53 protein-coding genes (2 of these 53 running past the window's edge) are annotated in these 57,671 nt (G+C 44.3%); 22 read left to right on the forward strand and 31 right to left on the reverse strand.

The genetic code is table 11. The features are described from left to right. From OQ289_RS15840 to OQ289_RS15850, 3 genes are all read left to right on the forward strand, one after another. On the forward strand, positions 1-25 hold the end of the coding sequence (locus OQ289_RS15840; protein ID WP_270087819.1) for a 3-keto-disaccharide hydrolase. It extends 683 nt beyond the left edge of the window; the window shows 25 of its 708 coding nt (coding positions 684-708); its start codon lies beyond the left edge, outside the window; its stop codon occupies positions 23-25. Between the two features lie 284 nt (positions 26-309). Continuing rightward, entirely contained in the window at positions 310-795 is a 486-nt protein-coding gene (locus OQ289_RS15845; protein ID WP_270087820.1) for a hypothetical protein, read from the forward strand. Positions 796-922: 127 nt separating this feature from the next. After that, entirely contained in the window at positions 923-1,471 is a 549-nt protein-coding gene (locus OQ289_RS15850) for a GNAT family N-acetyltransferase (RefSeq protein ID WP_270087821.1), read from the forward strand. 104 nt (positions 1,472-1,575) lie between these two features. On the opposite strand, the gene OQ289_RS15855 is transcribed toward OQ289_RS15850, so the two are convergent. The 3 genes from OQ289_RS15855 to OQ289_RS15865 all read right to left on the reverse strand — a co-directional run bounded on the left by OQ289_RS15855 (position 1,576) and on the right by OQ289_RS15865 (position 4,587). After that, complete coding sequence (locus OQ289_RS15855) at positions 1,576-2,331, reverse strand: SDR family oxidoreductase (protein ID WP_270087822.1); 756 nt, start codon at positions 2,329-2,331, stop codon at positions 1,576-1,578. Between the two features lie 53 nt (positions 2,332-2,384). Further along, positions 2,385-2,795, reverse strand: a complete 411-nt coding sequence (locus OQ289_RS15860; RefSeq protein ID WP_270087823.1) for a helix-turn-helix domain-containing protein — start codon at positions 2,793-2,795, stop codon at positions 2,385-2,387. Positions 2,796-2,967: 172 nt separating this feature from the next. Further along, on the reverse strand, positions 2,968-4,587 hold the full coding sequence (locus OQ289_RS15865; protein ID WP_270087824.1) for an NADP-dependent glyceraldehyde-3-phosphate dehydrogenase: 1,620 nt from the start codon (positions 4,585-4,587) through the stop codon (positions 2,968-2,970). 359 nt (positions 4,588-4,946) lie between these two features. Here OQ289_RS15865 and OQ289_RS15870 point away from each other — a divergent pair, with 359 nt between their 5' ends. Further along, entirely contained in the window at positions 4,947-5,399 is a 453-nt protein-coding gene (locus tag OQ289_RS15870; RefSeq protein WP_270087825.1) for a hypothetical protein, read from the forward strand. A 93-nt stretch (positions 5,400-5,492) separates the two neighbouring features. Here the strand turns inward: OQ289_RS15870 and OQ289_RS15875 are convergent, their stop codons facing one another. Further along, positions 5,493-5,843, reverse strand: coding sequence for a winged helix-turn-helix transcriptional regulator (locus tag OQ289_RS15875; protein WP_270087826.1), 351 nt, complete (start codon positions 5,841-5,843; stop codon positions 5,493-5,495). 100 nt (positions 5,844-5,943) lie between these two features. Here OQ289_RS15875 and OQ289_RS15880 point away from each other — a divergent pair, with 100 nt between their 5' ends. Further along, positions 5,944-6,315, forward strand: coding sequence for a DoxX family protein (locus tag OQ289_RS15880; RefSeq protein WP_270087827.1), 372 nt, complete (start codon positions 5,944-5,946; stop codon positions 6,313-6,315). 205 nt (positions 6,316-6,520) lie between these two features. On the opposite strand, the gene OQ289_RS15885 is transcribed toward OQ289_RS15880, so the two are convergent. Further along, on the reverse strand, positions 6,521-7,318 hold the full coding sequence (locus OQ289_RS15885) for a hypothetical protein (RefSeq protein ID WP_270087828.1): 798 nt from the start codon (positions 7,316-7,318) through the stop codon (positions 6,521-6,523). A 249-nt stretch (positions 7,319-7,567) separates the two neighbouring features. Here OQ289_RS15885 and OQ289_RS15890 point away from each other — a divergent pair, with 249 nt between their 5' ends. Both OQ289_RS15890 and OQ289_RS15895 read left to right on the forward strand, forming a co-directional pair. Then, positions 7,568-8,443 carry a hypothetical protein gene (locus tag OQ289_RS15890; RefSeq protein WP_270087829.1) on the forward strand — a complete coding sequence of 292 codons (876 nt, stop codon included), beginning with the start codon at positions 7,568-7,570 and terminating at the stop codon, positions 8,441-8,443. Positions 8,444-8,679: 236 nt separating this feature from the next. Next, positions 8,680-9,741: a cellulase family glycosylhydrolase gene (locus tag OQ289_RS15895; protein WP_270087830.1), complete on the forward strand. Its 1,062-nt coding sequence runs from the start codon at positions 8,680-8,682 to the stop codon at positions 9,739-9,741. A gap of 115 nt (positions 9,742-9,856) precedes the next feature. Here OQ289_RS15895 and OQ289_RS15900 read toward each other — a convergent pair whose 3' ends face one another. Next, positions 9,857-10,114: a SemiSWEET transporter gene (locus OQ289_RS15900; protein ID WP_270087831.1), complete on the reverse strand. Its 258-nt coding sequence runs from the start codon at positions 10,112-10,114 to the stop codon at positions 9,857-9,859. A 250-nt stretch (positions 10,115-10,364) separates the two neighbouring features. After that, positions 10,365-11,282 carry a dihydrodipicolinate synthase family protein gene (locus OQ289_RS15905; RefSeq protein WP_270087832.1) on the reverse strand — a complete coding sequence of 306 codons (918 nt, stop codon included), beginning with the start codon at positions 11,280-11,282 and terminating at the stop codon, positions 10,365-10,367. A 333-nt stretch (positions 11,283-11,615) separates the two neighbouring features. On the opposite strand from OQ289_RS15905, the gene OQ289_RS15910 reads away from it, so the two are divergent. The 6 genes from OQ289_RS15910 (at position 11,616) to OQ289_RS15935 (ending at position 21,003) form a co-directional block, all read left to right on the forward strand. Beyond that, positions 11,616-12,305, forward strand: coding sequence for a FadR/GntR family transcriptional regulator (locus OQ289_RS15910; RefSeq protein ID WP_270087833.1), 690 nt, complete (start codon positions 11,616-11,618; stop codon positions 12,303-12,305). A gap of 137 nt (positions 12,306-12,442) precedes the next feature. Then, positions 12,443-15,610, forward strand: a complete 3,168-nt coding sequence (locus OQ289_RS15915) for a SusC/RagA family TonB-linked outer membrane protein (protein ID WP_270087834.1) — start codon at positions 12,443-12,445, stop codon at positions 15,608-15,610. Positions 15,611-15,646: 36 nt separating this feature from the next. After that, entirely contained in the window at positions 15,647-17,104 is a 1,458-nt protein-coding gene (locus tag OQ289_RS15920; protein ID WP_270087835.1) for a RagB/SusD family nutrient uptake outer membrane protein, read from the forward strand. A gap of 12 nt (positions 17,105-17,116) precedes the next feature. Continuing rightward, the gene (locus tag OQ289_RS15925) at positions 17,117-18,304 is read left to right on the forward strand and encodes a hypothetical protein (RefSeq protein ID WP_270087836.1); all 1,188 of its coding nucleotides are present in this window, start codon (positions 17,117-17,119) and stop codon (positions 18,302-18,304) included. A gap of 19 nt (positions 18,305-18,323) precedes the next feature. Then, complete coding sequence (locus OQ289_RS15930) at positions 18,324-19,562, forward strand: MFS transporter (protein WP_270087837.1); 1,239 nt, start codon at positions 18,324-18,326, stop codon at positions 19,560-19,562. 7 nt (positions 19,563-19,569) lie between these two features. Then, the gene (locus OQ289_RS15935; RefSeq protein WP_270087838.1) at positions 19,570-21,003 is read left to right on the forward strand and encodes a sialate O-acetylesterase; all 1,434 of its coding nucleotides are present in this window, start codon (positions 19,570-19,572) and stop codon (positions 21,001-21,003) included. Positions 21,004-21,080: 77 nt separating this feature from the next. On the opposite strand, the gene OQ289_RS15940 is transcribed toward OQ289_RS15935, so the two are convergent. Beyond that, a complete protein-coding gene (locus OQ289_RS15940) occupies positions 21,081-21,212 on the reverse strand; it encodes a hypothetical protein (protein WP_270087839.1) in 132 nt (43 codons plus the stop codon). An 863-nt stretch (positions 21,213-22,075) separates the two neighbouring features. Between OQ289_RS15940 and OQ289_RS15945 the strand changes: the two genes are divergently transcribed. Then, positions 22,076-22,219: a hypothetical protein gene (locus OQ289_RS15945; RefSeq protein WP_270087840.1), complete on the forward strand. Its 144-nt coding sequence runs from the start codon at positions 22,076-22,078 to the stop codon at positions 22,217-22,219. Positions 22,220-22,411: 192 nt separating this feature from the next. Here the strand turns inward: OQ289_RS15945 and OQ289_RS15950 are convergent, their stop codons facing one another. The 3 genes from OQ289_RS15950 to OQ289_RS15960 form a co-directional block, all read right to left on the reverse strand. Then, positions 22,412-22,810, reverse strand: a complete 399-nt coding sequence (locus tag OQ289_RS15950; RefSeq protein WP_270087841.1) for a nuclear transport factor 2 family protein — start codon at positions 22,808-22,810, stop codon at positions 22,412-22,414. 132 nt (positions 22,811-22,942) lie between these two features. Next, complete coding sequence (locus tag OQ289_RS15955; protein ID WP_270087842.1) at positions 22,943-24,271, reverse strand: OmpA family protein; 1,329 nt, start codon at positions 24,269-24,271, stop codon at positions 22,943-22,945. A 214-nt stretch (positions 24,272-24,485) separates the two neighbouring features. After that, positions 24,486-25,001, reverse strand: coding sequence for a hypothetical protein (locus OQ289_RS15960; protein WP_270087843.1), 516 nt, complete (start codon positions 24,999-25,001; stop codon positions 24,486-24,488). Between the two features lie 243 nt (positions 25,002-25,244). Here OQ289_RS15960 and OQ289_RS15965 point away from each other — a divergent pair, with 243 nt between their 5' ends. Both OQ289_RS15965 and OQ289_RS15970 read left to right on the forward strand, forming a co-directional pair. After that, positions 25,245-25,946, forward strand: coding sequence for a carboxypeptidase-like regulatory domain-containing protein (locus OQ289_RS15965; RefSeq protein WP_270087844.1), 702 nt, complete (start codon positions 25,245-25,247; stop codon positions 25,944-25,946). A 2-nt stretch (positions 25,947-25,948) separates the two neighbouring features. Continuing rightward, positions 25,949-26,734 (forward strand): hypothetical protein, encoded by a 786-nt coding sequence (locus OQ289_RS15970; protein ID WP_270087845.1) that lies wholly within the window; start codon positions 25,949-25,951, stop codon positions 26,732-26,734. Positions 26,735-26,807: 73 nt separating this feature from the next. Here the strand turns inward: OQ289_RS15970 and OQ289_RS15975 are convergent, their stop codons facing one another. The 3 genes from OQ289_RS15975 to OQ289_RS15985 all read right to left on the reverse strand — a co-directional run bounded on the left by OQ289_RS15975 (position 26,808) and on the right by OQ289_RS15985 (position 29,333). Then, positions 26,808-27,350 (reverse strand): hypothetical protein, encoded by a 543-nt coding sequence (locus tag OQ289_RS15975; RefSeq protein ID WP_270087846.1) that lies wholly within the window; start codon positions 27,348-27,350, stop codon positions 26,808-26,810. Between the two features lie 312 nt (positions 27,351-27,662). After that, positions 27,663-28,487 carry a hypothetical protein gene (locus OQ289_RS15980; protein ID WP_270087847.1) on the reverse strand — a complete coding sequence of 275 codons (825 nt, stop codon included), beginning with the start codon at positions 28,485-28,487 and terminating at the stop codon, positions 27,663-27,665. Between the two features lie 126 nt (positions 28,488-28,613). Continuing rightward, positions 28,614-29,333, reverse strand: coding sequence for a LytR/AlgR family response regulator transcription factor (locus OQ289_RS15985; protein WP_270087848.1), 720 nt, complete (start codon positions 29,331-29,333; stop codon positions 28,614-28,616). Positions 29,334-29,462: 129 nt separating this feature from the next. Here OQ289_RS15985 and OQ289_RS15990 point away from each other — a divergent pair, with 129 nt between their 5' ends. Continuing rightward, positions 29,463-30,077, forward strand: coding sequence for a Crp/Fnr family transcriptional regulator (locus OQ289_RS15990; RefSeq protein ID WP_270087849.1), 615 nt, complete (start codon positions 29,463-29,465; stop codon positions 30,075-30,077). Here the strand turns inward: OQ289_RS15990 and OQ289_RS15995 are convergent. Both OQ289_RS15995 and OQ289_RS16000 read right to left on the reverse strand, forming a co-directional pair. Next, entirely contained in the window at positions 30,070-30,699 is a 630-nt protein-coding gene (locus OQ289_RS15995) for a response regulator (RefSeq protein ID WP_270087850.1), read from the reverse strand. The genes OQ289_RS15990 and OQ289_RS15995 overlap by 8 nt on opposite strands. Positions 30,700-30,775: 76 nt before the next feature. After that, positions 30,776-32,704 (reverse strand): tetratricopeptide repeat protein, encoded by a 1,929-nt coding sequence (locus OQ289_RS16000; RefSeq protein ID WP_270087851.1) that lies wholly within the window; start codon positions 32,702-32,704, stop codon positions 30,776-30,778. A 146-nt stretch (positions 32,705-32,850) separates the two neighbouring features. On the opposite strand from OQ289_RS16000, the gene OQ289_RS16005 reads away from it, so the two are divergent. Next, positions 32,851-33,552: a LytR/AlgR family response regulator transcription factor gene (locus tag OQ289_RS16005; RefSeq protein WP_270087852.1), complete on the forward strand. Its 702-nt coding sequence runs from the start codon at positions 32,851-32,853 to the stop codon at positions 33,550-33,552. A 30-nt stretch (positions 33,553-33,582) separates the two neighbouring features. On the opposite strand, the gene OQ289_RS16010 is transcribed toward OQ289_RS16005, so the two are convergent. From OQ289_RS16010 to OQ289_RS16025, 4 genes are all read right to left on the reverse strand, one after another. Next, positions 33,583-34,881 (reverse strand): hypothetical protein, encoded by a 1,299-nt coding sequence (locus OQ289_RS16010; RefSeq protein ID WP_270087853.1) that lies wholly within the window; start codon positions 34,879-34,881, stop codon positions 33,583-33,585. 313 nt (positions 34,882-35,194) lie between these two features. Further along, entirely contained in the window at positions 35,195-35,482 is a 288-nt protein-coding gene (locus OQ289_RS16015) for a hypothetical protein (RefSeq protein WP_270087854.1), read from the reverse strand. A 784-nt stretch (positions 35,483-36,266) separates the two neighbouring features. Next, entirely contained in the window at positions 36,267-36,806 is a 540-nt protein-coding gene (locus OQ289_RS16020) for a hypothetical protein (protein ID WP_270087855.1), read from the reverse strand. A gap of 73 nt (positions 36,807-36,879) precedes the next feature. Continuing rightward, positions 36,880-37,689: a hypothetical protein gene (locus OQ289_RS16025; RefSeq protein WP_270087856.1), complete on the reverse strand. Its 810-nt coding sequence runs from the start codon at positions 37,687-37,689 to the stop codon at positions 36,880-36,882. A 203-nt stretch (positions 37,690-37,892) separates the two neighbouring features. Between OQ289_RS16025 and OQ289_RS16030 the strand changes: the two genes are divergently transcribed. The 4 genes from OQ289_RS16030 to OQ289_RS16045 all read left to right on the forward strand — a co-directional run bounded on the left by OQ289_RS16030 (position 37,893) and on the right by OQ289_RS16045 (position 41,122). Next, positions 37,893-39,845: a tetratricopeptide repeat-containing sensor histidine kinase gene (locus tag OQ289_RS16030; RefSeq protein ID WP_270087857.1), complete on the forward strand. Its 1,953-nt coding sequence runs from the start codon at positions 37,893-37,895 to the stop codon at positions 39,843-39,845. After that, a complete protein-coding gene (locus tag OQ289_RS16035; RefSeq protein ID WP_270087858.1) occupies positions 39,838-40,449 on the forward strand; it encodes a response regulator in 612 nt (203 codons plus the stop codon). Before OQ289_RS16030 ends, OQ289_RS16035 begins: the two co-directional genes overlap by 8 nt. Positions 40,450-40,514: 65 nt before the next feature. Next, entirely contained in the window at positions 40,515-40,736 is a 222-nt protein-coding gene (locus OQ289_RS16040) for a PLDc N-terminal domain-containing protein (protein WP_270087859.1), read from the forward strand. A gap of 113 nt (positions 40,737-40,849) precedes the next feature. After that, positions 40,850-41,122: a hypothetical protein gene (locus tag OQ289_RS16045; RefSeq protein ID WP_270087860.1), complete on the forward strand. Its 273-nt coding sequence runs from the start codon at positions 40,850-40,852 to the stop codon at positions 41,120-41,122. A 220-nt stretch (positions 41,123-41,342) separates the two neighbouring features. Here OQ289_RS16045 and OQ289_RS16050 read toward each other — a convergent pair whose 3' ends face one another. From OQ289_RS16050 to OQ289_RS16100, 11 genes are all read right to left on the reverse strand, one after another. Continuing rightward, positions 41,343-42,533, reverse strand: a complete 1,191-nt coding sequence (locus tag OQ289_RS16050; RefSeq protein WP_270087861.1) for a hypothetical protein — start codon at positions 42,531-42,533, stop codon at positions 41,343-41,345. Between the two features lie 111 nt (positions 42,534-42,644). Continuing rightward, complete coding sequence (locus tag OQ289_RS16055; RefSeq protein WP_270087862.1) at positions 42,645-44,003, reverse strand: hypothetical protein; 1,359 nt, start codon at positions 44,001-44,003, stop codon at positions 42,645-42,647. A 19-nt stretch (positions 44,004-44,022) separates the two neighbouring features. Beyond that, entirely contained in the window at positions 44,023-44,610 is a 588-nt protein-coding gene (locus tag OQ289_RS16060) for a hypothetical protein (RefSeq protein ID WP_270087863.1), read from the reverse strand. A gap of 441 nt (positions 44,611-45,051) precedes the next feature. Beyond that, positions 45,052-47,874, reverse strand: a complete 2,823-nt coding sequence (locus OQ289_RS16065) for a M16 family metallopeptidase (protein ID WP_270087864.1) — start codon at positions 47,872-47,874, stop codon at positions 45,052-45,054. Positions 47,875-47,893: 19 nt separating this feature from the next. After that, the gene (locus OQ289_RS16070; RefSeq protein ID WP_270087865.1) at positions 47,894-50,161 is read right to left on the reverse strand and encodes a Gldg family protein; all 2,268 of its coding nucleotides are present in this window, start codon (positions 50,159-50,161) and stop codon (positions 47,894-47,896) included. Between the two features lie 3 nt (positions 50,162-50,164). Beyond that, the gene (locus OQ289_RS16075; protein WP_270087866.1) at positions 50,165-51,100 is read right to left on the reverse strand and encodes an ABC transporter ATP-binding protein; all 936 of its coding nucleotides are present in this window, start codon (positions 51,098-51,100) and stop codon (positions 50,165-50,167) included. Between the two features lie 10 nt (positions 51,101-51,110). Next, complete coding sequence (locus OQ289_RS16080; protein WP_270087867.1) at positions 51,111-53,363, reverse strand: Gldg family protein; 2,253 nt, start codon at positions 53,361-53,363, stop codon at positions 51,111-51,113. 60 nt (positions 53,364-53,423) lie between these two features. Beyond that, on the reverse strand, positions 53,424-54,965 hold the full coding sequence (locus OQ289_RS16085; RefSeq protein WP_270087868.1) for a PKD-like family lipoprotein: 1,542 nt from the start codon (positions 54,963-54,965) through the stop codon (positions 53,424-53,426). 27 nt (positions 54,966-54,992) lie between these two features. Next, on the reverse strand, positions 54,993-55,748 hold the full coding sequence (locus OQ289_RS16090; RefSeq protein ID WP_270087869.1) for a DUF4843 domain-containing protein: 756 nt from the start codon (positions 55,746-55,748) through the stop codon (positions 54,993-54,995). A 16-nt stretch (positions 55,749-55,764) separates the two neighbouring features. Next, positions 55,765-57,237 carry a RagB/SusD family nutrient uptake outer membrane protein gene (locus OQ289_RS16095; protein ID WP_270087870.1) on the reverse strand — a complete coding sequence of 491 codons (1,473 nt, stop codon included), beginning with the start codon at positions 57,235-57,237 and terminating at the stop codon, positions 55,765-55,767. A gap of 3 nt (positions 57,238-57,240) precedes the next feature. Beyond that, a protein-coding gene (locus OQ289_RS16100) for a SusC/RagA family TonB-linked outer membrane protein (RefSeq protein ID WP_270087871.1) crosses the window boundary here: on the reverse strand, positions 57,241-57,671 show its 3' portion. Its footprint extends 2,929 nt past the window's final position; the window shows 431 of its 3,360 coding nt (coding positions 2,930-3,360); its start codon lies off the right edge, out of view; its stop codon occupies positions 57,241-57,243.

Genomic DNA, 57,671 nt, shown 5'->3' on the forward strand with positions numbered 1-57,671 from the left:
TATCCGTATCCGAGAAATCAATTAAAAAACATTATCATGAAAGACAATTAAAGAAGAGAATTTATAAAACAAGCGATTGTATTAACAGGATTCACCATTGTTTCCAATACCGTTTTGGGTAAAAAATTTGGCCATACCGCACCAAGTGACAAAGTGAATATTGCTGGTATAGGGATAGGAGGTGTTGGACGTAGAAATCTGGCTAATATGCAGACCGAAAATATCGTAGCACTTTGTGATGTCGATTGAAAATATGCATCTCGGACTTTTATTGGCGCGCCATGTTCGATCAGATGGGAAACAGTACTGATGCCCGAAGTTGATGTTTACTGGTACGATGGCGGGCTACTCCCCGACCGTCCGAAAGAACTGACACCAGGGATGATGATGGGCGATGAGAATGGTGGCATCATATTCATCGGTAAAAAAGGAAAAATAATGACCGGTGGCAATGGGATGAATGCGACCTTACTACCTGTCGAGAGCATGAAGCATTTCCAAAAACCCAAAGCTTGGCTCCATCGAATCAAAGGTGGCAATGGTGATAATTGGACATCCAATGCGGATGAACAGGACTGGATACGAGCAGCTAAAGAATCAAAAGAAAACCGAACAGAAACCAGCTCTAATTTTGCCTTTTCCGGACCATTTAATGAGATGGTAGTCATGGGAGTTCTCGCTGTACGGCTACAGGGCCCGAATAGATCCCTGTTGTGGGACGGAGACAATATGCGCTTTACCAATATTTCGCCAAATGATGATAAAAGGTGTTTTCGTACTGACCACGCACCTTAAAGGGGTCAGTATGGCACCTCTATATAAAATCTACTTCTCGCTTTACCACTATTACTCTCCAACAGAATGCGACAGTGGACAGCATCGCTTATTTTTTGCATCTTTGTCATAGACATTAACTTAATAAATGGAAAATACAACACATCCCAATATCATTATAGAGACGGAGCGGCTAATTTTAAGGGAAATCCTGCCTACTGATGTAGACGGCATGTTTGAGTTGGACTCCGATCCCGACGTCCATCTTTATCTGGGCAATCAGCCGGTCCATCATCAAAGTGAAATTAAGGATGTAATCGAATTTATTCGGCGACAATATGTTGACAATGGAATTGGTCGTTGGGCGATTATAGAAAAAAAAACCAATGCTTTCGTGGGTTGGGCTGGGCTCAAATATATCACCGAGCAGACCAACCATCACATCCATTACTATGACCTTGGGTACAGGCTTATCAAAAGATATTGGGGTCAGGGGATTGCACCAGAAGCAGCCAAAAGCGTATTGGATTATGCCTTCGATAAGATGGAGCTGACCGAAGTCTATGCTATGGCAGACTGTAACAATGACGGCTCCAATCATATCCTGCAAAAACTAGGTTTTCAATTAATAGAACGCTTTGATGATGAGGGAGTAGCGCACAACTGGTACCGGATCATCAAGCAACAGAGGCCGTGACAGTAGACCACAAGATACACCTCAAACGTGTGGCAATCTGCCCTCAGGTCCGCTAAAAAAAATTGGAAACTAAAACAGATTTTAGTTTCCAACCCAACTACTACTTATCGTGTGGTGTAGCCACCATTTGCAAAAATCGTCTGCCCAGTGACCCACCATCCGTCCGTTACTAAAAATTCAACCAGTGGTGCGATATCTTCAATTTTGGTCAATCCACCCAAAGCCGATGCCGACTTGTGATAGGCCACCGCCTCATCACTTTCTTGCCCGTAAAAGAAAGGGGTATCCATGGGACCAGGTGCCACTGCAGTTACCGATATTCCACGATCTCCAAATTCTTTGGATGCAGCCCGAGTGAAGTGTTCTACTGGTGCCTTTGCTCCTGCGTAAGTAGAATAGTACCCTGTATAGGCGGCCAATAATGAGGTCACGATTGTACAGATTTTGCCGTTGTCATTCAGTTGCTTTCCTGCCTCCTGCAAAAAAAAGTACGCTTGCTTTGCATTAACGTCCATCATCGTGTCATATTCTTGCTCCGTTGTTTCGGTAAATGGCTTTTTCAGTACCATCCCTACCGTGTTAATAGCAATGTCTACACCACCAAATACCTCTTTCGCTTGGGTAAATAAATTACGGACGTTCGCTACTTTTGTCAAATCCGCTTGTACCAAAATTGCTTCGCCGCCATTATTTTTAATGTCAGCCAGCGTGTCTTGTGCTGCCGTCTTGGTTGCATCACTGTTATAGTGGACTACTATCTTTGCACCTTTTGAGGCAATGCTTTTGCTCAAAAGTCCACCCAAATTTTTTCCTCCACCAGCAATCAGCACTACTTTTCCTTTAAAATCGTTTCTTGACATAGTATGATTATTTTAAGTTTATCTAACCACACAAAGTTCAACAAGCTATTTTTCTATTTTGTGGTGAACTTTTCGGAACTTTTATTTTTTTCTCCTTTTCTGAATTGTCCCGGAGTCTCACCTGTGAATTTTTTAAAGAATTTGGAGAAATTCGAAGGATCGTAGGTAAGCTTTTTGGCGATTTCAGCAATAGACAGATCGGTCTCCATCAACAAGGATTTGGCCTTTTCAACGATTTTAAGATCGTAGAAATGACACGGATGGTGCCCTGCCGTTTGTTGTATAGTATCCGATAGATGTGAATGAGAGATATGCAGTGCACTAGCAATCTGGTTGAGTTCTAAAAAATCGAGTATATCACCGCTTGCAACCTCTTCGATGTGTCGATCCAAAAACCTGAAGTAGTCATTCATGATTTCTTCACCACGTTTGTTTTCATTTTTCACATTTTGTTTCATATCCATGATCGTGCTTTAGCCCATTCCATAAATTTCAACATTTCTATCCAGATTATCATGGTGAACTTTTCGGATTCACACGACCAGATGACGATACCCTTGAGAGGGTAACAATCAAAAAGCCGCTAGAGGTTTCCCAATAGCGGCTTTCTATACTTCAGATTCAATACCAGATTATTTAAAAAATATACTTGGTACTTAAAAAGTTAGATTTATTTTCACTTACAATAGCGTTCAACAAATCCTTGTTGTGCTCTGTATTTTTGGTAGCCACTAGCGATCGGATAGAAAAAGACCGCAGCGCATCTACTACTGACAGCGTACCTTCAGCACTATCCTTTCTCCCTGTGAATGGGAAAATATCAGGTCCTCGCTGGCATTGACAATTGATATTTACCCTGCTCACCTGATTCACCAAAGGATCGATCAAGGAAGAGATTACGGCTGCATTGCTACTGAATATACTTACCTGCTGGCCATGGGATGAACCAATCAAATATTCAATTGGTTCCTCCAAATCATCAAACGGTACCACCGGTACTACCGGTCCAAATTGCTCTTCGCGGTACAGCTTCATCTGCTCATTCACTGGGTACACAATCGCCGGATATACGAATGACTCCTCCACCTCGCCGCCATGCGGATTGATTACCTTAGCGCCATGCTTTTTAGCATCTTCGATACACTCTGTCAAGTAAGCCGGTTTATTGACTTCAGGAAGTGGTGTCAGTGCTACTCCACTCTCCCAAGGCATCCCATATTTCAGGCGTGATACCTCGTCCGTTAGTTTTTTCAGGAATTCCTGAGCCAAGCTACGATGCACATATACAATCTTGATTGCGGTACAGCGCTGACCATTGAAAGACAATGCTCCGAGGACAGTCTCCTTTACGGCCAAATCCAGATCGGCATCACGCGTCACTATGGCAGCGTTCTTAGCATCCAATCCCAAGATAGCACGCAGACGATTTACTTTCGGGTGGAGCTTTTTCAGCTCATCCGCGACCCTACTTGAGCCAATCAACGTCAATACATTGATCTTGCCAGACTGCATCAGTTGCGGGACGATCTTATTGCCACGACCGTATATCGTGTTGACCACACCCTTAGGGAAGCTAGTCCGGAAGGCCTCCAACAAGGGATAGTGCAAAAGTGTACCGTGCTTAGGTGGTTTGAACAGCAAGGTATTGCCCATGATCAATGCCGGGATCAACGTCGTGAACGTCTCATTCAACGGATAGTTGAATGGCCCCATGCAGAGCACCACGCCCAGTGGTGACCTTCTGACTTGTGCGATGATACCCTGTTCGATTTGAAAACGGGATGAATCCCGATCTACGTCTTTCAAAGCATCGATGGTCGCATAGATATATTCCACGGTACGGTCAAATTCCTTTACCGAGTCCGAATACGATTTACCGATTTCCCACATGATCAATTTGACCACGCTGTCCTTTTGTTCCAGCATCTGCTGAGTGAAACGCTCGACACAAGCGATACGGTGGGCCACACTCATCGTTGGCCATTCGCCGCGACCATTGTCGTAGGCAGCTACTGCAGCCTCCAATGCTTCCATAGATTCCTTTTCCGTACATACCGGATAGCTACCAATACGTTTGCGTTGCAAGCCATCTTTGGTTTGGACACAAATTGGAGAGAAGACCTCATTTACCTCACCTTCCCAAGGGAGCAACTTGCCATTCGATAGGAATACGCGTTGATCCAATTGTTGAGTGAGGTTAAATTCCGGGGGAATATCCGCGTCGGAATAAAAAATGTTCTTTAGGTTTAAGCTCATTTTTCTACTTAAATTATAATTTATGAATAGGTGATTACTCGTACCCAACGACAGTTCACGGACTGGTGAAGCCCGTCATTTCGATGGTACGCAACCATAAAGATATACAAACCTGATCAAACTTTCTTAACAAAATTTTTATTTCCCATTTTTTCAAAAGACTATCGCTATCCGCAGTTACTATTATTCAATACAGAAATGTTAGCCAATCTTCCTCGATTTCATCTTTGAAGAGCATATGTAAGTCGGTATCCTTATTGATATTAGAAACAAAATCATTCCAACGAAAGTCCAACAAAGGATGTAGCGATTTGAAGAGATCATCCGTTTAATTCAATGCTAATCACCCCCTATTTAACATGAAGAATTTTTTAAATCTACTTATTTTGACCATCCTTATCATTACGACAGGATCATGTAAAGATAATCGTGAAGTTCAATGTTTAGAGATAGCACTTCCCATGGTCGTCAATCTCAACTATGTGGACGAAAGTGGGAAGGATCTCCTCTTTGGTGACACACCTCTTTATCCAACCGAACATCTTAACATATACAAAACAATAGGTGATAAGGAAGTGCCGATATCCTTTTCTATCAATAAAGAGGATAGATTCATTTCCCTAAATTTACAGGAATACAAAAATGGCACTTTTTTCATTGTGCTAACAGCTGATGTCGTTGATAAAATAACCTATACTGGCAAAACTATCCCTGAGGATCCCTGTCAGAGTTACAAAGTCGCCCATTTGAAACAGGGAGACCGAAATGCCCAATATGACGAACAGAAACAAATCTGGAAGTTTATAAAATAAGTAGCATAGAGAATTGGGTATCGAGATGGGCGCGACATTTGAATCACCGCAAGAGGAAGAGTCCCGCCGCGGCTCGAGTGACATCAAAAAACACTATTTGCTTACATTTGCCTCTCCCCATTCATCCATCTGCACCAGTATCTCTTTGAGCGACCTTCCATGTTCCGTCAGTTCATATTCCACTTTTGGCGGCACCTGTTGATATACCATTCGATTGATAAGTCCGTCACTTTCCAACTCCTTCAACTTAGCAATCAACATCCGTTCAGAGATTCCCGTCAATCGTTTCCTTAATTCACTATATCTGAGCTTGTTCTCACTTAAGAGATAGGAAAGAATATTTATCTTCCATCTCCCGCCAATAATCGAAAGTGTAAATGCGATACCACATTTATTCTTCCAATAGATTTCATTCGTATTGTTAGTTGAATTTTCCTTTCTCATACCTATACTTACTTTTTTGTCAGTACCATACAATTTTGTATGTTCTATTATTCAAGCAAGTTAATAAAGATATTTGTACCCTCATCAAACGAATATCAAAATGGAAACTGTAAAATCGATCGTTCACTGGCTAAGCTACGCCTACTACCTCTACGTCTTTGGCTATGCCTCTCTATTCAAAGTCTTTCAAAAATCATCCATGATGGAAAGCATGCAATCTTTGGGTTTTAATAGGCATTGGACCCTAATCATCGGTGCAGGCGAACTCATTGGTGTCCTCCTGATTGTGATTGGCATTTTCAAGCCCGATTTAAAGAATTTAGGAATATTGCTGTTATTCCCCTTTGCCGTCGGCGCATTTACCGCACATATGGCACATCAAGAGTATCATCACTTCTATGACGCTCTCTTGATGTGTATCCTGACGGTTGTTTTATTATCCACCGACAAATACTTTAAGATAGTCCTTTAGCACGGAAGTCTACATTTCCTTCTTATAACAGTCTTTTTCAATAAGCTGTTGTTGCTTTGTTCCTTGCATTTTGTAAGTTCTTTAGTCCCGCTATTCATTATATTTAGATAATTGAATACGGGCTAAAGTAATATACGGTGTAGAGGTCTAATAGATTTGACGCAAGCTAAGGTCAAGCTATCTTTTGACAACCAGATTGGCAACTCTATCGGTATCTCGGTATGCCACTCGATCCAGAGCCTGAGACTGAAATAATTTCACCGTCACGGACACGAATGAAAATACCCACAATACTTTTCACACGCCTTCCACCCTGCAGCTCAGGTTGCCAAAGATCCTTATCCTGCTGAAAGTGCCTTTTAACAAATTCCGAAAATGTTGATGGCCTTCCTGACACCAATTCTACATTGCTTATATTTCCACGAGGATGTACCACCCCTCGAAACAAAAGTACAGAATCCTGTGGCATAGACCGGCCCGTAACTTCGTAATTGCGATAAGATTTGACCAAGTCCTCCTTTAATTTCAGATCTCCTCCAATATAATGAGCTGCAAATTTCTCGCTAAACAAGGATGACTCCTCGCCCTCAAGGGTGTACACGTCGACGTCATATATCAACGAATCCTTTTTCATGCGGGCAGTAATTTCAGCATGTTTTGGCAATGTAGACACTGCTTCTAAATAGCCCGTCTGGATATTCGGGTACATTGGAAGATTGATTGACGGATATTTAGTTTGTAAAACATACAAATCGCCCTCAAACTTCAGATCATAATGCGTCTCTAGCTTATCCCCCTTGAGGCCTTCGTGATGTATGAAAATATCCGCGGGTACCCGATCGGTATACTTTACACGAACCTTTCGTATTGTCGGATTTTCAGTAAAGAACAATGTATTAGAGCTATCACCAAAGCCTACACTAAAGCTCGCATGACGGGTGGACTGCGCTTTCGCGGCTATCGCCAGACCAAGCATAAGGGTTAAATGTATTATTTTTTTCATCCTGCTTTTTCAAGTTTAGTTAATACAAGATATTATGTCCTGTACTGCTAGCAAACCGATCACTACCCTCCTATGTCACTCCGTAGCTAAAGTCATGATTCTCCAACTATTAAATCTAATAAATACTGATGAGACTAAATCGGGTTTTATTAAATTACAACCTTCCGTTTTTAAAATAATGGCGCCTATTGTTTAAAGCCATATATTTCACTATGTTTATGCTATCCCGAAGCTTGCAGATACAAGAATATGAGTACATACACCTTACTTGTTGGCAACGACATCAACAACATCTCTCCTGGTATCAGTTGGAAAGATCTATTGATCGCCATCAAAAACAAATACCATGTTCCTTTATTAGAGAACGGCAACAAACCATTCCCTATGCTCTATGAAGAGATATTCCTACATGCTATCAAGAATCGTCACATAAAAGAGAAAGAGCTAAAGATGGATATCGCCAACCATGTATCCAACATCTCGCAGAATGAGATACATGGATTGATCAGGCAATTACCGATCCAACATATTATCACAACAAATTACGAATTCAGCTTGGAGGGTAGCGTCCCTTCGACCAACACCAGCCTGATCAGAGAGACCACCTACAGTGTCTTTCGTCAATACCAAGTGGAGAATAAGACCTATTGGCACATCCACGGTGACAGCAACGCCCCCCTATCCATCAATCTGGGGTACGAGCATTACTGCGGTCAGCTGCAACGAATGCGGGATTACGTAGTCAATGGTCCCGACTACACCTCCCCCACCATTTATAAAGCCGCCCTTATCAAAAGACTCAGCCAAGGTAAAAACCTCAATATCCAATCCTGGATGGATTTATTCTTCACCCATGATGTACATATTTTAGGGCTGTCCTTGGACTTTGTGGAAATCGACCTTTGGTGGTTGCTCACCTACCGTGCGCGCAACAAATACTACAAAAAGAGCACCTTTATCAACAATCGGCTATACTACTACATTTCTGCCCAATGGGCCGATAAATCGAAAGACAAACTGCAATTGTTACGAGCCAATGACGTAGAGGTCGTCATCATCAATGAAGCCAAAAAGCTCCAATATTATAAACAAGTATTAAATAGAATTACCACTACCTATACGTAAACCTCTTTACAGCATCTAGCTACCTTTAGTACGCTAAAGGTTTCCTTATCATATTACCATTTTATCGATGGGTTCAAGAAAGGCAAAATGTATTTGTCATCACTGCGAGCGTCAATAAAGAATTGCCCCTTTACTCATCGTACCCCATATCCCACTCATTAAAATCGGGCGTTCGATCATTCATCCCCAATATCATCGATAAGCTCCTTAAGTTTGGATAGATAAAAACCCGAATTATGAAAAATTCAAAAATCATACCTGTATTGGTCGCTATACTCCTGATAGTCCTGCTTGCAGCCTGTAAAAAGAAAGATACTGCGCCAGACATCGACCATACGACAGGTCTGCATGTAAAAGATGGTCAATACCTAGCCGATAAATGCGGCAACAAGGTCGTATTACGTGGGGTTAATATGGGCAATGTCTACGCCGTGGATTTCGGGATGAAAGAATTAGAAGAGATTGAAAAGACAGGAGCCAACTCCGTCCGCCTAGTATTGGAGCAAAATTATAAGGATTGGAGCCGAGGCGGGGCTGTAACCGCCGTAACAGGCACTAAGATAGAGCCCCTCATCACCTCTTGCCTAGCCAAAGGAATGATTCCCGTTTTGGAGCTACACGACTTTACCGGTGCGGCCAATGTCACTACCGATCTACCAAAGGCTACCCAGTGGTGGACCAAATCCGATATAAAATCGGTCATGCTTAAATACCAGAAATCAATCATCGTCAACATCGCCAATGAACCGGACAATGGATCGGCCTCCGACGCTACCTATCGCAATGCCAATCTAACAGCAATAAAAGCTTTGAGGAATGCCGGTTACACCTGTCCGATCATGATCGATGCGCCTAATTGGGGAAAAGATCATGTATTCTTTTTGTATGAAGGCAAGGCATTGATGGAGGCCGACCCTTTGCACAATCTTCTTTTTAGTGTACACGCCTATTGGCCTACAAATGGGGCCTTTGGCAATTACTCCAACACCAATATCATAGACAATCTAAAAGCCCTTAAATCATCCGGTTTACCCATCGTTTTGGGCGAACTGGCAGCCGCAGACATTCAGAACGGCATCGCTTATCCGATCAACTATAGCCTGCTCATGAAGCTGTGCCAAGAAAATGGATTTGGTTATCTAGCTTGGTGGTGGGGCTTCTACAATAACCCCGGCGCCAACAATCAATTGAGCATGACAAATGATGGCTTGTACACCGGCTTGCATGGTGCAGGATTTATCATGGCCTATGACGATTTAAATTCTATTCTCGACACCTCAAAAAAGATTTGTCAGTAAGCCATAGGTACGTATAGCGGTAGTATATTACTCACATACTACCGCTATCCTCCCATCAACGGACTTGCACACAACACAGCTAATCAGCTCGACACACCGAGCTCAGATTCAACGCCTATTTACGTTCTCGAAAGAGCAAATAACAGGTCAACAAAGTGATATTGATAAGCACGGAAAAGGCATTGGAGAGGATAATGGGCCATTCTTCCCGAATGAAGCCATACACCACCCACATGGACACTCCGACTAATAAAATGCTAATCATGGCTGGAGAAAGGTTTTCTACATCCTTTTCCTTGATTACTTTAATGAGCTGTGGGACCATCGAAATAGAGGTCAATATTCCAGCTAGGATCCCAATGATGATTTCCATACGCTTGAGGTTATATGTCCACACTGCAGCAGCCGAGTGAGCGTCCTTCTGTATATGGAGAACCGCCAGACATTCCAAAAGTTTAAAAATATCGGAATGTTTTTATTCCTATACTCCTTTCCAAAGTGCCAAATAGTAATAACGACGCACTACCGTCATCCAGTAGCGCGTGCTGTTTGGGGGCTATCCTTATGTTTGCGAGGCAGTAGCATGGATATGCCGTAGCTCACCAAGGCATCAATAGCTGTCCTTACCTATTCATATAGGTCTTAAACTGCAGCTTCTCTAAGTCGATTCTAAATTCCCGCTGCTGTCCAGCCGTCAAGTTTTCCACAGGCAATCTGTGCTCGCCCAATTCTATTCCAGCTTCACGCATATAAGCCTTCCCCGTACCGCCTCCATACTTACCGAGGAGGCCGATCAGCTTATTAGCCGCCAGTTGGTAATCACGTGCTTTTTCGAGGTTGTTACGTTCGAATTCCTCCATCACCCCGCTATATACCGGCGCCATATATCCATATGTACTCCCCACAGCACCCTTAGCACCCATAGCCAAAGCGGCGAGCAGCATTTCATCTCGTCCCCACAGTATATCATACTTATTATGCTCAAAGTTTAAGCAGAGTTGATAATCCATCAAGTTTTCATGTGTATACTTAATACCTGCAAAATTGGGTACTTTTCCATCTATATCTCGTAATAGATCGATCATTGGGAAGTGTGCATTTGTAAAGGATGGGATATGATAATAGTACAAAGGGAGGGTCGGGACTACTTTAGCCACCTCCATGCAGAATTCGGTCAGCTTGCCGATACTATTAGCCTTGAAATAATAAGGTGCTGTGACAGATACCGCATCCAATTGCAACTCTTCAGCATATCTGGCCAATTCGATGCACTCAGCAAGGCATGTCCCTCCCAAAAAACCAATTACCTTAAAGTCATCGGCCCTGTACTTGCTCCATTCCATGAACAATTTCTTCTTTTCATCGAGCGTCAGTGCCGAACTCTCCCCCGTAGTCCCACAGATAAAGGCACCACTGATGCCATTTCTCTTGTACATCGCTGCCTGCTTTGCAACCTGCTCCAGGGCGAGATTATTATCCGAGTCAAAAGCGGTAAAAGGAGCGACTATCAACCCCTTGATTTTGTTTGATTTATTTATCATATTGGTTATTATGTATTATATAATCGTAGCACAAATATAGATTATGTATTATATATTCATGCTATCAACATGTTTTTATGATGAATTTAACATTTTTTAACATTAAATTCTATAATATGTAATATTTATTTCGATATTTGTATTTGAATTATAAACGAATCAATTATAAAATATTCAGGTAGCACCATATGCAGACACGATCTATTTATAGTTTGGATATTACATCTTGATTCAGATGGACAAGTTAAGGACTACGGAAAATCAAACCGACCTACTAGTTGGTGGGTCACCAAGTAACCGAGTATAATGAACTCATGAAATAATTATATAGATATGAAAGAGAAAGTAGACGAAGTAAGCCTCGTCGAGCAGACCCAAAAAAGGATACTCCAATATATTGACGAAAAAGGCATCCAGAATGGAGAGGCTCTTCCCAAAGAAAGCGAATTGGTCGAGATATTAGCGGTAAGTCGGGTCGTCGTACGCGAAGCCCTTAGCAGTTTGCGCATCTTGGGATTAGTAGAGACTAGAAGAAAAAAAGGCACTGTCCTGACCTCGCCCGACATATTTGGCACGATGAATATCATCGTAAATTCGGGCGCCCTCAATCTAGAATCGCTTCGAGACCTGTATGAACTAAGATTGATGATAGAAATCGGGATGTCCGACTTTGTATTCATGAACAAGACGGATGCCGATATAGCACATTTATCGCAGATTGTTGCCAAAGAGAATAGAGCCACCTCTACTGAAGAGTCCATTGAACTAGATATCCAATTTCATAAGACACTATATAAAATTTCGGGCAACAAAAGTCTCGAGAGCTTTCAAAGAATCCTGAACACGCTATTCTCCATCTATGCCCCTAGGACAGATGACTGGCAAATCAAGCAAATCATCACACATGCAGGCCTGATCGAAGTCCTTAAGTCAGGCAATGCGGATTCATTTCGATCGGCGATGAGGCTCCACCTGAATACACAGTTCGAAAATATGCAGATTGTGATGAAGAGTTTGAAATAGGAGTATGTGCAGGTCCTTTCACCGATTAGACCGACACCGTTTCTTAAAAAAATAACCATTTGAGTACCCCAGCCCTTTCCTGCAGCATGGGCATGGTGCACTCATGACTTATATCCATATAACCAATCTTAAAGATTATGAGAAAGAAAATTCTTTTAAGTGCTCTATTTGCACTGGTATGTACCATCAGTACGCTGGCACAAAGCAGTAAAATATCCCTAAGCGGGACGGTCTATGATGCTTTTGAAAAACCGATTTCAGGTGTTACCGTATCCGTAAAAGGGAAAAAACAAGGGACACACACCGACCCCCAGGGCAAGTTCCAGGTCCAATCAGCTAAAGGGGACATCCTCCTATTTTCATTTATGGGGTATGAATCCCAAGAGATACAAGCCAACGAAGACAAGCCAGACCTCAAGATTATCATGCAAACCTCATCCACACTCCTCGATGAAATGGTGATCGTCGGATACGGGACACAGTCGAGACGCACCATCACCTCTTCTATCGCCAAAGTAAGCGGAGATGTGATCCAAAATATCCCTATTACCACTGCCAGTGAGGGATTAAAAGGAAAGATAGCGGGCGTGCGGGTCTTCTCAAACAATAATACCCCAGGTGCCGAGGCTTCCCTGATTATCCGTGGGGGATCATCCATTACACAGTCCAACAGCCCTTTAGTCCTCGTAGATGGAATTGAAAGAGGATTCAACGCTGTCAATCCCAATGATATCGAGTCGATAGAAGTATTGAAAGATGCGGCCTCCACAGCTATTTACGGTGCAAGGGCCTCTAATGGCGTTGTCCTCATCACCACCAAGGGAGGTAAGAAAAATGCTGCCCCCCGTATTACCTTTGACGTCAACCTGGCCACACAAGATGTCGCCAGCAAGATGTCGCTCATGAATGCCAGGGATTTCATCAATACAGTACGGCCCATTGTAGCCAATAGCCCACTATACTCCGATAGGAATCAGACTTCGGGCTTTGCTACCAGTTCCGGAAATAGCGAAAACTCCATATACTCCACTCGTTATCTAGGAGCAGGCGAAGCCATCCCCGAAGGGTACCAGAGCATGGCCGATCCATTGGACCCCACCAAGACCCTCATCTTTCAAGAAAGTAAAATGCAGGATCTCCTATTCAATCCTGCCATATGGCAAAATTATTACGTCAGCGTGGATGGTGGCGGCGACAAGACGGTATACCGAGGCAGTATAGGATACGTCGAGGATAAGGGCGTAGCGCTTGGCACGGGGTTCAAGCGATTTGACGCCAAATCAAATGCTAGAATAGAGATTAGCCCAAAGCTATCCACCTCCCTAGGCTTCGACCTTTCTCGAACTACTTCCAATCAGTTTGCCAGTCAGACCAATGAAATATCCCGCGCGCTGGCCAATGCACCCACCTTGAGGCTTTACAACAAAGATGGCATCCCCAATAGAGGGTTCAATGTAGCCACCCCTAATCCACTTTGGACTGATTATTATAAAGATCGAGCAGACAAGCGGTACAACACGATTGCATACGCCGACCTGACATACCATATCATCGACGGTCTGAAGGCCTACGTCAATGGATCCTATTTCTATACACAATATCAATTCGATTCATTCGAAAAAGCCAACGAATTCAACAAACTACGCCCTGCCACGTCAGATTTCAACGATTTGGAGCGCATCAAGCTCGACACGTACTTAAATTACACCAAATCATTCAACACCAAGCACAATCTTTCGGTGATGGCCGGCTATACCTACCAAAAGAGCGACCGCAAGTATCTCGATGCCGCAGCCGATGGTGGCAGCAGCGACAAGATTCCGACGTTGGGTGTCGCCCCCAATAAAAAGAAAGCCGACACCAAGTTGGAGCAGATCGTGTTGCTGGGATATTTTGGTCGCCTGAACTACGACTATGACAAAAAATACTTACTGTCGGCAACTTTCCGCCAAGATGGCTCTTCACTATTTGCCAAGCAGAATAGATGGGGCTTTTTCCCTGGCATATCGGGTGGATGGGTGATGTCTGAGGAAGATTTCATGAAAGGGCTATCTCCCGCCCTCAGCAATCTCAAATGGCGCTTCAGCTATGGACAGACCGGCAACAACAATGTCGGGCTTTATGACGCCCTAGGCGGCTACTCCCCTACGCAGCAATACAACGGCGTAGCCGGTATCTCGCCTTCGGTGATGCCGAGCTTTGACCTTACCTGGGAGACGACCACCCAGCTTGACCTTGGGTTTGACCTCGGCTTGTTCAAGAATAGGGTCAATCTACTTTTCGACTACTTCAACAAAGATACCCGAGATCTCATCTATCAGCAACCCTTGCCCAATACCGCGATGTTCAACAGCGTATATACCAACATCGGCAAAGTTAATTTCCATGGATTTGACATAGACCTACGCACAAACAATATAGAGACTAAAGATTTTTCTTGGACATCCTCCATTACCGTCAGCTTTATCAAGAACAAGGTCATCAGCCTAAAAGACAATGGAAGGGACCGCAACAGACAAGGAGGGATTACCCTACCCGACGGCACCGCCTTCGGCGGCATAGCAGAGGGCGAGCCACTTTATCGCTATTATGGATTCAAGGTAGACCGCATCCTGCAGAATGAACAAGAAGCCAGCAATGCCCATTACGATGCGAGCGCCAATGGATGGATCAAAGAAAATGGAGCTTGGGTCAAAAAAGCTGGCCGCAAATCGGCTGGAGACTACGAGTGGATGGATAGAGATGGCGATGGCCGCATAGACAACAACGATCAGTATGAACTCGGTGTCACCGTACCACACACCACAGGCGGGTTTAGCAATAATTTCAGATACAAAAATTTCTCTTTGAACATCGCCCTGGATTGGGCTATCGGACACTACATCCAAGATGACAACTACATGAGATTTTTCATGAATACCTTCGACTTCACCCATGCCCTCACGACAGATGCCGCCACGGGTTGGAAAGCAGAGGGCGATCAGACCAAGTACGCCCGTATCGTAGGCGATGATGCCAATGTAGGTAACCGCAACTACACCCGCAAAAGCGATGTATTCAATTACAAAGGTGACTATTTATGTCTACGAGATTTTTCGTTGCAATACCAGGTACCGAAGCGTTGGATAAGCAAGGCTGGCGTGGAGGGGCTGACCCTTACTGCCTCTGGCAACAATCTCTACTATTTCACAGCTGTCAAAAGCGGCATTAGCCCTGAAATAGGCACCGGCTCTACTTTTGATGCCAACTACAACAGCTACCCGCCTATCCGAAAATTTTCGTTTGGTGTAAAGGCTACATTCTAAATTAAGCAATGACAACAACAACTAAATGACCAACACATGAAAAAGATAGTTATACCCTTCATCATAAGTACCCTTATCGTATTGGCCTCCTGTCACAAAGATCTGGAGGTGGTACACAAGAGCGGATTGACCACCAGCAATATGTGGACCGAGGCCGCTGATGCCATAGCCGCCAGGAATGGGATGTATAGACAGTTCCGAGCTACATTCATCACCCAATACCCCTTTTGGGGCGAGTACCGCACCGGAATATGGGGCCCTGGCAACGACGGATCCGAAGGTTACAGAGATGAGATATATGATAACACCATCCAAGTCAGCAACGGCTCTACCAATTGGGCAGCCTTATACTCCACCATTGGAAATGCCAACTTCATATTAAAGTATACGCCGGGACTGGAGATGAATCAGGATCAAAAAAACAGCATCATTGCCGATGCATTGTTCATCAGGTCATTTTGTTATTATTGGATCGTACGTCTTTGGGGTGATGCACCTTTGGTATTGCAACCATACGAGTCGGCCAATCAAGACAATCTCTTTCCATCACGTGAGCCACAAGACCGCATCTTCGACCAGATTGATGAAGACATCGAACGAGCACTATCCATAATACCTGACAACCATTTTGTGGCCGATCGAAATATGGCCACCAAAACTGTCCTTAACGTGTTCAAAGCAGACTTCAATCTCTGGAGCGCAAAGGTTAGAGGCAAAGGAAAGCCCGCATTAGACAAAGCCAAATCCGCTTTGGATGACATCAAGAAAGTAACTTCCTATCAATTGGAAAACAACTTTTCCACTATATTTCAAAGTAAAAGCAGCAGCGAAATCATATTTACCATTTCCCTATTGAGAAATGAAGCCGAAGGTGGCTACTCAGACGTATTCCTTGAATCTATTTCCAATGTCAGCCCCGCACTATTTGAAAACCCAGTAAAAGTGGGCAGTGTCAGACAACGCTGCTTTTTAACTCCCCAATTCCAAAATTTCCTATTATCCGAGAGCAAAGACACCAGAACCAAGACAACGTTTGACACGTATTACGATGTGGACCGAAAACGCAAGCAACAGTGGATCAACAAATTTGCTGGCACTTGGGAGCAAGGCACTCGTATCTTTGACTCCAATATCCCCATCTATCGCTACGCGGACGTTCTGCTGTTGAGTGCCGAGGTATACAACGCTCTTGGTGACCCCAGTACAGCCCTCGCCGAATTGAACAAGGTCGCCAAGCGAGCTTACGGTGTGGATCAGTATTATCCCACTTCACTGTCTCCACAAGATATCGATTCTAAGATATTAGACGAGCGAATGAAAGAATTTGTGGCCGAAGGCAAGCTCTGGTGGGATTACATTCGGATGGGACAAGTTTTCAAACGGACGCCAAGCTTGATAGGAAGAGATAGCGAAAAGAATATTTTGCTATGGCCCATTTCCAATTCATCCATCAATTCCAATCCCAATATCAAGCCCAACGAGTTTGACTATTAATCCCCCAGATATATGTACAAAGCAATAATTATACTCATCTGTGGATTGACTTTTACGCTTGACAAGACCGAGCGTAAAAGTCCCACTCCTTACCATATCCACATTGATACCGTCTACCACACCACAGACACCCTTTTTCTGCAGGCCCGAACCTCCATTATCAAAAGTGGAGATATAGATGCCCTGATGACAAAGTCCTTCTATGGCATGCATACACATTCCTATGGCGACGTTTATACCATGGTCCATTCTAAGACCAAAGGGTGGCAGCCCCCTCTATTGGTCAACCAACTCATTCGCCACAAAACCGATGACGGTCTGTTACGGGCCTTCGGTGATGTAACTCCCGAATGGCACCAGCACACCCAGACTGTACTATGTACAGGCAAATCATTTTTTTCCTATCCTCTTGAAGAAAAGCCATTGACGGGCAATCAACGAGAAGACATCGAGCATATGCAGGAAATTGCATATGCCGTATACTACCCCCAGACTAATACATGGTCTTCTATCCAAGTAGTCGCACTGCCCGATACCTTAACCAATGGAGATCGCTTGCTCCATGTGAATGCAGGCTGCACTCAACGGTACGACATGCCCAATGGCGATGTGTTGCTCCCTATACGATATATGAAAGGCAAGAATTACGTATCCACCACTATCCTTTGCTCCTATGATGGTCGTGAGCTGAAATACAAACAACACGGCTCATCATTTACCGTCCCCGCTGCTAGAGGGCTATACGAGCCCTCCATTACCTATCATAAAGGCGAATATTTCTTGACGATGCGCGGAGACGAATCGGCCTATGTCGCCAAGAGCAAAGATGGGTTGCATTATCAAGCATTGCAGGAGTGGAAATACAATGATGGACAATGGCTGGGCAGTTACAACACCCAGCAGCACTGGATCAGCAATAAGCATGGTCTATTTCTCGTATACACCCGCAAAGGTGCCAACAACGATAAGGTCTTTAGACACCGTGCACCCCTATTTATAGCCCAAGTCGACCCCAGTACCCTCACCGTCATCAAGGACACCGAAAAGGTATTGATTCCCATTCCCGAGGGCAATGGCGACCTGGGCAACTTTGGTGTCACTCACCTCCATGACAATGAGGCATGGGTCACCGTATCCGTCATGCCCCAGACAGGGCGTGATACCAACACATTGATAGCGAAAGTCAAATGGGATCATTGATCCCATAACATCCCTACTCATGGAGCACAAAAAAATATACCCTTGGATAGTCGTCGCCTTATTGTGGTTTGTCGCGCTGCTCAACTATATGGACAGACAGATGCTATCCGTCATGAGAGAATCCATGATGATAGACATCGTAGCCCTTGAAAGAGCGGCCAACTTTGGGCGATTAATGTCAATCTTTCTCTGGATATATGGGATGATGAGTCCTTTCATGGGGTCTATAGCCGATCGGGTGAACCGCAAGTGGCTCATCGTGTGCAGCCTGTTCATTTGGTCGGCCGTCACCCTCTTAATGGGTCTTTGTACCACATTCGACCAGCTGTATGTCTTAAGGGCCATTATGGGAGCCAGCGAGGCCGCTTACATCCCAGCAGCACTAGCCCTAATTGCGGACTATCACAAGGACAAGACCCGTTCGCTAGCCATCGGCATCCATATGACCGGGCTTTACGTCGGGCAGGCCATGGGAGGCTTTGGAGTTACCATTGCCGCCACATTCTCCTGGCAACATACGTTCTTCTCTCTAGGGTTCATTGGTATCCTGTACAGCATCATCCTTATTTACGTCCTGAAAGAGAAGCGCATCGTTCTTGCCGCGGACAACAATACCAAGAGAAGCCTGAAAGATGAAATCATATCCGTGTTCTTGGGACTCAAATTATTACTGGTCAACATTTCCTTTTGGATTATCCTTCTTTACTTTGCCACGCCAAGTCTTCCGGGCTGGGCCACGAAGAATTGGCTGCCTACCCTATTTGCCGACAGCTTGCATATATCTATGGAGCAAGCCGGGCCACTGTCTACCATCGCCATGGCAGTAGCCTCCTTTGTAGGCGTGATATTGGGCGGCATACTTTCCGACAGGTGGGTATTGAAGAATATGCGTGGTCGGATTTACACCGGCGCCATCGGTCTTTCCTTGATGATTCCTGCGTTGCTACTCCTCGGCTTTGGCAATACGCTACTTGAAATAGTTTCCGGTGCAATCTTTTTTGGTGTTGGCTTTGGTATCTTTGATGCCAACAATATGCCCATCCTCTGCCAATTCGTAGCACCGCGGTACAGAGCCACCGGCTATGGATTGATGAATATGACGGGCGTACTTGCAGGAGCATTTATTACGGGCTATTTAGGCCAATCCACCGATACCGGCCATCTGGGCAACCACATCGGGCTGTTATCAGTAGGTATCGTTGTCGTATTGATATTGCAATTGGCTTATCTCCGACCTACGACCATTGACAAAAACTAAAAAAAAGATGATAATCAACAACATGTACAAAGCATTTTATATGACACTAGCGCTGTGTTTCGCTCACCTGTCCCTCAGCGCCAAGGTTCTACTACCGTCGGTCATCGCCGACGATATGGTCCTCCAACAAAAAGAAGAAGTCAATCTATGGGGCAAAGCGAAAGCCAACACCGCCGTCACGATCACCACCTCTTGGAATAAGAAGACCTATAAGACCAAAGCTGATGACCAAGGGCGTTGGATTGCCAAAGTATCGACACCATCTGCGGGGGGACCTTATCAGATTGACATCAGCGACGGTGAGCTCCTCACTCTCAAAAATATATTGATTGGAGAGGTGTGGATTTGCTCGGGACAGTCCAACATGGAGATGCCACTCACGGGCTTCTATAACCAGCCTGTATCCGGAGCCAACGATGTCATCGCAAAGGCTAAGATAAGCACCCCTATCCGCATCTATACCTCTAAAAACGAATACAGCAAGACCCCACAAGACGATGTGCCTGGTTCTTGGGGTCAGCATACTGCCGAGCGTGTCGCACAGACCAGTGCTACGGGATATTATTTTGCCAAGTATCTACAAGAAGTACTGGACGTTCCGGTAGGCATAATCGTATCGGCTTGGGGCGGTTCCAAAATAGAAGCTTGGATTAGTGAACCATATATGAACTCCTTTCCCGAGTTTGACCTCTCTTTCCTCAAGAATGACCAGAAGTCCGAATACCCTAATCACCACAGCCCTTGTTACCTCTACAATGCCAAGATCCATCCTTTGAAAAATTTCACCGCCAAGGGGATGCTTTGGTATCAAGGTGAGAGCAACAGGGACAAGCCCGAGCAGTATCTCAAGCTACAGAAAGCCTTTGTCGCCAATATGAGGGCTGCATGGGCCAATCCCGATTTGCCTTTCTACTTCGTCCAGATAGCCCCATTCAAATATAGCGGCAAAGACGGAATAGAAGCCGCTAAACTTCGTGAGTCCCAACTGTGGGCCATGCAGGAGATTCCGAATTCGGGTATGGTCGTCACCACGGATATCGGTTCTGAAGAATGTATCCATCCTCCTGACAAAGAAAAAGTAGGCAATAGATTGGCCTATTGGGCACTTGCAAAGACCTACAATAGGGTTGGGATTGGTTATTCGGCTCCCGTTTACAAATCATTTCAAATCGATGGCGACAAGATCAAGTTAGCTTTTGAAAAACCTATTCCTACAGGTTTTAGCGCTACGGGTGGCAGCATTAAGGATTTTGAGATCGCCGGAGCCGACAAAGTATTTCATCCTGCGACAGCATGGAGTGCTGATGGGTGTATCTACGTCAAGTCTGACCAAGTTCCCGCCCCTATAGCTGCCCGTTATGCATTTAAGAATTACATTAAGACCGATCTCTACGATGATAGGGGCTTGCCACTATCATCTTTTAGGACCGATGATTGGTAACAATAGACACACCAATACATATCCATCCTAATAAAAAAACGCGCTACCGTCATCCGGTAGCGCGTGCTGTTTGTGAGTTATCGCTTATGTTTGCGCGGCAGCAGTTGGGATATGCCGTAGCTCACCAAGGTACCCACCGCGGCCATTGCCGCCGTTTGTAGCAGGTCTCCAAAGGTTATCGATGCCCATATCGAGCATAGCGTCCCCATGCGAATTTCATTTATTTTTATTTTTCAGTTAGTTAGATGTTAGTAGTGCGTGTTAAAAGATGAACATCGTCATTGCGAACTGAAGCGTAAGAATACGAGAGGGCGTGAAGCAATCCTCTAGACTGCTTCGTCCTTACTTCCTCGTAGTGACAAAATTGCTCACTATCCCCAACGACGACCTCGCATTCCGACGATACGCCCACCCTACACTATCCCAAAATATGGCCTAGGCTGTGCAGGCGTCAAGAATTGTCGAGGATTTCCGTCAACAGTCGGGCTTATCTGATCCGCCCAATTGGTGGAGAGTTTGTCCGATTATAGGCAATCCGAAGACAATTTAGCCGAGCAACCTTGCGAATCAACCATACCAAACTGATTATGAAACACGTACACCCTTATACAACAGCAATAGCATGTGCTTCTCTCCATTCATTGACCCACAGTTCCTTCGAGTAGTCTGTATGCGATTGATCGCTCGCGACAGCGAAAAAAACTGAAAAACACATAATTAAAAAATTCGAAAGAACATTCTGGATTCCGTTGTTTGATCAACTATTGGTCCAAGCATTGCACGTTGGAAGCAGGGCATATCTCTTGGATATTACGCTATGTGGAAGTCGTCTCATCCTGTAGAAAGCATGAGGCGCTATACTAAATCTACAGGGTGACACCAGCAACAATCTCTATCTCGTCGCCCGTGGCCTCTTGGCACCTACCACCACGGATGATAATGAGCAGCGGAGATTGCTAAATTCAGTACTCGTGTGGCGGAATTGGAATGAGGAGAATTCCGATTCAACAACAAATCCAGCACCCCGAACAATCCAAACCACAATGAGTATGTATATCGGACCAATGCGTCGATGTGCAGCGAAGAGGGATCGGTCTGTTCGGGAGTATGGGATATCGGTACCATCAGTGCACCTGCCGATGGCACACTTTTAAGCAGTTACAGCTCCCCTACCCATGTAGGGAATCTACAACCGGGCCAGTATACCGGCAACTAAACAGGATGTGGGGTGATAGATGCCGTCGCATCCGCCAAGGTGAAAGCTGAAGCTTTCAAAGTCACAAAAAATCCGAAAGGCCTGTAATTGTCAAGAATTACAGGCCTTCTACCCCAAGTTCTAGTTTCTCAAAATGCGCATACAAAAAGGAGGGGAATGCCTAGCAGGCATTGTTTTTCAAAAACAAATTAGTCAATCTTTTACAGTAGCCTGCACAATTTGGAACGTATCGGTACATTGGTTGAATTCGGTTATCTTTCCATCTTTTAGTTTATATTCTACGATGAAGGCCGCTTTAAATGTCTTCTGAGACATCTTGTGTATCCCAGAATAAAATCCTTTTACAAAAACCGAATTGCCACTAGCGAAAAAGACTTCGGCACATGAACACCAATCGGCCCATTGGGAGCGCAAGCCAGTAAACACAAATCCAAGAACCTCCGTTATTCCGACAAATCTCCCACCTTCTGGAAAACCATCCATCTGATTCCAGTGAATATCCTCAGACAAAATTTCCGACACTTTGCGATCATTTTTCTCCTTAAAGAATCTGTAGAGGTCCTTTACAATTTCGATATTATTTTCTTCCATAAAAGAGTTTACTTTAGTTTCGATAATCAAGCAGCTGTATAGTGACGAATAATCGTAGGGTCAGGAAGTCTGAGGATCTGATGCTTCCAAACCGTATCTTTACTAAAACCTGTTATCGCTATCTTACACACATCACGTCTTGATGAATTCTACCCTTCGATTCTGGGCCCGTCCAGATGCAGTACTATTTTCAGAGACAGGTTCCGTCTCTCCCTTGCCTTCAGTCTTCAAGCGCTCGTTACTGACGCCAGCCTTGTTGACCAGCCAATCCTTTACGGCCTCTGCACGTCTAGTACTGAGCGATAGGTTGCTTCCTTCATCCCCAATCCCATCGGTATGCCCCACAACGTTCAGACTGATTGCCGGATCCTGCTCCAATACAGAAGCTATCGACCGCAACACTCCTGCTGATTCAGGTTTTATGGACGCCGAAGCGGTTTCGAAAAGGATACCAGTTGTCGCAAAGCGTCCTTCCTCCAGAAGTCTCCGTCGGGTGTCAACAGCACCTTTTGCAATTTTGACATCACCTATAAACACACCAATCTGATCATCTTTATAGGGGCTGCTGCCCAAACGGAAGAACAGCTGGTTCATCGTTCCTTCCTTAGCAATTCCCTTGGGCACATCGAATAGCTTTTCTCCATCGACCCAAATTCGCAATCGCTCCCTTTGTCCCTGAATTGCTACATGAACAGGACGCCCGTACCAGCTCTTCACTATCGTATTCCTGTCGGGAGGGCTATGGAAATGACGAATATATCCAATATGGCTTTCCAAGATAATATTCCCTGCGTCGGATAAGGGAGAAACTTCCATATAAAACGACTTGATTCCCTTTGGATCGACCAGTAGCTTATTGGAACTTGAAGACTCTGTTCCTGATGCCAATAGTCCGAACTGCAATGATGGGGGTAGCCATCCCTTAAAATCGATATCCATCACAAGATCGAATTCAACCGTGAAATCACTTCCCAGCAGTTTTTCGTTGTCCGTCAGCGAAACGCTGTTCTGGGCAAGCCGCAGCCATTTGCCCGGAATATTCTCCAAAGACACAATGACCGAACTCCTGCTGCTGTTCCATCCTGCAGGCAGCTCGCCTAGAGCTTCTGTGGAGAAATCGTTCGCATAAAGCACCGTATCACCAGGAATAAAATCGTATTTACTGAACGAACTTATGGGCTTTCTAGCATTCTCCTCGTTTTCATTTTTCATTTTTCCAGGTTCAGCCGATTCCTCTGTTTCCTTTTTAGGATTGCCTTTCTCAGCCGATTCTAGCACTTTATCCATACCCTTATTTACTGCCCTATCGGTTTGTTCGAGTACTTTTTGGGTAGTTGCATTCTCTACCCTACCTTTGATTTTTTTTAATATGGACTGGGCACTGGCCTCCATAGATATGTTAGCAAGCATACTTATCCATGCAACTGATACTACGAGTCCTCTAAACATTGAATTTTTCATATGTGTATAATTTGATTTTTATTTGTCATCCGCCAGTCGGCGGATGCAAATTCTATTTATCGGTGTGTGGCCTGAGCAATATGGATATATCATATGGTTATCATACTAATTGTCAGTACCGGACAAAAATATCATGGATCTGAATAAGGAAACTATCTTTTCGACCAGCGGTCCATCTCTTCCGACGGAAGTACAGATAGGCCGACCAGTAGGTTTATAGCCTGAGAGCCACACCTAGGTTCAATACTGCCGCGCCATAACCGACCTCTGCAAAAGCGCCAACCTTATCTGAGGCCCAATATCTACTTCCGACATACACCCCCCACATTAGTCCTCCAGCTGACGTCGAAATAGGTTCAGATCCTTCTCCGCCCCATTTTACGGACGCGACATTGTAACCAAGCATGATTCCGCCATACGGATCAAATCGCTCAGAATCTACTTTTAGGTGATAGGATGCCCTAGCAGCAGCAAGTAAATAGCTATATTTCCATTCACCGTAGTCATTCCAACTTTCCTTTTTTCTAGCGTATGCAAGGTATCCGCCCACGCTGATACGGTCAGAAACAGCTTGCTCATAGCTGACCCCAGCTGGGATTCCCAAGCCACCACCCACACCAATACCGACATTGAACAACTTGTCTCCACGTTTGAAAGACTGCGCAAAAGAACGGGTACTACCGATTAACAGAATCAAGGTTACTGCACCGATTGTTTTTAATGTATTCATATATATAAATTGTTTATGGTTTACAGATTTCATTTTCCCTTTACGGCGTACCGTATCAGGCTTGGCAAAGCTACCCTGTTGCCAGGTCTCTGAATTGCGTAGTACTACCCAAACTTAGCATTTACGTGCAGCTGCAAATCGAGCAATCCCGTGCGCTATGGCATCTAAGTGGTACTACTTAGATGTGACTTTTAGAAGATAGTACCATAGAAAGGGACTATCCACCACCCTATTTTTGCTAGCATGAAAATTTTTCACCTTTTATTTTTAGCATTGGCACTGGGGTGCGGCAAAAAAGACACAGCTCCGGAAAACGCTGGAAAAGTAAGCGGAACAGTAAGAGACCATTCTGGCAAATCAATCCAAGGAGTACAGATTATCGTGGACAACAGTATATTCTTCAACAGTAATCTATCTACAAAAACTGCTTCCAACGGAAGCTACAGCTTGGCTCTCCCCACGACCGGGGCTTGGTACGCCTTTGCCATCCATAAAATATCTTTCAATGGAAAAATCTATCAATGCTACCTCCATCCGGAGATTTCAACAGGCTTCGGGCCGGATGGCGCAGTCCGAGATTTCACTTGGCAGCTCACCGGTCAAAAGGCCGAGCCTTTAACAGGGCATTATGGCGGGACAATAACCGTCGATAACTTCCCAGGAGTTTATTTGGATACCGAAGAGATACGATTTACCCTCATTCCCGAAGGCAAGCTCATCGATGGTTCTCAAGGGCAGACCTTGGTACGGAATGCAACCGACGGGCAACAAATCTTGGATGTCCCAATCGGTCGCTATAGAATAAGCGCAAGATATGGGGAGGAACACCTGAAACTTCGGAGATGGAACTCCCAGGATAGCTTTGAAAAGGAAATCATTTTTGATTTTGAACCACAGATCAATGCACAATGTGACAATTGCTTTAAACTAGAATACAACCGATAATCATGAAAAGAAACTATTTTAACATTCCTATATTATTTTTGCTACTGATTTCATGTGGAAAAAGTGATCTTGTACCTTCCGAATCTGAGGATGACAAGATTGTCATCCCCTCTTCCAATGGCAATCCTGGATTGGGTCACAGCGATGAGGAACCGTTGGGAACAGCCCTAGCACTGCCATCAGGCATACGTATCGTGGCCAGACAGAGCCATCCATTTGATCCCGATATCAGAAAGCTATATGCCCATGCAAATTTTTTCTACGTGGACATTAATTTTGTGAATGACCGGATGCCGGGAACCCCGCCAGTCATCGTCGAACTCCCTCCTGGATTAATAGGAGTCAGCACGATACACGACAAGCAAAATGGACTCAGCATCGAAAAGTACCTCATCACGGTCCCACCCACACAACGGCTTGGAGGAGGTCGCGATACCACGACGGTCTATGTCGGAATGGCCTGTCTAAATGAAGGTAGGTCAATGCCCTGGTATGATAATCTGGGCGCCGAACAGGTCTTTCCAATTTCAAGGAACAATTATCAAAAATTTATCGTTACCTCTGACCCTGGCCTATCGAAACTGCTGGACCTACTCAAGGGCCATCCCGGGCTTAAGATTACCAACCACTGGGATCCCGTAGCGGCACATGAAGAAGATTATGTAGTTCCAGAATGGATGAAGATACATAACGAAATCCAGGAACATATTTGGGAAATCACAGATCGATTCGGTCTGACGCATGGAAAAATAATCAAGCTCAAGGAAAGATTAAAACCCTATAGATAGTCACCATAACAAAGAGATTACTTCACCTAACTATTTCCACTAGTTACAGGGCTGCCCATGCAGCCCTATTTTTTTACTCCCCGACATCATCCTTGACCTCACCATAGCGGTCTATATATATCTTGCTCTGTCTACCCTTTAGGTGCATTGTCGCTATGAAAACACTTTCCTGCTTCGCATCCTCGATGTAGAGTGTCCTTTCATGCCGATAGCCTTTTCCCAGATATACATCCAATGCGGCGGCAACTGGAGCAGGCAATTTCTTCCTACGCACCTTTTTTGCTGTCCTTAACCAGTTTCCGACTGTATCCATTTCGATGACCGTACCGTTTTCAAGGACGGCAAGATGCTTTCCCGAATTCACGGTCGTGATCCAATGGTCTATCTTTTGTGAGCCAGCCTTTTTAGCCGCAGCAATCTTTACGTGTTCGGGCACGTTTCCCTGATTATTTCGCTGATCCTGAAAGACGATTATAGGCGTTGCAACTGGAATATTTTTGTTCCAATATCCTGCGTCGTCCGTGGTGACCCTAGTCGTTGTTGTGACAGCGCCACCTGCCACCTGATGGATGACTGCATTGAGTGCCAACATGCTGGTTGAAATCCATTTATTCATAAATTGTTCTTTTTAGAAGTTTAGACAAAGTCTGTAAATTCACTTTTTTACGGGAACCATCGCGTCCATATTCGACTAAAGATGAATATTCGCCTACGGAGGCAACATATCGCAGTCAAAAAATTGTCGTGCTGCTCGTCAAGCTACCCTGTGGGATACCAGGACCGTCAATCTGTCCTTTACCTATCGATTGATCAAAGGCACCCAGAACGACCCTTTTGAGGAGGAGGTGTACGGAGCAAACAACAACGCACATGACAAACTCCGAGATGAAGCCGTCATGGCAAAATGTTGTGGCAGCGGCTCTCCCCTTTATAATGGTCCGATCTTGGTAATGCGATTCGAAGACAGATTTTCTAAATACGGATTGGCATCCCAAAGATTAACAGTCATATTTTTGGAGACAATCATATTTGCGCCCTCTTCCTTTACACACAGAACATTTCCATTCCCGTTGTAATGGTTGTCTATCTTTGTGAAGTGGGCCATACCTTCAGAAAGTACAATGGTATGGCCCGTAATTTCATGCTCACTGCCGAGTATGATGGGTAGATCTGGATTCAGGACATGCCTTAACCTCGCTATTGCAAATGGGGACCGTTTCGGGCCAAGCTCAAACTTGTTTGAGACATAGCCAGCATTTCCGGTGGTCGTGATCATTTCGAGGTTATTTCCAGAATAAGACAAATCCACTTGTGAGCCTTTGCCTCCAGTCTTCAAAATCTTCATCCTCGTCACCCTTCCCTCCTTCACTTCATAATCAATAAACTTCCTCCCCGAGATACGAAAGGTTTCCTTCTGACGAATGGAAATAACAGCGCTCACGGGTAGGTCATCTTCGGAATAGCTTATCTCCATATCCTGGATTTCCGTCTCATCAATCATTTCAATCCGATGAAGCCTACCAGATCTATCGTACCTGAAGGTAGTGATCTCGCCTTCAGCAGGACACTCATAAGAGACAATCCTATTGTCAGCATCATACTGTAGTTGGAAAGTCGACGTATCACCATTCTCATAAACGGTATAGCGATTTGGAGGTAAGGTCGGAAAAATAGGTGCGGAATGGCCCGTACAGCCAAATGCCAACAATAGGCCTAAGGAACCAATTGCAACGAGGTAATCTATTTTAGTCATCTATAGGTGAATATTTTTTTGCAAATTTCTTCAAACAATTAAGTATGCCCCCCAGTCTCTATACGGTATTATCTTTTTGCGTACAATTACGGACACCGCACAAACAAAATATAAGCTGTGCCTAGCTCAGTAGATGAGTTGTCGGATCAACGGGACATACTGTTTGCCCACTCCAATCTCGACATCCCCTGTCAGCACGAGAAAGAATCTCCTTATATCCCTGTAGAGTTCCTGGACATGGTCCAGATTGACGATGAAGGAACGATGGATTCTCATAAATCTATCGGGATCCAGCTTGCTACAGAGCAGTCCTATGCCATGATTGCTGAGATATGCGCTATTGTCCGCAGTATAGATCCATGTATAGTCCCTGTCTGCTCTCAAGTAAGTGATATCCGGCACGTTTATTTTTTTGAGGCAGCCCCCTTTCTCTACAAAGATCCTTCCGGGATATCGGATCATAGAAAGAGGTTGGACAGGGCCTGCTGCTTCTGATGAACCAATCCGAATCAACGTCCTTCGTAGATTTTCCGTACATATAGGTCGATGGAGGTATCCCAGAGCACCATGATCTATTGCCCTAACCGCATCTTCGAGATGATCTGAATATACTACGGAAATGGGATCGTGGGAGATTCGCTCGAGCACGTCAAATCCTGCTATCCCCGGAAGCGAAGCATTGATGAACACCACCGCTGGTTGGAGGGAGTTGATATACCTAACTGCCTCCGGCCCGTTACAGGTTTCGTGGAATACCGCAGGATAATCCAACGACTCGATCTTTCTGCGGAGTTCCTGTCTAAATGAACCGTCTTTGTCCGCAATGAGCACTGATTGCTTTACCATTGATTTGACCTTTGATGAAAGGATCAAAATTAGCGTATGTATTGCCTGTCGTAACTGACAAATGTCAGAAATTGGCCAAACAGGTCATTTTTAGTATCTTGTCCTACTATTTCTTTGACCCATCAAGAGATGAGATACGACATGGTAGAGCGAAAACATTTTAATCAGGTCTGTCTGTTTGCAAGGCAATACGGCATATCCTTCACCCTACAGGAATTGGAGATTATCCGGGCAAATACGCAGTATGTGGTCCTTCCACCACATTCGATCCTCATGGAACAAGGGAAACTGGTGAAGAAGCTTTATTTTATGAACAGGGGTATAGCCAGGCTGTTCAGGGTCCACAATGGCGTTGACCATACGTTGGGAATCGAATCGACCAATTATTTTCTATCGACTCCCCTTCTTCTTCAGAACGGTCAGGAATCCACCTGCGCACTAGAGTCGCTCAGCGAAATCGAGTTACTGGTCTGGGATCTGCCCAGCGTCACTATCCTCAAGAATAGCATCCCTAGGATGTTTGCCATGGAAATGGCCATCATGGACAGGCTACTGGCTTGGTTACAGGACAATCAAGTCGAGTCCAGATGCATGACCGCAGAAGAGCGCTATTATAAATTGATAGCAACACAGCCAAAGGTAATACAATCCGTTCCGCTGAAATACATCGCCTCTCTTTTGGGAATCCACCACGATAGCTTGAGTCGGATAAGGAAAGGTGTCTCGGACAGAGGTTCTAGATAAGTCCTCTTAGATAAGCCTCCCGGACTAGTCCAGCTACTGTCTTAATGTTGAGCTTTTGGTTAAGGCTGTAGCGGTGCGATTCTACTGTGCGGACACTCAGAAAGAGTCGGTCGGCAATTTCCTGATTAGAATGTTCGTGGGCGATCAATGCCAATACCTCACATTCCCGATTTGTCAACTTCACGTTAACTGCGGCATTCCGACCTGTGATAGCCTGATGGACTATGGACCGCTCGATCTGCCGGTCTATGAACTGCTTTCCCGACAACACACTTTGGATGGCTTCTTGTAGACCTTCCCTATCGGTTCCCTTTAGTAGGTAGCCCATAGCCCCATTCCGCATCATCTTCCTGACATAGAGTACCTCGTCATGATTGGTAATCGCGATAATGGGCAGCTGCGGATATCTTCCCAAAACTTCTTTACAAAGAGCAATACCATCGCTATCGGGAAGCTCTATATCGAGTAGTAGAACATCCGGAGCCCATGTTTCCAAAGCTAAAAGCAGGCCTTCGCCACTTCCTGCCTTGAAGACGACCTCAAACTGTGGGAAGGTGCTGAGCATCTGGATAAGCCCTTCTATAATCACGGGATGATCGTCCACTATTCCTATTGTTGTCATACGCCTATTTTTTACACAAATTAAATTTTTATACAACCTCTTTTCTACCGTATTATTACGAATAGGTCAAATTAAGTTAGGTTATTTTTTCGGGGTCGGTTTTCAAGGAAGGATGGCCGTTAGAATCGATTTCGATATAGACCGAGGTCCCCCTTCCTGGCGATGACCGGATATCAATGATCCCACCTATGTCTGAAACTCTGCAGCAAAGCCCGCTAAGCCCGATTCCCTTTGACGAGATATTCTCCGGATCGAACCCCTTGCCATTGTCCTCGACCGTTATCCGGAGCCCCCCCCTACTACTCTCCAACTGGACAATCCCTTCAGTACCTCCAGAATGCTTCACCATATTGGTTACGGCCTCCTGAATTGTTCTATAGAGGACCAGCTCCACAGTCCTGTCAAATCTGGGAATCGTGCCTAGGAGATAGAAATCGAGAGCAAGATCTCCTCCCTTTACCCGGTAGCAAAAGGATTCGACGGCACAGGCTAATCCTTCCCGTAGCAGGAATTCGGGAGCAAGATTATGGGATATATTCCTAATCTCGCGGACCGCAATATCAATCAATTCACCGATTTCAAGTAGTGATCGCCGTTCCGAACCATCGTCTACAGCATTGTGGACCTGAATTTTGGCAGCAGATAGGATACTCGCCACACCATCATGTAATTCACGTGCCGTGCGTTCCCTTTCCCGCTCTTCCCCATAAAGTTGGGCTTCTAGCAGATGCCTTTCGTGGTCCAATTTCAGTCTCCTCCGTTTCTGGTTTCCGACTATGCGCAATGATATAAGACCCCAAGCTAGCAGGACAGCCGTGGAAATAGAGATGATGATCCACTTGTTCTTTCTTTCCAACCCCGTCGTTTGTTCGGCAATCATGAGATCCCTTTCGGCAATGCTCCTTCGGTTCTCCATCGTTCTGTACTTCAGTTCCAGTTCCTGTATCGACCGATGTGTTTCCTTATCTTTTAGGGAATCAGCAAGAGATTGGTATCGCTTACGCAGTTCGAGGGCATCCTTGTATTTCCCCATCCCTTCTTTGATTTCTGACCCCGACAAGTACAGTTCAATGAGTTGGGGTTTGGCTAATTCCTCCTGGGCCAATTCCATGGCCTTACTGAAATATCTTTCCGCAGCTCCGAAACTTCTCATATCTCGATATACCGAGGACATCCCCGAAAGTACGTACACCTCATTACCCGGAAACGTCAAATGTAAAATTTGCTTTGCTTTTTTGAAACTCCGCAATGCCTGCTGATATCTTTTCTGCATTCGATATATATCCCCCAAATTGTTGTACGCTTTAATCTCCATCTGTATATCATCGTACCTCTTAGCGATTTCCAATAGACGCAAAGCGTTCCTTTCGGCCGATCCCAAATCGTGCGCCATCGCCTCGGCAACCACAATATTGACCAGACTCCGGCCCATGGCAAGCGTATCTTTTAGCTCCTGGGCCAATCCATAGGATTCCCGCGCATACTGTAGCCCTTTTTTAACATCGTTCATATCGAGCATGAGGGAGCTGAGGTTATTATAGTATTTCCGTCGGTCGGCCAAGTCCCTTTGTGTCGGCTCTTTGATAGCCGAGGAAATTTCCAATCCCCTCACCAAATTTTTGGCCGCATCCTCTAATTGACCTTGGGCTTGCAGCTGCAGGGAGATATTATTGTACGCTGCTGCGACTCGGGGCCAATTACGGAGATCTATACCTAGCGCCAATGCTTTTTTTGCAAAAGCCAGCGATTCCCCATACCTGAGCTGTTCGTATAGGAACACGCTGTAGTTGCCCAAGAAGGACAATCGGCCGTTGTCAAATCGGAGCCGATCGGCAAGTCTACCTGCTGACTTGAAATAATGATCTGCAGAGTCGAGCTGTCCTGATTTCTGCTTTTCCTTGGCCTTGTCTATCAGCATAAATACTCCTGTAGTGTCCCCCGCTTTGCAGGGCAATGGTGCTGCTACCCAAATGCATAGTACCAGCATGGATAAAATTCTCTTCACTTGTGCAAGGTTTATCATTTAACATACGGATAAATAATGGGTGCGATGTCCGTAGAAGTACCGAATTTAAATACTCCGCAACTCTTCTCTTTTTACATCATCTGAATCGGTCTAATTTTGACCGTAACAGTTGAATCATCATAGCAATGTACACTATACTTATTGCCGATCGGGATCCGGTATCCCGCACAATTATCCGGGATCGATTAAACAAGTCTACTGATGTGCGAACAATAGTCGAGACGGTCAACCTTTATCAAACCGCACGAATGATGACCCGTATAGAACCGGATGTAATCTTTCTGGACAGTTATTTTCTGGAAGGTGAGCCTTCTGGAATTCTCCATAACATCTCGCACGACCCCCGGATTATCATCATTGCTCCGGACGGATCCTTTGCGACCAAAGCCTTTGATCATGGTGCCCTGGATTACCTGGTCAAACCCATCTGTACCGATCGGTTGGCCTACACCTTCAGGAAGATTTTTGAAAATCCCTTATCCAATTCTAGCGTGTGCGACATCTTACTGCCCTATCTTTTCGTCGCCAATGGAAACGGCTTCACCCGTATTGAGAGCCACCAGATCCGTTACATCAAAGCCGCGAGAGACTATTCCGTACTCTACACAGAAGGCCGAGAATGGATAAGTTCCATCGGGATTAGCAAACTTGTACAAAGGCTCGATCAATGCTTTTTCAAACGTGTACACCGATCTTATATCGTCAACCTTTCTTGGGTAGAACGCGTCGAAAGGACTGGCCCCCACACTTTCCTCGTTATGAAAGAAGGTCCTGAGATTATCGTTAGTAAATCCTATCTCCCGGTCATAAAAGCCATTCTCCTATAGGCGATGGAGTTATCCAGTAATCCACATTTGTTATTTCTTGATTTTAAAATCCACCTGTACCTCCTTACTGTCGGTGAATCCACAAGGCTTACTATCGTTTAAATATATACGCCCAGTAAAAGACCCTACTATATAATCTTCAGCCATACGGACTGTGGTAAGCCCATTGGTTTGGTAAGCTCCCGAACAGTCCAGGTATAGGTTGTAGTAATTTTGTTTGAATTGCGAAGTCGGAAATGAGATTCCCACTAGGCTTTGTCCCACTTCCCTACCTCCGGGATAAGAGCCTGCTGATGTCCCGAAACAGGACAGCTGCAATTGAATTCCCCCATTTAGGCTCACATTTCCCAAGTGGATCTCGTTATTCGTTATTCCACCGTACATTTCGGCTGAAAAGTCTTCGGCTTGACCACTAATCTTCACCCGGAGGTACGTCTCCGCTTCCAATTGTACTTGGGTCAAAAGGATTAGCTTTCCAAATTTTCTTTTCCCACTCGGGGCCGTGGGATCGCTCACGTAGCCACTCCTGCTTTCCACTTCCACTTGGATTTCCACCTCCTCCCCTGGCCTTATATTCGCGGGTGCGGTATAGATGGCATCCCCCAGCACAAGGTTCGAGTTAATCTTAGGCTCCAGGCTACCTGGCCCTCTCACTATCTTCCAATTTTTTATCCGGATATCCTTTGACCTACCGATGTCCTCCAGCGCAGCCAGTGGCACGCTGTCAATCTGGTTGCTCGCATTCAATGCCCCGAGAATCTGTTCCATAAGCTTCAGTTTCACTGTCCCACCGCTTCCCACAGTTTCTCGATCCTTTCGAAGCGTGATCATATCGAACCACACCCAATCACTGAAATGTGTGGTTGTCGTGCTTGCGCTCTTCACATTGTTATCCAGCGCCGTGGACACCCCGCACCATACACCATCCTTTCTCTGAAAAGCTATCATTCTAGAAATTGGATTATCCGGCTGCTGGAAATCCCGGTTGAAGGTAATCTTTACCGGCTTTTTGAAAGTCATCCCCTCGGGGGTAAATCTATAGGCCATCCTGTCGGATGTTTCATCCAAGGTATTGTTGATCGGCTGTATGCCAAATACTGTCGGCCCCTCGACAGCTCCTGCCGGAACATCGATTTTGACCAGGTTGCCATAATTAAGCGAACCTCCGTCCGAACCGATTGTGGTCGTTATTTTTCCGCTCAATGGATTTCCCCGTTCCCTGACTACTGGATCAGAAATAACAGGCAAAATTTCTTCAGGAGGCTCCTTCTCTTCCTTTTTACAGGAAAACATAACGAAAAGTAATAAAACGAGGGAAAAATATTTCATAATAAAGTTGTTTCATGCAATATTAACATGAACAACTGTCAATAGTCCCCTCCTTTCGACCAAGGTATCCTATGACCTGACGAAAGGTAGATTTTCGAACATAAAAAATACGATTCAAATGGACTGAGGCAAGAGATGCCGAGCACTGTACCTCCATCGATTCGTCCTATTGTCCATATTGGGGTACCGGATACGGCCGCATCCAGTACCCTATGTCCTCATAGCTCTCGGGGTATCCTGTCGACCAGTACCTGATGGCTTTCCTGTCCCAATTCGAGGAACGAAGCGGTAGCTATCCCGCCCCGCCTATCGATCAATATCGATGAGGGATACTTGGTGATATTGAGCTTTTGTATAATGGAATGCTCGGCACTCCGCCCGCCGTATAGAGGTTGAAGGCATCTTTGCTGCTGTACGCTCCTCCACAGAGTGTGCCGAGCCATTTTTCCCGCCTGCCGTCGATGGATACCGCTACGAATACTACGTCATCATTTCCTTCAAAATGCGCCTCCATCCGGGACACGGTATTCTGATAGTAGGTGATGTAATTCCCTCTCTTCTCGACAAACAAAAACTTAAAGAATTTGATAAAAGCCAACATCTTTATAGTCCCAAATTCAAAACCATATACTTTAAAGGAATATTCGAAAATGATAACGCATATCTATTTAAACATCATCAAAATTTCAGAAACGAAAAAGTAAACCTTATAAATAAATGGAGCGAGAACGGCAAAATTCACTACGAAATAAACTTACATACGCATACCGATGGAAGATACAGATTTAGTGAAGATATGATGTAGCTCGAAACGAACAATTGCCGTGCTAAATAAAAAGCAAGAACACGGCAGTCATTTCAACAAATTGCAAAAAATGAGCTTACAGATTACGAAGAAAGAACTAGAATTATATCAGCAGAAGTTAGTTCAGCTCCTTAAAGATAAATCCTGTACACCATATAGGTCTGAAGGAAGAGAGGTTACCAGAAACGCCTATGCAAAAAATGTAATGTTGCTGGGTCGACGCTGACGAGAATAAAAGAAGGTAATGGCTATGATGTACCAATTCCCACAATCTATAAAATCAGCAAGTTTACAGAATAATACAAAACAATAAGAAATAGGCACCATCAATTGTAACCTAGGGGAACGATGAGTAAAGGCAACTCCAATGAAATAGCGATTTGGAATGTCTGATGAAGAGGTTGAGAATTGGAGGTCACAAATTGTGACCTCCAATTCAGACAAGGCTTGAGATACACTCCTTTTTTGTGTTCCAGAACAAGGCGCGCCATGTTATCATCCATACTATTTAATTAACACCCCCTGAAAATTGTCGGAGGAATTGTCGTTTGGAAAGGAGGCTGGGTGTATTGCTATTTCTTTAGAATTTGTAAGTAACCCCCGCATTCAGTACGGATACCCCATACCCCAGCTCGGCGTAAGCACCGATGCGATCGGTAAAAAACCAGCGTCCACCTAAAAACCCTGTAAAACCAAGGCCGCTGCCGTAGCTATTCCCGAGCGAACTGTCTTCACTATCCGACGTGTATTTCGCAATATTGTAGCCGAGCATCACCCCGCCATAGACGTCAAGCTTTGATACGTTGGTAAAACCATTGTAATGGTATGCCCCACGTACCCCCACGATGGTATAGTTCCATTTGGCAGTATAGCCTAGGTCGGTATATTTGTACCCGGTGTTCCCAACATAACCTCCTAAACTGACGACTCCCGGGCCACCGACATCCCACATGCCGTGGTCTACGGACAAAGAAATGGCCGGACGAGCCGTGCCGAGGCCGCCCAATGATGTCCCCAACCCGATACCGAGATTGGCGGTGGTGGTTCCTTTTTGAAATTGCTGCGCCTGTGCAGCGATGGCGATGATGACCGCCATAAGGGTAAAGATTGCTTTTTTCATTATTTTATTTAAATTATTGTATTCTATTGCTGGTACCAAAGCCCCATTATTTTATTGACCCGCATGATCGTACCTATCGCTTATTTGCTTTTTTGTAAGTGTATTCCCGGGTTTCTATCAAGGTGTTTGACTCCTTATCGTAAACTTCCGCTTTTTTGGGATAGCCCGGGTTGTTATAGGTATATTCCCAGCGGTCGCTTTTGGTAGAGAGGGTACCTTCCGGCCCCTGTGAGGTCAATAAATAGGATTGGGCATTGTTCACCGAGCCTACTTTCCATGCCCAGGGGTAGTTCGTATACCGACACGGATTGTCGTCATAATCACCATATTCAAGGGTAAACAGGATAACGTTCTGCATATTGGTTACAGCTTTTATGATATTCTTACCCATTTTGTCGTAGATATAGGTATTGGCCCCAATTTGCTCGCCTTCCATATTAAAGGATGTTTCTGTGATATCATTCCCGGAATAGGTATAGACAATACTTGCTTGCGGCTCCCCCTTATTGTTTTTGAAGACACCTGTGGTGGGCCTATCCCCGTTAGCATAGAAGTATTCCTCGGTCATGACAAGTTGGTTATTGGATTTCCTTTCTACTTTGATGATCTTATCGCCATTATAGGTAAAATCTTCTCTAACGATGTTCCCGTCCACTCCATGTACATACCGTACCACGACCTGGTTCCGATCGTTGTATTCAAATCTCATTTCGGTCCTTCCGTTTGTCTTTTCTTCCGTTAGCAGGAGCATTTCACCGTGTCCAATCCCCACATAACAGAGGCTATTTTCGTCATTGGGGTCACAGTCGTCACTTTTCGAGCAGGATGTCAGGCTAACTGCAATAAAGAGCAGACCTATTGTTTTTCTGATGATTGTTCTCATTTTTGCTTATTTTTATAATTGATGATTTTTTTCAGGATAAAGGCTACCAAAACAGATTGACCGTTTTCCCTCATTCGATAAAAACAAAGGTACAGGGGCAAAACTTCCCCCAATACCCCCAAAAGGGGGTATTTAGCGGGAGCGCATACTGCTACCTTTGTTTTATGAACAATTGGAATAAACCCGAATAACCAAACAGGATAATGAAAAGATATATACATAGGGTAATACAAGGGGTACCTCATTTATCGCTATATCTGTTGATAGCACTTGTGCCGATGATAAGTTTCGGACAGGATCTGGATTCTTTGGAGCAGCTATTGGCAAAGAAGAAGTTGACGGAGCAAGAGAGAATCGACATTTACATGGAGTTGGCGCAGGGGTATTTAAATGACGACCCTATCCGGTCTAGGTCTTTTAGTTTGGAAGGTCACGACTTGGCGGAGACGACGGGCAATCAAAAATCCAAGGCTAAATTCCTTTATTATCTGGGATCTTCGTATTACGTGAGCATGGTATTCGACTCTGTCACCTTTTATTTGGATAAAACGTTGATCCTTACACGACAAAATGAGGACAAAGATGACGAGGTGTCGATTCTTAAGATGTACGGTCAACTCTATCGTCGGCAAGGCCAGTATGAAAAAGCCTTGGAACGGTATTTCGAAGCCGCAAAATTAGGTGAGCGACTTGAGGAGGACCAAAAGATGTGTGATGTATACATGGGGATAGGTGGAACCTATCACCTGATGCAAAATGATTCGCAAGCGTTATTCTACTACGGGAAAGCAGAGAAAATTGCGTTGAAGCATAGAAACGCACAAAACTTGGGCGACATTTATCTTTCATTGAGTAGTGTCTATAAAAATGAGGAGGGCGGTAAGGAAAAAGCGATACATTATGCGAAGGAATCACTTAAAATCCATCACAAATCAGGTAGTCGCTCGAACGAAATCAGTGCGCTGCAGACACTTTGCGGAGCTTATTTTCAGTATGATGACTACACCAATGCGATGAAATACGCGGAAGAGGCGCTTCATCTGGCGAAAGAGATCGGCAATACAAATTTAATTGCGCACTCCTACGCAGATATCTCCAGTATCAGCTATTATATGCAACAATATGAAAAATCTGCTAAAACTGCGTTGGTGGCGTTGGAAACTGATTCGACAGATCATCATTTGAAACTAACGATATTTTCGAACCTACCCCTGATATATGCACACTTAGGAAACCTAGATGCGATGGAGGAATACATGGAGCGGTATAAGACGGCCATAGACAATCACAGCAATGAAACCTATCAAAATTCACTCTCCGCTATGGAAGTGAAATATGAGACCGAGAAAAAAGAAATCAAAATAGCTGCATTGGAAAAACAACGACAATTATACATCTGGCTCGGCATCGCCGGGGCAACGGTTCTCCTGATTGCATTGGCTTTTGCCTTCATCCGTTATCGTCTGGCGGTAAGCAAGCGAAAGTTGGCTGAAAAGGAAACACAACGGCTGGAACAGGAAAAGCAACTGGTGGCCGTGCAGGCCACGCTGGAGGGAGAAGCGGCGGAACGAACGCGTTTGGCCAAGGACCTGCACGACGGATTGGGTGGGATGCTGTCTGCCGTAAAGATGAATTTACCACAGGTGAAAGGCGATGCCCTGTTGGAAGCGGTGGACGTAGCCCGTTTTCAGACAGCCCTGGGCATGCTGGACGATTCGATACAGGAGCTCCGCCGTGTGGCGCACCACATGATGCCCGAATCGCTGCTGCGCTACGGACTGAAAGTCTCACTTGCCGATTTCTGCGCTGCCATTCCAACAGCCAACTTCCATTACTTCGGGAATGAAGCCCGATTGCCCGGCAAAATGGAGATTATGATCTACCGATGTATCCATGAGCTGGTCAACAATGCGCTGAAACACGCCGGAGCAAGCCATATCAACCTGCAGTTGGTACAGGAACCTGACCGTGTTTCTTTTACGGTGCAGGACGATGGAAAAGGATTCGATCAGCATACTGTTTCCGAAGGAATGGGGTTGCAGAATATCCGGCAGCGGGTAGATGCATTTCAGGGGAAATTGGATATATTTTCTTCGGAGGAAGGAACAGAGGTGCATGTGGAACTGGAACTGACAAAAAATGAACAACATGATTAAGGTAGCTATTGTGGATGATCATAAGATCCTAACGGAAGGACTAAAAAGTCTTATTGAAGAATCAGGTATAGCGAAAGTGGTCGGTGTGGCGCACAGTGCCACCGAATGCAGGAACTCCATCGGTTTTTGGAAACCTGATGTGCTACTTCTCGATGTAGGCTTGCCGGATATCAACGGAGTGGATTTATGTAAGGAACTCAAGGAGCTTTTTCCAGAACTCAAGGTGCTGGCACTGACTACGCACAATGAATACAGTGTGGTACGGCAGATGTTGGAAAACGGTGCCTTAGGCTACTTGATCAAAAATGCCATGACCGAAGAAGTTCTTGCTGGAATACAGGCGGTGGCAGCAGGCGAAACGTTCCTGTGCCATGAAATCGATGTGCTGATGAAACGGCCCAAAGAGACTCATCTCTGGTTGAGCCAACGGGAGCGGGAAATGCTAAAACTGGTAGCCGAGGGATTGACCAACGGGGAAATAGCCGATCGTATCTTTCTAAGTCCGGAAACGGTCAAAAGCTATCGCAAAAACCTGTTGCTTAAGCTGGATGCCAAAAACACAGCCGTATTAGTAAGGATAGCTCTTGAACAAAAGCTAATCTAATGTAGAGGCATGTTTGAGTTAACCAACGAAAAGAGAATACTACTATAACACTAAAATCAAAAATTATGAACTTATCAATAGCTGGCATCGGAACACAAGAGCTCATTGTGGTACTCCCCATAATGATAATCTATTTTTATTGCCTGTTTCATGCTGCGACAAATCGAGAAATCCCAGGAATGCATCGACTAATTTGGTTCTTTGTGATTCTCAGCGTCCCCTTGCTAGGTGGTATCGCATACTGGTTTATAGGGCGTGGAGCTGACAAACCAAGATTTAAGATGTAAAGAAGACTGACCAGCGTGCTGAAGGATATATTGATTGAAGGGGAGACATTTTTTTAGTTGCCCCAAGAGAGGGCGTTGCCATCTGTACGGTTACGCTAAAATTAAAGGACGACATGACATTCGTACAAAGGAACATATGCTTTGGCATAACATATACCAAAGGGAAATACCACCTAAAAAATGATACTATTTACTTTGACAATATTGAACATGGGCGACATGAAACGATTTTTTACGAATTTGCAGTAGTCGCTTCCTCACAACCCGTCAAACCTAAAAAATACACGCACCTAACATTGTACAAGAATGCAACGGATACCAGTGGGCTGGAACTCGTTATTACCAAAAATGAATTATACAAAATCAAGTTGGAAATACAAAATTAATTACCCAGAGTACAGACAACTCTACTACCTGTATAATCAAGCGAATAGTGGTCCAGCCCAAAGCGGTAAGGGTTATTTACTGATAATAGCTAATCTTTAATAATCTACAGTATGCTGGTCAATAGATTGCTGCCCTTAATTATTTTAACACTATCATTTAGGATCTGTAGTATTGCATATGGGCAATACCATGTGAGTGTTAAAATAAATCTTAGTGGTATCAATAAATGTCTTGTGTTAGCACGTGGTCGATGGCTTCATCTTTCCCTGCCTTGAAATTATGTATGGAATAGACGATTGGATGATCAGGTTTCAGACCTCCTTCATATCCTTTCCAGACTTCCCAATACCGGGTGGAATAACCGATTTCTAATTTTGAATGTGGCAATTGAAAACCTCTTATTTCGCCATAATGATTTACACTCCCACTTGTAAGCTCTCCGACCAGAATGGAGTTATAGTTTCTCTTCAAGTCAACAGCATTCATTAACGCCGATGAAAAAGTATTTTTCCCTATCAATACATACAGAGCACCTTTTGTATTTAAACTACTTTGTTTCAATTTCTCCAAAAATGGCTGCAAAATAGCTGAATTACCTCCGCTATTATTTCTAAGGTCTATAATAATTCGTTTCGGTCGTACAGTCTCCACTTCTTGGAACAGTTGCTGACTGAAAGCCTCAAATGGCTTTCCTACTTGCTGACTACAATTTTGATAGTTAAAATATAAGGTTTGTTTATTGTCAATAAGGCTGTACCAATAATTGTCATTATTGCTATATCTCAACAGAGGCGCTTGGATTTTGGCCCTTTGCGGTTCGTCAGGATAACAGGTATGCCGCTTGCCTCCTAAAATGAAGTCGGTTTTCAGGTCAGAACGTGATACACTTATTCCATTTAAAATCGTCGGGTTGGCAAGCATGCGTGTTAAATAGACATCATAATAGGATGGATTGCCTTCTTTGATGAGGGTTGTTAACGCTTTGATTATTTCGGCTGTTGCTTGATCTTCAATCCCGTCGAGCTGTTGATACAAAAGCGCTGGATAGGACGGACCTGCACCAACCACAAATATCCCTTCTTTAAAGATATCAAACTTTATCGGGTACGCTTTAGGGTAGTTGGACTCAAATATCATCGTGTGTTCGTCACCAATCTCCTTTATAAGTTTAAGCAGTGCGATAACAAAACTTTGTTTGGTCAAGCTTTGTCCTTTTACAAGCAGTAGCTTGTTCGAAAAATCGTCTTTACTAATCTTGGCAAATAGATTCTTATGCCTATGCGCCAATTCATGACCAAAAAAGTCTATGTCTTCGACATACTGCTGGGATGTCATTTCTTGTCCCTTGGAGGGTGTAGAGGTAAGTACTGCTAATAAAAGAAAAACTATAAAACTTATCTTTTGCTTCATCGGGTTAGATTTGCTCGTATAATGAATTAATGATCTAATATAAGAAATCATCCAAAAACTTGGCAATAAACCGATATGCAAAAAACTAATGAAATGAGCTCAAGAGGACGCCTACCGTATATTGGTCTTGACATTGGTCAAATCTTCTGGGGCAAGGTTATTGACAAAGCTCAAATACCTACCCAGATAATCTTTTAAATTCCACTTGGAACAATACGGATTGACTTGTGCAGAAGACACCAGATTCCGGATGCAAGGAAGAAGTTGGTTCCAACTGGAGGCTACTTCTCCACCTGTCGCATTCCATACGGGACATTCAATTTTTCGCCCGGCTAACACCATTCGATTGGTTTCGTCGGTGATAGCAGCCACAAGTATATTATTGGCTTTACTACAGGCCCCCACCTCTGCTTCGAATTGTTGTTTGAAAAGGCCCGAATTCTTTATGGCGCATTCTGCTAGTTGCTGTGCATGGGCGATATCTTTGTCCAGTACAGGTTTTATTTCTGCAATTTTATCTTGTATTTTTTGCGCTAGACTAGCATCTAGATAGGAGATTTCACTTGCCAAAGCGTGATTCGCGCCTTGAAGGTCGGCAATTTCAGCCTCCACGACTTTAAGTAAAGAATCACGTTTGGGATTCGTACTGCTTGAAATGCTATCCTTCTGATATTGCTTTGCATCGAGTAGCCTGTCGTTGAGAGCAATTTCTTTAATCTTCAAGTCTTTGAGCTCCTTATTTTCTGTCTCGAGGCGTTGCTTTATTTGCTCGCTTTGCACTTGAAACTCCTCTTGGTGTCGTGCAGCCCTAGCGCGCTGTATAGCCGATTGATCCGCGGATATTAAGATGTCACTAACGACGTCGGACAGTTTTTGGACAAACCCCTCTTGTGTGGCCCTAGCTTCTTTCAATACCGCAGTCTCGTAATCCTTACTCAATTGCGTAACTTGCTGACACAATGAGGCATTGGCTTTGGTCAATTTGTCGATTTCATTACTATTGGCTTGTATGGCATCGTCTCCTTTTTGTAATCGTTGCAACTGTACTTTTTGGATAGCTATTTTCTCATTGTATTGTTTCCTTACACCCTCTAGCTCCGATGTGGATGCAGGAACGGCATATCCTTTGACCTCGCCCAGATGCTGTTGAAAATCTATCCCCTCCTGCTCTAATTCGGTCTTCCATCTTTGACACTCACTGCACCTCGCCCCCACCTTCATGTCGGCAACTAAGTTGTCCCTTTCTTTGAGTAGTGCTGCGATCTTGTCCGATATATCTTTTATCTTTTGCTTCCATTGATTCTCCAATTCAGGCAACTCCAGCCGGAGTTGCGCTATCCTATCTTTATTTTTTTCATAGGCCTGCACTTTGGATTCAATGGATACGACATAGGATAATCCGGATGTCCGGTCTTGTGCAAACAGCACAAACCCATAGAAGGAAAAAAAGAGTACAAAAAGTGATTTCATGGGTTATGGAAATTTAGATTTAACCACCAAATGGATCGTCTTCGGCTTTCACCAAATCCCGTAAATATTCTATTGCTTTTTTTACTTTGTTGAAATTCGTGGGGTCACCTTTTAAATAATATAAATATGCAACACTGCTCTTCGTTTCGCTCCTATCGACTTCTCCCCAGTCGGTACAGCGGCCCATCAATACTCTTGTATAAGCTTCGACAGTGCTTGTTTGGTGCCCCGTATTAGGCAACAGTGTCAATTTGATAGTGCCAACGGCCTCGCTCTCATCGTAATTTTTATCTGCCTCAATGCTGACAATGTGAGCGGCATTAAATTTTTCATAGTCGTACAACTTTCCATTTGGACAATCTGCCCCACTTAACGTGACGGATCTAGCCAATGTTTTGCTGATGAGCCCTGCATCCGAAAGACTAATAGATTGATTGTCGATAGTAGGCGTAAGTTTACCATTAGATGGCGTTTTCTTATGCTCATTGCATTCTGCCAACTTCTTGTTGATGTAGTTTACAGTTTCCTCTTTTGTGAGCGTCGCATTTTGTGCAAAACTAGTGGCGAATATACCGAATAGTGCAAATGATAAAATAATCCTTTTCATAATAGTGTGATAGTATAAATCCAAAAGAAGCTAGGGCAACTCGACATAGCTATCAAAACTAGAATCGCTCTCATGGTCACCCCTACCCATGATTTTTTTCAGTTAATACAATATCACAAATGTCGAAAATAAGAGAACTCCAAAAAATACCTAAAAAGGAGTATTTTTTGGAGTGAGTTTCGGCTATAGTTTTTGCGGCACCCATAATTCATCGATCGTAGCAACAGCAGTATCGTTAAATCGAAATGATACACACTATAAAAATGGAAGAAGGCTCAACCTAGATAGAATACGGGCTATTATTCGGGAGGATTCACAACATACCACTAAGCTATCAGATACTAACGTACAGATATGTATGCAACTCTGCGCAAAGAAGGTCAGTGGCAGCCAAAACCGAAGAAAGGCGGAGCCGTAGCTCCGCCTCATCAGGTTGGTTGATTAAAGAATATCTTGGTGGGGTAGCAAAATAAACTGTTGATAATTTTTTTTAGACAGGAATCGACTACTGTTCTTTCTAATATTGGCCGGTGTAAGACTTTCCAAAAGTCCATCATTCAACTGTTGTCTATCTGGACTAGCCTTATCTCGATACGTACCTAGTAAATAGGATACCCAATACTTGTTGCTAGCTCTTAAGGTCTGGTTGGAAACTTTCTTTTCGGCTATAAACTTCTGAACTTCATCAGCAGTAGGTCCCTCTGCTTGTAATCGAGTAATCTCCTCTTCGACCGCAGCAATAAGCTCGTCTACTCGATTGGGATCGCAGCCAAAGGAAATACCGATGCGATACTCTTCGCTAGGCTTGTTACTATAGCTGACCGAAACCCCAGGCGAATAAACCCCGCTTTCTTTTTTGCGGAGCCTGTCTGTCATCCGGAATTCCAATATTTGCTCTAACGCATTCATCACCATATTATGACGAGGGCTATATTTATATCGACCAGAAAAAACCAATTGTACCGTGGCTTTGTTTTCTTTATTTGCATGGATCTCCTTCTTCAAGAAACCGGTAGGTGAAGGTATCACCAACTCTGTACCCTTTTCTTTTCGATTGGTCACAGGGAGATTGGAAAGATACGTATCTAGCATAGGTACGAGTTCTTCGGCGGTAATATTGCCCACTACGATGAAACTAAAATCAGAAAAATCTTGGAATCGTTCTTGGTATATCGCATAGGATCTATTGACATCTATCTGCTCGACTTTAGCTAGACTCGGCCCCGTACGTCTAGGATGGTAACGACCGAGGATGGCATTTACGGTATCGGCAAACACATTCTGGGGATTGTCATATCTGTTGGTTAATGAGCTTTTGTAATTGGAAATCAACCCTTGAAACTGAAGACTGTCTAGACGTGGTGCCGTGCCGTATAGATACATGAGCTGAAACATATCTTCCAAATTGCGCTTGGAAGACTGTGCCTGGAACCCTTCAAATCTTTCGCTGATGTAGGGACTTACTCCAGCAATCTTGCCAGCAAGCAGTTTGGGCAAACTCTTTGAATCCCACTGCCCAACCCCACTACTGGTAACCATACCTACTGCATTGACAGCCGACTGATAGTCGACTTCGGGATATTGGGAATATCCTCCGGGACTAAAAGCGTAGACGTTGATTTCGTCATTTTTGAAAGCTGTGGTCTTCAGATATACGTGTATCCCGTTGTGTAAACGGAAATGGGTAGTACCCGTCTTCTTGTCAAAAGAAGTGGACTGGACAGAAGGGCTGGCCTTGAGGGGAGACATTAACTGGGCGCTAACATCGAGGTCCTGATAAGCCGCCAACTCCATGTCACGGACTTCACGGATCCACAAATCGATATCTTGATGGGTGGGTAAGGTAGTTTTATCTTTTTCGGGCCCCATAACCAAGATATCTTGATTGGTGTCTACATAATATCGGTCTACCAAACCCTGAATATCCGCTAAGGTAACCAGCGGGACCTCTCTTTGATAATATTGATATAAAAATTCTTGTGATGGAATAGACTCGCCTTGAAGAAAATGTTTGACATAGTCGTCCACAAAGCCTTGTGATGTCTGCTTGTCCTTTTCGTTGTAAGCTTTTTCCTGATAATTGAGGATGACATCTTTGGTGCGTTGCAGCTCAGATGCGCTAAATCCATATCGCTTGGCACGTTCAATCTCTGTTAACAGAGCCTTGAAGCCAATCTCATGCCCATCGTGCTTGACATTGACCACTGTTGTAACGGCATCTACATTTTGAAAAAGATGTCCAATGGAGCTGCTTGCAGAGATGAAAGGAGGACGCTCTTGCTTATTCAACTCGGAAATCCTATTTTGAATCATATAATTGTACATGCCAATCAGAAGCTGACGATGTAAACCATCTGCGTCAGAGCTATCGTCACGATAATGCTTAGTGTTGATTTGGATGGTGTAGCGTGTATACTCAGGATCGAGTATAGTAGCAAATTGATTGGCACCCTCGAGCTTAATACCGTATACAGGTCTATCGACCTTATCCAAAGGGTTACTAAGCTTTCCAAATTGTTGGATAACCTGCTCTTGGACCTGATCTACATCAAAATCTCCGACGGCAATAAATGCCTGAAGATCGGGACGATACCATCGCTTGAAAAAATCGAACAAAGTCTGTCTACTGGCTCCGGAAATGACCTCTTCGGTACCAATCGGGAAACGATCGATATACTTGGCCTTATTGAGCAATACAGGAAGAAGTTGTCGTTGGATACGCATACTTACATCTTGCCGTTGCCGTTTCTCCTCCAAGATGACACCTCTTTCTGTCTCCATCTCGTGGGAATCTATCAGTGTACCTGAGGCCCAATCACGCAGGATTTCTATCCCCTTGGCCGTCATCTCAGGGGTAGATGTGGGGATAGGCAGTTGATAGACTGTCTCTTCAAATCCGGTATAGGCATTGAGATCGGCGCCGAACTTGACGCCCATTCGCTCTAATAGATCGATCATCTCATTTTTTGGAAAATGGGTAGTTCCCTTAAAATTCATATGCTCAAGGAAATGTGCAAGTCCTTGCTCGTGGTCTTCTTCCAATACGGATCCAACCTTATTGACCAAATATAAAACTGCGCGCTCCTTGGGTTCTTTATTCTGCCTAATGTAGTAGGTAAAACCATTTTTCAATACGCCGATTCGGACATCTGGATCGGTAGGAACAGAGTCCAGCAGTGCCGGTGAGCATACTGCTGCACCGGTGCTGAACCAACATATGAAACAAATCGTTACGGCTTTGAAAGCTTTCAATAATACACTCATTATTATCGTCTATTTAATTCTATTTACGTTTTCTTCTTCTTAAGATATACATACCGCTTCCCAAAATAACCAAAGGAACCAGCCCGATGAGAAGAATTTTTTGAATATTGATAGCACTCCGACTGACTGTCACAACCGTATCCTGGCCAGCTTCTCGACCTCCTGAAACAGGGTATACCCCATCTGTGAACCATTTGAACGTACGGAGTGCAAACATCGCATTGATACTCGAGATATTGAACCGCGACATCTCCGCATTGCTCATATAGTCGGCATCTCCGCTAACCATTATTTTTTGCGTACGCTTCCCTATATCTCGGGTCAGTATCATAGCAACGGGCAGCTTTGCCTTTGTATCTTTGGAAGGGTCGAAGGTGACCTTGGTTTTATTCAAATCGATGTCTCCGGTCTTATTCCAAGTGGTAGCACTATCGGTATATAAAAGAGGTGTGATAGCGAAGCCTTTGTCCTCGACTACTTTAATGGCGGAAGCACCATTCATAACAACTTTGGCTTTGGGATAAAATTTGAAACCATTATCAGCTGCCGCGGCATCAAAATGCAGTTGTAATAAAGAAAGTTCGAAATTCTCGCTTTCCTGTAGTAACATCCCGTCTTCTAAAGTAAGTCCAAGTAGATGCATGAGTGGGTTGATAACTTGATGATGCTTGACATCTCCGAGCAATAACATATTCCCTCCTTTGTCAAGATAATCTTTGACCTTGGCGACTTGTTGTGCCGTATAAGGAACCTGTGGATCGGCAATGACAATAGCATCAAGACTATCGCTGATACGATGTCCGTCTCCCAAATCAAGTTGCTCTAATTGAAAGCCTTGGTTGTAAAGGGCTCCTCTCTGTCCCGGCCCATTCATAATGATCTTGAGACCGCCTTCATTCATTTGGTTACTGGACCGCTCGCCGTTGCCCGAAACTACGCCAATACGTGCAGGTCCATCTAAGAGTCGTTTTAGAGCGGCTGATATTTCGGGTTCCTTGGGATATTGCATGAGATCATCGTACATCCGCAAAGGCGTCATCTGTCCCTTGTATGACACAAATCGAACAAAGGTATTCCCTTCTTGAGCGACCCAAGGATACGCCTTCATTTGAGCAGGGGTGTATAAACGCTTGAAATTAAACCCTAGGGCATCAGCCGATTTTTTAGCTTTTTCGACCAAGGTCTGGGTGGTGTCATAACCAAAGGATTCGGTAGAATCATAGTAGGCTACATACTCCATCTCCATGAACGGGATAAAGCGTTGATATTGCTCAAATTGCCCCACATCTGCATTTCTATTTTGGGAGGCACCGTAAGCGGCTTTATGATCGATGACATTGGTGTAGGTAATAATCTTGAGGGAATCCCGAATGCGCCCGACAATCTCCTGGCCTGAAACTGAAAGTGTCCTATCCTTGACCCGCGTGGTATCGAAATAAACTGTGGTGGTAGGGAGCGACGAGAGGTAGCCGATGACAACGACCGCAGCGAACACAGCTAGATAACGCGCTGATTTAATAAATTTGTTTTCATTGCTACGTTCGTGGCTGAGACCTAACATCGTAAAGGATAGGAACAGGAGGATGACCAGTATAAAGTAAATTAGATCTTTGGTGGTAATCAATCCATTGACCATATTCTCAGCTCGACCACTGATACTTATCCAATACGTGAGTTCGCGAATCCAATCATACTGCTGACCTACGGCACCGATATAATTTAGAAGGGCGAGTACGGCTAAAGTACTGATAGCTGCAACAACTTGATAGGCAGTCAGACTGGACATATAAAGCCCAATAGCGCTATACGCACAAACAAGAAGGAATAAAGCGGCAAAATCACATATAATAAAACTTACATCTAGACGCGCTATGGAGAAATATGCAAACCCGATGAAAGCCATCAACAAAAGAATCAATATAAAACCGTATGCCATTAGAGACAGGTACTTGCCCAACACCATCTGCCTAATCGTAACGGGCGAAGATTGAAGTAGCTTGATAGAGCCGCTCTGATACTCCCGACTAAATATGCCCATAGTCAATAGCGGGATGTATAGATACATATACTCCATAATGCTGGGCAATACGCCTGAATCGCCAGCAAATAGGATTCTGGTCAATACGGTCAGGGGACGTTCCAATTGCTGCTGAGTCTCCTTGTCGTAGAGTGTCTCTGTGTAAACGAATGCACATTGGACAAAAACTATTCCCAAGATAAGCCAGGCAATGGGCGAATAAAACATTAAACTCAACTCTAACCGCGCAATACGAATGATTTTCTTCATGTGCTAGACCTCCTTGTTGGTGACAGTGGACAATTGTGCGAAGATGCCATCCAAAGAGCTCTTCTCTAGATAGATTTCAGACAGTCCCCATCCTCTGGCTGCAGATAACGCAATCAAATGTTGGGTAATCTGGGTGCCATCCTCAAATATTAATCTAAAACTGTGCTCACTAATGGAGACGACTTCCTTGATTTGACTGATATCACTCAGCTCCGCTATGGAAGGAGGATTATCCAGATTGATGACAAGGGAATTGGGCTCTACATAGTTGTTAAAGGCGTGCATGGTATCCGCAAACACAACATGCCCGTGCTCAATCATAATGATGCGATCACAAGTGGCCTGTACCTCGGAAAGGATATGCGTAGACAGAATGACACTCCGATCCTGTGCAATCTCTTTGATTAATTTGCGGACTTCTAATATCTGATTGGGGTCTAAGCCATTGGTAGGTTCGTCCAATACGACCAATTTCGGACTATGAATGATAGCTTGTGCAATCCCGACCCGCTGCTGATAACCTCCAGAAAGATTGCTCAATACGCGATTGCTAAAATGAGCAATACCGCATTTGTGCTTGGCCGACTCGACGGCCTCTTTGACCTTGTCGCTAGGTATATCCCGTAAGAAGGCACAATAGGTTAAATACTCATCAACGGTCAACTCTAAATGAAGAGGGGCTTTTTGAGGTAGAAAACCAATCAATCGCTTGGCCGCCACAGGGTGCTGTCTAATATTAATCCCATCCACGAAAACATCTCCCTCCGTCTGATTGATGACGCCGCAAAGAATATTCATGGTGGTCGACTTACCGGCACCATTGGACCCCAGTAACCCTAAAATCCCCTTTTCGGTAATTTCAAAATTTATATCTTTTATGGCCCAATTTTTAGTGTATTTATGCGATAGATTCTTAATACTCGCTATACTATTTGTCATGATGTGTATCCTATTTTTGTTTTCTTTTGATTAATAATAATGCACCGATAATCCCCAATAAAAGTGGAAGTGCACCGGCCCAAGCGTATTTCATATATTCTATATGAGTTCTTTCAACCAAGATCTTGTTGTCTAAAGGTGTAGGCCTAGTGATATCCACAGGAAACTCTCCGTCAGAAAACCATTTGAATAGCTGGGTTGCAAATTCTCCATTTACCGTGTTAAGATTGTTCCTTGACAACTCGCCATTGCTCCAGATATCGGCATCTCCTACTACCATAATTTTTTGCTTGGCCTTGGTCAACACAGCCGCCATCACAGATGATGAATGAGGTAGTGATGCGGGTAAATGTTGGGCATCCATCGCCGCGATATCTACCTTATCTTTCCAAGATGATGTAGCATTACTCAGAAGGATAGGCTCATAATGATAATCGCCAAGTAGTGGCGCCACAGCTATCGAAGTCGCTCCTGACAAAGCAATAATCGATTTCTTCTTTTTGGAAAATCCAAATTTATCGACCATGGCCTTGGGAGGAGTTGCCTGAACTAAGTCTAGATCTAAATCCTTGGAAAGCTGATAGACTTGTCCTTCTTGGATCTTGACCGGTAAATCAGCCAATAGCGGATTAATCAAATGTGCCTTACCGGGCTCAGACATCAGACAAATATTGCCCCCTCGCTGGATGTACCGCTTAACTACCGCTTGCTCAGGCTCGGTAAAAGCTTGATAAGGATCGGCAATGACAAGCACAGCGAGATTGGTATCGCCATGTTCCAATTCTTGCAAGGTGAGTTCACGGATAGTAAATCCTTGATTGATGAGTGCGTTACGATTGGTCAGCTCCAATAGTACCTTGTTATAAGACTTGTCGCCCAACTTGCTGGGGCTACGCTCATCATGTCCTGTTAAAAAACCGATTACGGGTGATGGCGTCACAAAAAGCTTGAGAGCAGAAGCAATTTCAGATTCGGATGGATAAGCTTGGGCATCCATAAACATGCGAAGAGGAACGCTATCTTGTCCATGATGGACAAAGCGTACAAACCCAGTGGTCTCTTTCTTCAAATCCACGACCCGCTTCAACTCTTCTGGCGACAATACTTGTGAAAAATCTAGACCAAGGGCCAAAGCGGCTTTTTGAGCTCTGTCAAGAATATTGACACTACTGTCGGCATATACAGGGACATGGTCATAATACAACACGTAAGAGTTGGTCATGCTTGGTATAAAACGGGTAAGTTGCTCGAACTGCTTCTCGTCAAATTTTCGCCATTTGAGTGTGGCTAACCTGCCATGAGGATGCAAGATATTAGCATAGGTGGTCATGTGTACGGGTTGATCCAACTGAGAAATGACAGCTTTGGAATTGGAAGTCAACGTATTGGCCTGAAACCTACTTAAATCCAAAAATTTGCTAAACTGTGGAATAGAGGATACATACCCGGCAACGACAACTACCCCGATGAAAGCTACATATCTAAGGACTTGGGCGACCGAGCTGCGGACAACCCTACCCTCGCCCATCTTCATCACGGTCAATCCCACAAACATGATGATAACCAGTATAAAATACAATGCATCTTTGCTGCTGATCATGCCATTGATAAAGTGATCGGTGCGGCCAGCGAGTGAAAGCCAATACGTAACTTCTCGCAGTACTTCATTGCCCTGAGCAAGCACGCCTACATAATTAAGGGCAGCTAATACCGCTAAGGTACTGATGGCGGCCACAATCTGATAAGAGGTCAGACTGGACATCAACAGTCCAATAGCCGAATATGCAGCAATGAGCAGATAAATGCCGAGGAGGGCGGACACCATATACCCATAATCCATGTGATCCACAGCAAGGCCTGCCGTAAGGACCAAACCTCCAAGTATCACGATAAAACCAAACCCGTAAAGCAATAGCGCAAGATATTTGCCAAGTACGACCTGCAAATTAGTGACTGGGGAAGATTGGATCAGTTTGATGGAACCGGAACTAATCTCTCGACTAATGATACCCATGGTCAACAGCGGGATATAGAGGTATATTTTCCGCAAGATGGTTGAAAAAAAACCTAGCTTGCCGGCGAAGATTTTATTGGTCAGGTTCGACAATTCATAAGCCAGCTGCTGAGAGGTCTCTTCGGCAAATAGGCTGTCAGCCAACGCCATCCCTCCCTGGATCATAAATATAATCAACACTACCCATGCGATAGGGGAGTAAAAAAGAATCTGTAGCTCTAACTTTGCTACTCTAAATATTTTTGTCATAGTAAGTATTTAGCCGGATAGATTATTGCTATATCCTATCCGGCATTAAAGGGAATGCGTCTATAGTTGAGTGGCAAATTTGATAATCTTCCCAAATCCATCGTAGACCTTTATGTTGGGAACGTCAATATTGGCAACTCCCTCATTGATGAGTGGCAGGATATGGACCTTACCGCCCGTACCGTCATGGGTACCCATCAAGAGCTGCTTATTATTACGCTCAAAATAGGGCGGACCCGCCATCGGATAGTTAGCTTGCTGATACACACTTAAAGCAGTTATCTCGTCCGCACCTTGCGAAGTATAGCGCAGGCTATAAGTGGCTGTCTGCGTGCCATACATTACGGCATATATCTTTTGCTTAGTGGCATATAGGATGACCTTTTGATTGTCCAACAAAAGGAAATGCTCGGCTTTGTCGATTTCGGGAGCAGCAGACAAATCGATACGTGCCTTTGGACGGGATGGAATCACGTACCAATCAGTAGTATGCCAGCCAGCTTTTTCCAATACGTACAGCTCGTACTTACCGGTAGACTTGTCTTTCAAGAGATGCAGAAAATCCATATCCGTATTGACGCCTGCCGCAACATTCAGCTTATTGAGCACAGCGGCGGGGTTGAATGGACCATTAGTAGACGCAGGTACTGGATAAATCTCACGATCGCTTCCCGAAAGCATAGAGGATTGATAGGCAAACAACCCCTCCTTCTCGATGTAGAAACTATTCCGGACATTGACATCTCCAGGAAAAGCATTGGTCACCATAACATCAGGAATGATATAAGGCGTAGAAAAAGGTGCGCCATATGCCCCCAATTGCAACCAAGTAGAGAAAAGTCGGCCATTGATGACCGCTACGTCGAATTGGCTCATCCCTGTCAGATAGCTGGCTCCATAACTAGGCTGTGGCGTAAAAAACAGTCGCTGGTCGTCAGCCCCCAATGAATAATCTAATGTCTTGACCGAAAATAGGGAACGCTCAGTGGAGCCTAATAAAATGGTGCCATCGGGTTTGGACCTTGTATATCTCAATTGTGTGACCAGGCCATCTATAGTATGTCCATTGACGCCAGATAGGATACGATAACGAATGGTCTCCTTGTCATAGTCTGGTGTCACTAAGGGTGACATCAGGTGACTGAAATCAGTAGAGACACCATCATAGGTCTCCACAACTACCACACCTTCACCAATACCATTTTTCACGTTCAAGGGCCAACCCATCAAGTAGTCCAGATGGTTTTTTTTGTCGGTCACCTTCAAGCGAAGTTGATAAGCATCTAACGATGCATTGGGCAACAGATTAACCTCGAAGGACACCTTTTTGGTATCCCCAATGGTTACATAATCGGTCTTTTTGGGGGTGGTATTGACAGACCATTCGTACTCCAGATCGGCCTCTGTAATACCCTCCAACTTAATCTTGGGATCAAGTTCGAACTTGTCAAATTGATTAACGGTAATGGTACTTTGGCCCACTGTATCTACTTCTATATTTGGAAGTTTGTGAACATCCAGGGTGCTGAGATCATCTTTACAAGAAATTCCGAAACATATCAAAATCCCCATTAACAAGCAATAATTTCTATTCTTTTTCATTACTATTCGTTTGAATGTTACTAATGACTATCTATATTTTGACTTATCATAATAGACGGGTACAATTGGCTTTCCAGCTTGGGTCCCATCATCATGTACCAAGACATCATCCGGGTGATCAAGATTCCATTGTTTGATATAATTTCCAAACTCTGTCCCTAATGCTTCGGCACCAGCCTGTAGATAATTCTTAAAATCTGCGGCGACAAAATTTGTAAGTCCAGTAGTCTCTACAAATATGCGATAGGCCTTGGTGCTACCGGCAGCACTAAAGAATGTTCGGAAATAGACGCCCCAAGTCGGCATAATAGCCTGATCGCTCCACTGTAAGAGAAAATCATCCTTCTCTTGGATGCCGAGCTGAAAATTGTCATTCTCTTTGATAGCCAGATGTAATTTAGCAACCGAAGACTCCAAATCTTCGGAGTTCTTGACGGCGATGTACAATGTATCGATCGAATTACCTGCGTGCACAGTGGATGCTAGGATCTCATATTGCTCCGGGGTAGCGGTAGTTAGCTCGTCTTGCACTATCTGTATATCGAAAACTCTGTCCTTATCAGAAGGAAAGCCGGTAATAATCATCGGAATCTTGACGGTATGTGTCGGATCGCTTTTCCCTAAAAAAGAGTAGTTGATAGCGCTTTCCTTACCGCCGATACCGTATTGAAAACTAATGCCCGGAGCCGCCGAAAAAGAAAGCGGATCGGATTTTTCACAACTTAAGAGGAGCGATACGACCAGAAAGGTAAGTATGCTCCATGTTCTATAATATCTATTCATCGTGTTTAAAACTAAATTATTGGACTCTTCCCCCAAATTCAATTTCCTGCTGTGGATAGGGAAGCATATAAATTTGATCGTCTATTACATTGGGAGAAGAATAATTGGGAATATGCTCCAGGCCCATTCGCTTATAAAAAAAGAACAATTGTCCTTCGCTTACATACTCTTTTTGATATTCCCTTTGCAGCTCGACAAAAAATGACGATCGATCCATGGATAGGGATAGCTTCTCGACAATGCGACGGCTTTTGCGAACTTCTTCTAGTAAGGATACAGCCTTCGAAAGATCGATGGTAGCGTAATACTCTGCAGCTATATAGTACATCTCGGGCAATTTTTCTAAAGGCATCAATTGATAACCGATCTGATTTTCATTGATTTGCTTTAACTTGCTACTAACCATTGCCAAGCTTTGATTGTCAAGGAGAGTGTTGTACCTGACATCCACAAGTCCTATTGTTGGAATATCGGTTTCGAACAGCTCTTCAGCGGCCGTACTGGAAATGCGCAATGAATTAACCCCGCTTACATCCTGTCCTTCAAACAGAGGGTTAACGATATTGGCAAACTTATCGATGTTGAGGCTGAACAAATGCTCGGAAACAATGGTCCTGTCTTTTGAGACATCCACATTGGGTTTCAACAATTGCGCACCAGAATACTGGATGACTTCCTCGGCAGCTAATGCTGCACGTTGCAAATTGACGCCTCCCTGCCAACTGTATACTCGAGCAGCTAATGCTTGAACAGCATAATAATTCATTCTTTGCATACGGCCGTCGTAAAATCCGTTCCGATTGATTTCACTATATTGACTGGATGAACGAACGGATTTATGACAAATAGGATCGTCTTTAAGTAACTCCGAAGCTTCTTTAAGATCTTTTTCGATTAAAGCAAAGGTCTGTTCATAAGTAAGCTGTCCAGTGGGATCCTTACCGTAATGCAATACATAAGGAATGGTTAAGGTGCTCTTCAATTCGCCACGATCAGCATAACCAGATCTACCAAATAAGCGCAACAAGTCAAAATGTAAAAATGCACGCAATCCCAATAACTCGCCTTTGATAATATTGTACTCAATCTCGTTCCACTGGACACCTGAATTGTCTAGATGTGTGAGGGCACTGTTGACATTTGCGATGATGTTATATTGCTTTTCCCATAGGCTCTCAATCTGTGCCTGCGACCTCACATAATTGTAGTCAAACTGCTGAACGGCAAAATAAAGAGCTGTATTGGACAGTTTGGTATATTGCTGTGAAAGCAAATCTACAAGATTGTAAGTCATATCTCGTCCATATACATTGGGACTTCCCATGCCGATATAGATGCCAAGTAGGGCATCTTTAAACCCATCGACCGAAGAAAATTGCTCTTCGGCTTTTATTTCATTGCTGGGGCTTACATCAAACCACTTTTCACAAGATTGATTAATCAACATCAAGCCTAGTAATACGGGTATAAATAATTTACGTTGTTTCATTTTCTAAAAAGTTGCAGTTAATGAAAAAGACATGGTCCTAGAGAAGGGGTAGCTCGTACCTCTCTCGATAGTAATAGAAGAAAACTGTGCCAGATCATTCATATTGAAGGCGGCTCTGAGCCTTTGTAATCGGGATTTCTTTAACCAATCGTGTCTATAGAAATCATAATATAGATTAACAGCAGAAATAGTCAGTTCTCGCCGATCCTGAACAAACCTAGATGTAGCGCGTGTCATCTCTTGGGCAGTATTCCCCTTGCCCGACTCATCTACAAAGTAATAAGTACCCAATCTCTTAAATTGAGCATTCTGCCCTGGTGCTAACCAGCGGCCAGTCAATACTCTTTTATCGACATTGTAGGCCATATCCACATTCTCTACCCGATTGACAAGCGTCTGATTGTAGAGTTGGCCGCCACCTAGGTAACGGCACA

It is taken from the genome of Sphingobacterium sp. SYP-B4668 (assembly GCF_027627455.1).
Taxonomy (GTDB): domain Bacteria; phylum Bacteroidota; class Bacteroidia; order Sphingobacteriales; family Sphingobacteriaceae; genus Sphingobacterium.

Excerpts from the sequence above, each read along its gene's own strand:
- OQ289_RS15925 (WP_270087836.1), top strand. The coding sequence starts at position 17,117 with ATGTACAAAGCAATAATTATACTCATCTGTGGATTGACTTTTACGCTT.
- OQ289_RS16085 (WP_270087868.1), bottom strand. The coding sequence starts at position 54,965 with ATGAAAAAGAATAGAAATTATTGCTTGTTAATGGGGATTTTGATATGT.
- OQ289_RS16020 (WP_270087855.1), bottom strand. The coding sequence starts at position 36,806 with ATGAAAAAAGCAATCTTTACCCTTATGGCGGTCATCATCGCCATCGCT.
- OQ289_RS16025 (WP_270087856.1), bottom strand. The coding sequence starts at position 37,689 with ATGAGAACAATCATCAGAAAAACAATAGGTCTGCTCTTTATTGCAGTT.
- OQ289_RS15945 (WP_270087840.1), top strand. The coding sequence starts at position 22,076 with ATGTGCAGCGAAGAGGGATCGGTCTGTTCGGGAGTATGGGATATCGGT.
- OQ289_RS15995 (WP_270087850.1), bottom strand. The coding sequence starts at position 30,699 with ATGACAACAATAGGAATAGTGGACGATCATCCCGTGATTATAGAAGGG.
- OQ289_RS15980 (WP_270087847.1), bottom strand. The coding sequence starts at position 28,487 with ATGACTAAAATAGATTACCTCGTTGCAATTGGTTCCTTAGGCCTATTG.
- OQ289_RS16015 (WP_270087854.1), bottom strand. The coding sequence starts at position 35,482 with ATGTTGGCTTTTATCAAATTCTTTAAGTTTTTGTTTGTCGAGAAGAGA.
- OQ289_RS16035 (WP_270087858.1), top strand. The coding sequence starts at position 39,838 with ATGATTAAGGTAGCTATTGTGGATGATCATAAGATCCTAACGGAAGGA.
- OQ289_RS15970 (WP_270087845.1), top strand. The coding sequence starts at position 25,949 with ATGAAAAGAAACTATTTTAACATTCCTATATTATTTTTGCTACTGATT.
- OQ289_RS15920 (WP_270087835.1), top strand. The coding sequence starts at position 15,647 with ATGAAAAAGATAGTTATACCCTTCATCATAAGTACCCTTATCGTATTG.
- OQ289_RS16065 (WP_270087864.1), bottom strand. The coding sequence starts at position 47,874 with ATGAGTGTATTATTGAAAGCTTTCAAAGCCGTAACGATTTGTTTCATA.
- OQ289_RS16050 (WP_270087861.1), bottom strand. The coding sequence starts at position 42,533 with ATGAAGCAAAAGATAAGTTTTATAGTTTTTCTTTTATTAGCAGTACTT.
- OQ289_RS15915 (WP_270087834.1), top strand. The coding sequence starts at position 12,443 with ATGAGAAAGAAAATTCTTTTAAGTGCTCTATTTGCACTGGTATGTACC.
- OQ289_RS16070 (WP_270087865.1), bottom strand. The coding sequence starts at position 50,161 with ATGAAGAAAATCATTCGTATTGCGCGGTTAGAGTTGAGTTTAATGTTT.
- OQ289_RS15890 (WP_270087829.1), top strand. The coding sequence starts at position 7,568 with ATGAGTACATACACCTTACTTGTTGGCAACGACATCAACAACATCTCT.
- OQ289_RS15985 (WP_270087848.1), bottom strand. The coding sequence starts at position 29,333 with ATGGTAAAGCAATCAGTGCTCATTGCGGACAAAGACGGTTCATTTAGA.
- OQ289_RS15885 (WP_270087828.1), bottom strand. The coding sequence starts at position 7,318 with ATGAAAAAAATAATACATTTAACCCTTATGCTTGGTCTGGCGATAGCC.
- OQ289_RS15855 (WP_270087822.1), bottom strand. The coding sequence starts at position 2,331 with ATGTCAAGAAACGATTTTAAAGGAAAAGTAGTGCTGATTGCTGGTGGA.
- OQ289_RS15850 (WP_270087821.1), top strand. The coding sequence starts at position 923 with ATGGAAAATACAACACATCCCAATATCATTATAGAGACGGAGCGGCTA.
- OQ289_RS16090 (WP_270087869.1), bottom strand. The coding sequence starts at position 55,748 with ATGAATAGATATTATAGAACATGGAGCATACTTACCTTTCTGGTCGTA.
- OQ289_RS15905 (WP_270087832.1), bottom strand. The coding sequence starts at position 11,282 with ATGATAAATAAATCAAACAAAATCAAGGGGTTGATAGTCGCTCCTTTT.
- OQ289_RS16030 (WP_270087857.1), top strand. The coding sequence starts at position 37,893 with ATGAAAAGATATATACATAGGGTAATACAAGGGGTACCTCATTTATCG.
- OQ289_RS15935 (WP_270087838.1), top strand. The coding sequence starts at position 19,570 with ATGATAATCAACAACATGTACAAAGCATTTTATATGACACTAGCGCTG.
- OQ289_RS16095 (WP_270087870.1), bottom strand. The coding sequence starts at position 57,237 with ATGAAACAACGTAAATTATTTATACCCGTATTACTAGGCTTGATGTTG.
- OQ289_RS15860 (WP_270087823.1), bottom strand. The coding sequence starts at position 2,795 with ATGGATATGAAACAAAATGTGAAAAATGAAAACAAACGTGGTGAAGAA.
- OQ289_RS15875 (WP_270087826.1), bottom strand. The coding sequence starts at position 5,843 with ATGAGAAAGGAAAATTCAACTAACAATACGAATGAAATCTATTGGAAG.
- OQ289_RS16005 (WP_270087852.1), top strand. The coding sequence starts at position 32,851 with ATGTACACTATACTTATTGCCGATCGGGATCCGGTATCCCGCACAATT.
- OQ289_RS15965 (WP_270087844.1), top strand. The coding sequence starts at position 25,245 with ATGAAAATTTTTCACCTTTTATTTTTAGCATTGGCACTGGGGTGCGGC.
- OQ289_RS15975 (WP_270087846.1), bottom strand. The coding sequence starts at position 27,350 with ATGAATAAATGGATTTCAACCAGCATGTTGGCACTCAATGCAGTCATC.
- OQ289_RS15960 (WP_270087843.1), bottom strand. The coding sequence starts at position 25,001 with ATGAATACATTAAAAACAATCGGTGCAGTAACCTTGATTCTGTTAATC.
- OQ289_RS16075 (WP_270087866.1), bottom strand. The coding sequence starts at position 51,100 with ATGACAAATAGTATAGCGAGTATTAAGAATCTATCGCATAAATACACT.
- OQ289_RS15940 (WP_270087839.1), bottom strand. The coding sequence starts at position 21,212 with ATGGGGACGCTATGCTCGATATGGGCATCGATAACCTTTGGAGACCTG.
- OQ289_RS16040 (WP_270087859.1), top strand. The coding sequence starts at position 40,515 with ATGAACTTATCAATAGCTGGCATCGGAACACAAGAGCTCATTGTGGTA.
- OQ289_RS15930 (WP_270087837.1), top strand. The coding sequence starts at position 18,324 with ATGGAGCACAAAAAAATATACCCTTGGATAGTCGTCGCCTTATTGTGG.
- OQ289_RS16010 (WP_270087853.1), bottom strand. The coding sequence starts at position 34,881 with ATGAAATATTTTTCCCTCGTTTTATTACTTTTCGTTATGTTTTCCTGT.
- OQ289_RS15865 (WP_270087824.1), bottom strand. The coding sequence starts at position 4,587 with ATGAGCTTAAACCTAAAGAACATTTTTTATTCCGACGCGGATATTCCC.
- OQ289_RS15955 (WP_270087842.1), bottom strand. The coding sequence starts at position 24,271 with ATGAAAAATTCAATGTTTAGAGGACTCGTAGTATCAGTTGCATGGATA.
- OQ289_RS15880 (WP_270087827.1), top strand. The coding sequence starts at position 5,944 with ATGGAAACTGTAAAATCGATCGTTCACTGGCTAAGCTACGCCTACTAC.
- OQ289_RS15950 (WP_270087841.1), bottom strand. The coding sequence starts at position 22,810 with ATGGAAGAAAATAATATCGAAATTGTAAAGGACCTCTACAGATTCTTT.
- OQ289_RS16080 (WP_270087867.1), bottom strand. The coding sequence starts at position 53,363 with ATGACAAAAATATTTAGAGTAGCAAAGTTAGAGCTACAGATTCTTTTT.
- OQ289_RS15900 (WP_270087831.1), bottom strand. The coding sequence starts at position 10,114 with ATGGAAATCATCATTGGGATCCTAGCTGGAATATTGACCTCTATTTCG.
- OQ289_RS16045 (WP_270087860.1), top strand. The coding sequence starts at position 40,850 with ATGACATTCGTACAAAGGAACATATGCTTTGGCATAACATATACCAAA.
- OQ289_RS15870 (WP_270087825.1), top strand. The coding sequence starts at position 4,947 with ATGAAGAATTTTTTAAATCTACTTATTTTGACCATCCTTATCATTACG.
- OQ289_RS15910 (WP_270087833.1), top strand. The coding sequence starts at position 11,616 with ATGAAAGAGAAAGTAGACGAAGTAAGCCTCGTCGAGCAGACCCAAAAA.
- OQ289_RS16055 (WP_270087862.1), bottom strand. The coding sequence starts at position 44,003 with ATGAAATCACTTTTTGTACTCTTTTTTTCCTTCTATGGGTTTGTGCTG.
- OQ289_RS16060 (WP_270087863.1), bottom strand. The coding sequence starts at position 44,610 with ATGAAAAGGATTATTTTATCATTTGCACTATTCGGTATATTCGCCACT.
- OQ289_RS15845 (WP_270087820.1), top strand. The coding sequence starts at position 310 with ATGCCCGAAGTTGATGTTTACTGGTACGATGGCGGGCTACTCCCCGAC.
- OQ289_RS15895 (WP_270087830.1), top strand. The coding sequence starts at position 8,680 with ATGAAAAATTCAAAAATCATACCTGTATTGGTCGCTATACTCCTGATA.
- OQ289_RS15990 (WP_270087849.1), top strand. The coding sequence starts at position 29,463 with ATGAGATACGACATGGTAGAGCGAAAACATTTTAATCAGGTCTGTCTG.